The sequence below is a fragment of the Pseudomonas sp. 22082 genome, assembly GCF_052046055.1.
Lineage (GTDB): Bacteria > Pseudomonadota > Gammaproteobacteria > Pseudomonadales > Pseudomonadaceae > Aquipseudomonas > Aquipseudomonas pharyngis.
On the sequence record NZ_JBQEQB010000002.1, the window covers coordinates 108778 to 163064 of the forward strand.

Below are 54287 nucleotides of genomic sequence, written 5' to 3' on the forward strand. Positions count from 1 at the left end.
AGAAACCCTCGGTGTCGATCTGTTTGATCGCACCTCGCGCTCGGTCAAACCTACGGACGCCGGACAGGCCTATATCGAATGCGCGCGACGGGTGCTGGTGGAGCTGGAGGCGGGCAAGCGCGCGTTGCATGACGTGAAGGATCTGTCCCGAGGCTCGCTGCGGCTGGCCATGACGCCGACGTTCATGGCGTACCTGGTCGGGCCGTTGGTGCGCGATTACGTGGCGCGGTATCCGGGGATTCACCTGGAGATTTTCGAGTTGTCGATGGACGACATCGAGGCCGGGTTGGCGGATGACTCGCTGGATATTGCGATTGCCTTCACGCCAGTGCGCAATCCGGACATTGAGTGCATTCCGGCGTTTGTCGAGACGTTGGGGGTGATGGTCGGGCGTGAACATCCGTTGTATGACAGCTCTTCGGTGCTGACCCCGGATGACATTGCGCAGCTGGATTTCGCCTTGCTGGCGCCGGATTTTTTCACGCGCCTGTCGATCGATGAATACTTCCGCCAGAACGGCATCACCCCCAAGGTGCAGATAGAGGTGAATTCGGTGAGTACGTTGCTGGAAGTGATCCGGCATGCGCCGATTGCGACCATGCTGCCCGAGGCGATTGCGACCGAGGACCGGGCGTTGCGCAGGTTGCGGGTCGAGAGCGAAGCGCCGCAGCGGGGAGCGGCGTTGTTGCGGCGCAAGAACAACTATCACAGTGCGGCGGCTGAGGCGTTTATGAAGTTGGTGCTGGAAACTCGTTCATGAGCTTTTTTTGCGAGCAATAAAAAGAGCCTGCTTCGTTTTCGAAGCAGGCCCTTGTTTTATTGAAGTTTTAACTTAGCAGAACCGATCAATCACCCGAACTTCGTTCTTGTTCTGCATCGAGTCCCACGCCTGTTTCAGCGTTTGCAGAACATTCCCGATGAAGTCCTTGTCGGCCGCGGCTTTCTTGCCGACATAGCCGTGGCCACGGCGGTACATCTTCAGGCGGGCCAGCAGGTTCTGGTTGTTCCGATCGAACTCTTCTTCACCAGCATGGGGCGACAGGCAGTCGATATGGACCTGACCCGACTTGCTGATCCACAGAATATGGCTGTCGTGGCTGTCTTTTTGCGCAGCGAACATACGAGCCAGTTCTTCGATAGTAGGTTGATTGTTCAGATTCATCATATTGCCCCTTGACCAGTCTGGTGATCTTTCAAAGTTGATTCGCTAATACAGGTAGCCCATCGGTTAGTTGATCCCTGGCACCGAAACCAGGACGTCAGCGGTCGCCCGTGTGAAGTACGGGGTCATGCGTCTGTTGCATGTAGTCGTGTTGAATAACTGCTACGCAAAAGCGTCACAACGAGGAGAAGCAGCGAAAACCGGGAGGCTCCTTGACGACGTTTTCAGGGTCGACCACAAGCGTCTTGAGAATTTTCGCCAGCGCTTCTCGTCCTTGTACTGGACGTTCAGGCCAGGTCAGCTTCTTCAATCTGCCTTGTGGGCAGCGTGTATCCGGAAAAAACAGCTCGGCGGTCAGACGAGCTTGCTCAAGCGTGTTGCCAGTGCTCCCGATCGGGGAGACGTCTGCATCATGCAAAAGCAAAACGATGCCGTCAACGGTTTTGTAGTGATTATTTTTGGTCACTACATATTGTCGGACAAAGTCATTCTGGAATGAAAAAAGGCGGGCTTCAGGCCGTGGGAGAAAGGCTGCGCAGGCAGTAGAACGTGCAGGGATAGCCGTCCACGGTTTTGGTCTGGCGAGTAAAGTCGCCGCCGCTCAGCTCGGGGATGAACCGGGCCCAGAACCGCTGTGCAGGCAGGTTGGCGTCGACATGGAAAATCTGCCATCGACCGGGCAAGTGGCTCAAGAGGGCAGAGGCGACAAACTGCGCGACGCCTTGGCCACGCCAGCGCCGGCTGACGAAGAAATAGCCGATGTTGAAGTCGGCGCCTTCGATGAGGAGGTGGTCATCCACGGTCACGAACCCCGCGAGTTCGCCGTCGACGTGGATCAGGAATGGCCGGGTCGCTGGCTGGCGCCAGTAATCGTCTTTCAACTGGATCGGGAAGAAACCATGTCCTCCCAGCTTCAGCGGCAGCCACTCGCTGAAGTCATAGGTGTAGAACTGCATCAGGTTTTCGAGGGTGTCCAGTTCGTCGCGCCGGGCGACGCGCAGTTCGATGACAGACATGCCGCTGCCTCCTGACCATCACTGCAGAAACAGTAGCGTGCAGCGGGCTATTTGGCTGCCGGTTTTGCCGAGCGTTTGCCGGTTCCGGTGGTTTTGCGCCGAGTGGTCTTGCGTTTGTTCTTCCATGGCGCAGCGGCTTTGCCGGCAGGTGGCGGGCCGCTGATGGTCAGGTTCAGCCCGGCGCAACGGGTCACTTGCTTGCTCATCCATGCGGCCTGTTTGGTGACGAACTCCTCCAGACTCATCTCGCCGCTCTGCACCATGTCCAGCGCCTGTTCCCAGATCGCCGTGGTCCCGGGGTCGGCAATCGCCCGCGGCACGGCGTCGATCAGGCTGAAGGCGGCGGGCGTGGCGGACAGCGCCTTGCCGTTTTTCACCAGATAACCGCGATCCAGCAACCCTTGAATGATCGAGGCGCGGGTGGCCTCGGTGCCGATGCCGGTGGTGTCCTTGAGTTTCTGCTTGAGCAGCGGATCCTCCACCAGTTTGGCGACGTTCTTCATGGCCTTGATCAGGTCGCCTTCGGTGTAGGGCTTGGGCGGTTGCGTCCAAAGGTCCTTGAGCTTCACGTCCGCCACGGCGCACTCGGCGCCTTGGGTCAGTGTCGGTAGCGTCTGTGGCGCGGGGGCTTCACGCCCCCTGGCCGGGGCCAGCGCTTCGGGCAACGCGCGTTTCCAGCCCGGCTCGATGATCTGCTTGCCGACCGCGCGCAAGGCTTCCCCGGCGCAATCGAAATCGGCCTGGGTGCGGTCGTATTCGTGATTGGGCAGGAACTGAGCCAGATACCGTGCGCGAACCAGCGTGTAGACCGCGCGGTGCTTGCCGGTCAGACGCTCCAGGTTTTTCGCGGCAGCGGTCGGAATGATGCCGTGGTGGGCGCTGACCTTGGCGTCGTTCCAGGCGCGGGAGCGGCGCTGTGGCTCCAGATGCTCGCGCAGCGCTTCGAGGCTCGGATCGGCCTGACGCAACGCCGCAAGAATCCCTGGCGCCTCGCTGTGCTGGCTTAGGGGCAGATAGCCGCAATCGCTGCGCGGGTAGGTGATGACCTTGTAGGTTTCGTAAAGCGCCTGGGCGATGTCGAGGGTTTCCTGGGCACCGAGGCCGAGCTTCTTCGAGCAGACTTCCTGCAAGGTGCCGAGGTCGAAGGGCAGGGGCGCCACCTCGCGCATGCGCTCGGTGCGCAGTTTGACCACCCGGGCACTGGCAGCGCTGCCGATCGCGGCGGCCGCTTGCTGGGCGAGGGCCTGATTGAGGCAGCGATCCTGATCGTCACAGGCATCGCCCGGCGCCCGCCATTGCGCCGTGAACGGCGTGCCGTTGTGCAGCAGTTGCACGTCGATGGCCCAGTACGCGACCGGCACGAAATCGGCAATGCTGCGGTCGCGATCCACCACCAGTCGCAAGGTCGGCGTCTGTACCCGGCCCACCGGCAACACGCCTTGATAGCCCGATTGCCGGCCGAGCAGGGTGAACAGGCGACTCATGTTCATCCCGATCAGCCAGTCCGCCCGCGAGCGCCCGAGTGCCGAGTGATACAGGCTGAAGGTTTCAGCGCCCGGTTTGAGCGCTGCCAACGCCTTGCGGATCGAGGCTTCATCCAGCGCCGACAGCCACAAGCGGCGGATCGGCCCGCGATAGCGGCAATGCTCCACCAGCTCCCGGGCGATCATTTCGCCCTCGCGGTCGGCGTCGGTGGCGATGATCAGTTCGCTGGCCTCGCCGAGCAGGCGCTTGACCGCCTTGTACTGGCTGGCGGTACGCGGCTTTACGGTCATTTTCCATTTGTCCGGGATGATCGGCAGGTCGGCCAGCACCCAGCGCTTGTATTTGGCGTCGTAGGCGTCCGGCGGTGCGGTTTCCAGCAAGTGGCCGATGCACCAGGTCACCGTGACGTCCGTTCCCAGCCAGCAGCCGTCGCCCCGACGCTTTGCGCCGAGCACGGCCGCAATGTCCTTGGCCTGGGAAGGTTTTTCACAGAGGTACAGCCGCATAACCACCGTCGTCGATCATTGCCCGAAGAGGCGCACAGAATGGCCTGACTCGGGCGATGGGGCAACTTTTATCTGTATGGATATACAGATGAATAGTTTGCCGGTCATGACAGCCCCCGTCGGAGCAATCCGGGACGCTATCGAGAAATTGATTAGCGCCCGCGTTGGCGGCTGTGGCAGGTTCAATCTGCCTAACAGGGCGAGTGACAGGACGATCTCGCCAGAAGATCGCCGTTTTTCTGTCTGACACTGACTCTTCAGAAACAAGGACGTACACCATGTCTCAACCTTCCTCCCAGGCCAGCAGCGCCTTCACCGCCGTCGACACCTTCAGCCACCTGTACGATCGCGGCACCGGAACCGTCAACGGCAAACCATCGTTCACCGCCGACCAGGCCGCCGACGAAATCCTGCGCAAGGGCATGTCGTGGCAGGACAAGAATGCCGACGGCAAGATTGATCTGACCTACACGTTCCTGACCGACAAACCGTCGAACTACAACCCGAAACTCGGTAACTTCAGCGAGTTCAGCGCCCAGCAAAAGGCCCAGGCCGTGCTGGCGATGCAATCGTGGTCCGACGTGGCCAACGTGACTTTCACCGAAGGCAAGGGTGGCGACGGCCACATGACTTTCGGCAACTACGACGTCAGCACCGGCGGCGCGGCGTTCGCCTACCTGCCGCAGGGCAGCAGCTACGACGGTCAGTCGTGGTACCTGATCAACGATCAGTACCAGGTCAACAAGACCCCGGACACCAACAACTACGGGCGCCAGACACTGACCCACGAAATCGGCCACACCCTCGGCCTGTCGCACCCGGGCGCCTACAACGCCGGCAACGGCAACCCGACCTACGGCGACGCCAAATACGCCGAAGACACCCGTGGCTACAGCCTGATGAGCTACTGGAGCGAAGCCAACACCGACCAGAACTTCAGCAAGGACGGCAGCGGCGCCTACGCCTCGGCACCGTTGATGGACGACATCGTCGCGGTGCAGAAACTCTACGGCGCCAACTTCGAAACCCGTGCCGACAACACCGTGTACGGCTTCAACTCGAACGCCGATCGCGACTTCTACAGCGCCACCTCGAACACTTCCAAAGTGGTGTTCTCGGTGTGGGACGGCGGCGGCAATGACACGCTGGATTTCTCCGGCTTCAGCCAGAACCAGAAGATCAACCTCAACGAAGGGTCGTTCTCCGATGTCGGCGGTCTGGTGGGCAACGTGTCCATCGCTCACGGCGTGACCGTGGAAAACGCCATTGGCGGCTCGGGCAATGACCTGCTGATCGGCAACGCAGCGGCCAACGACCTGGTCGGCGGTGCCGGCAACGACATCATTTACGGCGGTGGCGGCGGTGATTCGCTGTGGGGTGGTGAGGGCGCAGACACCTTCGTGTTCGGCGCGGCCAGCGACTCGACCATGACCGCGCCGGACTGGATCATGGATTTCACCAGCGGCCTGGACAAGATCGACCTGTCAGGCATCGCCGGGTTCGCCACCGGCGCAGCCACACTGAACTTCGTCAGCGGCTTCACAGGGCATGCCGGGGACGCGATCCTCACTTACTTCGAACAGACCAACCAGACCAGCCTGATGATTGACCTCACAGGCCAGGGTTCGGTGGACTTCGCCGTGGGTGTGGTGGGGCAGGCGGTGGCGACCGATATCGTAGCCTGATCTGAAACCGGAAAATCTGAAACGAAAAAACCGCAGTCCTTCGCAGGCTGCGGTTTTTTTGTTTTTGGACATCGCTCTAAGACAGTGAAATCCGTTACTGCTCGGTCTCGAGGATCGACGTGGCGTGGGCATTACGTACTCGGGCAAACCACCCGAAAGCCGCCACGCCCAGCAGCGTCGCCAGCACGGCCAGAATCAGAATCACACGTTGCGTCCCCAATGGCGCAGCAAGCAGTGCGACCAGCAGACCGGCCAGCGGTTGCGACAAGTTGTTGAGCAGGGTGACCACGCCCACGGTCTTGCCGAAGTCCTGAGGTGGAATGACTCGCTGGCGAATGCTGCGCATGTAGACGTTGAACATTTTGTCGAAGCCGACGATCAGCAGGAAACCCAGCACATAACCCGCCAGGTTCGGGCTCAGGGCACTGATGAAGGCGCCGGCGGCGAGCATCGAACAGGCAACCCCACCCAGTACGCGCAACGGCAATACCACCCGGGCGAGGAAAAACAGAATCACGATGGTGGTCACCGCGCCAACCGCTTGCAGCATGGCGTAGTCGTCCTTGCCGGCGCTGTATTGACCCAGCACCATGGCCGCCGAAGTGGCCAGGGTGACCCCGACAATCAGGTTGACCCCCACTGCCAGTGTGATGATCTTTTTCAGCTCCGCCCGTTCGCGGATATGCCTGAAAGCGATGCGCAGAGGCTGCAGCCAGATGTCCTGATGCTGCTCGAACACCTCCAGGGTGATACGGCTGAAACGTTGCCACACCCGCATGCTCAGGTCGGCGAGCAGGAACAGCCCGGCCACCCACAGCACCACCCAGTACCAGGCCGAAACTTCCAGCAGCAATGCCGCCACCAAAGGCCCCAGAACCAGTCCGGTCTGGTCGGCTATCTGCGAGTAGGACAGGGTTTTGGTGTAGCTGTAGTGTTGGAAAATACGCGGCATCAGCACTTCGCGGGCCATGATGCCCTGAGTCGTCAGCACGCCGCATAGCGCCGACAGCACCACCAGCCACGCGATACCGCCGAAGACGGCATAAAGCCCTACTGCCAGCACGCAAAGCAGAGCACGGTAGACCTGACTGATGTGCAGGATCCTGATGGGCGAGAACTTGTCGCACAGGGCTCCGCATAGCGGAAACGCGAGAAAACGCGGCAGCGACTCGACGAAGAATGCAAGCCCCGCCCAGGACGCGCTGTTGGTAGTCTGGAACACCACAAGCGGCACGATGAACAACAGGATCTGATCCGCCAGCCGTGACAGGAACAGCGAGATGAAAAAAGCCAGGTAATCCTTGCGCATGATGACTCCTGTCGGTGGGCGTCTTGGTCGTTTTGCGCGTGATATGAAAACAGAAACCGCCGCCTTCGCAAGCGACGGTTGTTACTGATCGGAGAAAAAACCGTTCGGCTGCGGATCCGACGAGATTCCCCCACATGGGTTATACCTGAACCGGTGCCTTCGCCGCCGTCAGGAGAAACCGATGAAAAGTTCCGGTCCCAGTCCCGTCATCACCGTTGCCGAGCAGCCTGGCTGCCTGCTGGTAAAATTCCACGGCATACAGGTCGCCGCCTCGGCCCGAGCCCTGGTGCTGCTCGAAGCCAATTACCCGCCGGTCTACTACATCCCGCGTGAAGACATCGACGAAACATACTTCGCCCGCACCGACCACACCACCTACTGCCCGTACAAGGGCGATGCCAACTATTTCAGTCTGCAAGTGCCGGGGCACGAAGGGGCGAACGCGGTATGGACGTACGAAAATCCAAAGATTTCGGTCAGCCAGATCAAGGACTACGTGGCGTTTTATCCCGATCAGGTGAAGTTTGAGTTGTTGGAGGCGGAGGTTTGAAATTCCGCAGGGTGGCGAGGGCATTGCGCCCCCGCCACACGAATATCAATCAGTTCTTGTCCAGATCGATATTCTTCGTCTCACGCAGACAGATCATCCCCACCACCAGGCTCACCCCGGTAATCAGCACCGGGTACCACAACCCGTAGAAAATATCCCCGGTGTACACCACCAGCGCAAACGACACGGTCGGCAGGAAACCGCCGAACCAGCCGTTACCGATGTGGTACGGCAGGGACATCGAGGTGTAGCGGATGCGGGTCGGGAACAGTTCGACCATCAGCGCGGCGAGCGGGCCGTAGCACATGGCCGAGATGATGATCAGGCCGACGATCAGGGCCACGATCATCGGTTTGTTGATTTGCTGCATATCAGCCTGTTGCGGATAGCCGGCGAGGGTGATCGCGCCGCGCAGAGCCGCCTCGTCGAAGCCGTCGAGTTTCACATCGCCGACGCTCACTTGCACCGTGCTGCCCGCCGGCGCGGCGACGCTGGAGTAGGGCAGGCCTTGCTTGACCAGGAAGGTCTTGACCTTGTCGCACGGGCTGTCGAATTTGGCCTTGCCCACCGGATCGAACTGGAAGGTGCAGGTCGCCGGGTCGGCCACCACGGTGATCGGTGCCTGTCGGCTGGCGTGGTCGATGGCCGGGTTGGCGTAGTGGGCCAGGGATTTGAAGATCGGGAAGTACAGCGCGGTGGCCAGCAGCAAGCCAAGCATCAGCACCGGTTTGCGCCCGACCTTGTCCGACAGCCAGCCGAAAATGATGAAGAACGGCGCGCCGATCACCACGCTGATGATCAGCAGACTGTTGGCCACCGCCGGGTCCATTTTCAGGAACTGGGTGAGGAAGAACAGCACGTAAAACTGCGCCGCGTAGAAGGTCACCGCTTGCCCGGCGTTGATGCTGAACAGGGCGATCAGCACGACTTTGAGGTTTTCCCATTTGCCGAAGGACTCGCGGATCGGCGCCTTGCTGGCCTTGCCTTCTTCTTTCATTTTCAGATAGGCCGGCGATTCGTGCAGACTCAGGCGAATCCAGGTGGAAATACCCAGCAGCACGATCGACAACAGGAACGGAATACGCCAGCCCCAGACTTCGAATTGATCGCCGGTGAAGTAGCGGCAACCGAGCACCACCAGCAGCGACAGCAGCAGACCAAGGGTCGCGGTGGATTGAATCCAGCTGGTGTGGAACCCGCGCTTGCCGATTGGCGCGTGTTCGGCCACGTAAGTCGCGGCGCCGCCGTATTCGCCGCCGAGGGCCAGGCCCTGCAGCATGCGCAGTATCAGCAGAATGATCGGTGCGGCGATGCCGATGCTGGCGTAGGTCGGCAGCAGGCCCACGGCGAACGTCGCCACGCCCATCAGGATGATGGTTGCGAGGAAGGTGTATTTGCGCCCGATCATGTCCCCCAACCGACCAAACACCAGCGCCCCGAACGGCCGCACGATGAAGCCGGCGGCGAATGCCATCAGCGCAAAGATGAACGCCGTGGTGTCGTTGACCCCGGCGAAAAACTGCTTGCTGATGACCGCCGCCAGGGCGCCGTAGAGGAAGAAGTCATACCACTCGAACACCGTCCCCAGGGACGAGGCGAAGATGACCTTTCGGGTATCGGGGCTGGCGTCCGCGCTGCGCACGGCGTCCAGAGGCTGAACGTGTTCTGACATATCGGTATCCCTCACAGTGATTGTTTTTGTTGTTTCCACTGTCGGCGCCGACCTTGTGGGCGGGTGCCGCTGTTCCTTTGGTCAAGAGAGTGCGGTCAGTGCTTTTTCTTCGGCGGGAAAACTCCGGGCGGTTGGGTTGAGAATCAGCTGTGCCGCTTTTTCAGCAATCATCAGCGTAGGCGAACAGGTGTTGCCCGAGGTAATGCGCGGCATGATCGACGCATCGGCAATCCGCAGCCCCGGCACGCCATGCACGCGCAACTGCGCATCGACCACGGCGTCCGCGTCGTTGCCCATGCGGCAGGTGCCGACCGGATGGAAAATCGTCGTGCCGATCTTCGCCGCCGCTTCGTGCAGTTGTTCTTCGGTTTGCAGGCTGGCGCCTGGCAGATATTCCACCGGGTTGAAGGCTTGCAAGGCGGGAGCGCTGACGATGCGCCGGGTCAGGCGAATCGCGTCGGCGGCCACACGCAGGTCTTCGGGATGGCTGAGGTAATTGGGCTGGATCAGCGGCGCGGTTTGCGGATCGGCTGAGCGAATCTCGACCCGGCCCCGGCTCTGCGGCCGTAAATCACACACCGACGCGGTGAATGCGGGGAAGCTGTGCAGCGGCTCGCCAAAACGCTCCAGCGACAGCGGCTGCACGTGATATTCGAGGTTGGCCGAGGTCTGTTCCGGCCCCGAGCGGGCAAACGCACCCAGCTGACTCGGTGCCATCGACAACGGCCCGCTGCGGTCGTACAGGTAACGCAGGCCCATGCCCATCTTGCCCCACATGCTGCCGGCAATCTGGTTGAGGGTGCGGGCGTTTTCCAGTTGGTAGATAAGCCGCAGTTGCAGGTGGTCCTGCAGGTTGCCGCCGACGCCCGGCAATTCATGCACCACGCCGATCCCGAGCTTTTCCAGCAGCGGACGCGGGCCGATTCCGGAGCGTTGCAGAATGCTCGGCGAGCCCACGGAGCCGGCGCACAACACGATCTCCTTGCGCGCCTTGAAGTTCTTTTGTTGACCCTGCCAACGGGCGCTGACTTTCGAAGCGCGACCGTTTTCGAACAAAACGCGATCCACTTCGACTTCAGTCAGCACGGTGAGATTGGCCCGATCGCGAATCGGCTTCAGAAACGCCTTCGCCGCATTCCAGCGCACCCCGGCCTTCTGATTGACCTGAAAGTAGCCGCAACCCTCGTTGTCGCCCTGGTTGAAGTCGTCGATGCTGGCGATGCCGCTCTGTTCGGCAGCGCTGCGGAAGGCATCGAGAATCGGCCACGACAGGCGCTGGCGTTCGACTCGCCATTCACCCTTGTCGCCATGAAAGTCCGCCGCACCAGCAAAATGGTTTTCGCTCTGTTTGAACAGCGGTAGCACATCGTTCCAGGCCCAGCCCGGATTGCCTTCGGCGGCCCAGCCGTCATAGTCGTTGGCTTGGCCACGCATGTAGATCATGCCGTTGATCGACGAACAGCCGCCCAGCACTTTGCCGCGCGGATAACTCAGCGCGCGGCCATTGAGGCCCGGTTGTTCTTCGGTCTTGAAGCACCAGTCGGTGCGCGGGTTGCCGATGCAGAACAGGTAACCCACGGGAATGTGAATCCACGGGTAGTTGTCGCGCCCGCCAGCCTCCAGCAACAGCACGCGCTGCTGTGGATCGGCCGACAGCCGATTGGCCAGCAAACACCCGGCCGGCCCGGCGCCGACCACGATGTAGTCGAATTCATCAAGGGACGTCTGCATTCCCTGACCTCGCTTATTGTTTTTGTTGTCGGTCATCCTAGTTGTTAGCTTTCGTCAAAAGAATGTTAGTTTTTGCGCAGCCGCTGTGCGTTTTCAAACAGCGCTTTATGACGATAGCCGACAAGGACAAGCCATGTTCGACTGGAACGACCTGCGGTTCTTTCTCGAGTTGCAGCGCAGCGGCCGACTGCTCACCGCCGCCCGCCGCCTGAACACCACGCACGCCACCGTCGCCCGACATATCGAAGCCATCGAAAAAAGCCTTGGCACCGCGTTGTTCGTCCAGCATGCCCAAGGCTACGAAATGACCCCGGCGGGAGAGGCGCTACTCAAACATGCCGAAGCCATGGAGAACGTCGCGCTCCTGGCTCAGGAAGAAATCACCCAGTCCACGGCGCCGCTGGGCAAGATTCGCGTCGGAGTGACAGAAGGGCTGGGCATCATGTTTCTCGCCAGCCGCATGATCGGGTTGTTCGAACGCTATCCGGGGCTGGAAGTGGAACTGGTGGCGGTGCCGCGCTTCGTCAGCATCCTCAATCGCGAGGCGGAAATCAGCATTCACCTGGAGCGGCCGGCGGCGGACATGCTGGTCACCCGCAAACTCACCGATTACCGGCTCGCGCTCTATGCCAGCCGCGCCTATCTCGACAATGCGCCGCCGCTGCGCAGTCGCGAAGATCTCGGACGGCACGCGTGGATCGGCTACGTCGATGATCTGCTGTTCAGTCAGGAACTGATGTTTCTCAACAGCTTCTGTCGCAACCCACGGGTGGTGTTTCACAGCACCAGCGTGATCGCGCAGCAGCAGGCGGCGCGCTCAGGTCTCGGCATTGCCGTTCTTCCTTGTTACATGGCGGCTTCGGACCCGGATCTGGTGCCGCTGTTGCCCGATGAGAGCATCGAACGCAGCTACTGGATCAGCACGCGGCGCGAGTTGCACAAGTCGGTACGGTTGCGGGTGGTTTGGGATTATGTCGTGGGGTTGTGTGAGGCGGAGCAGGGGTTGTTGCTCAACCCCTGAGATCAAAAAAACGATGCGTCAGAACGTGCCAATGCTTTTCGGTGTAGGGCTCCACGCCGTCGTCACCTGGTTATTGGCGCCGGCTTGCCACTGTTTTACGTCGGATGGATTCGTCTCACTGCGGATGATGCATTTCCATTCCACGGAGGTCTTTTCAGTTAAAAGGGTGAACTTGGTCTGACCGGTCCATGTCGGGTAGGCAGAGGGGGTCAGTTTCACTGCCTTGGTCACATCCCAACTGCCGATTTCCGGGAGGTTGCCGACGACGTAGACGCTGTAGCCCGGCGTTGTCACACCGTTGTTGCACTCAAAGTCCACAGGTGGAAAATAGGTAAACGTGACGGCGCTTTGAGCATGGCTGATCAAGCTCAGCATCGCCAACAAGAGAACACCTTGTGGCACAAAATGACGAATCCGGAATATGTTGGACGCCTCGATTTACAGTCGTAGGCCAGCGTAAACCTGGCCAAACGGCAAGTAACCTGACAGAACTGACAGTTCTTTAGAGCACTTGGCGATAGTGTCGTCGGTTACTCGTCAATTCATCTGCAATGCGCTGCCTTTGGGGCAAGTTCGCCCCCCCTTCCATGCAACTAAAATCACCGCCAATGGGTCATTCGATTTGCGGAGGTTGAGTCATTTCGCAGAACCTCGACAACGAAGACGTTTCCCGTGGCCACTCACCTCGATCGCCGCAATAACCTGTCCCTCGACAGCCTGAATTTCTTCCTCGCCGACGTGCGTGACGGGCTCGGTCCTTATCTGGCGATTTACCTGCTGGCGGTTCACCACTGGGAGCCGGCGAGTATTGGTCTGGTCATGACCCTTGCCGGGATCGCCGCGCTCATCACGCAGACCCCGGCAGGTGCGCTGGTCGACAGCACGCGCTTCAAACGGTCGCTGATTGCGATTGCCGCGCTGGTGGTCACCGCAAGCTGTCTGCTGCTGCCGTTTGTGACGTCGTTCAGCCTGGTGGCGGTGACGCAAGCCATCAGTGCCGTCGCCGCTTCGATTTTCGCGCCGGCCATTTGCGCGATCACCCTCGGGATCACCGGGCCTCGCGCCTTCACGCGAAGGACCGGCCGCAACGAGACTTTCAACCACGCCGGCAACGCCTGCGCCGCGTTGTTGGCCGGTCTGTCGGCGTACCTGTTCGGTCCGGTTGCGGTGTTTTATTTGATGGCGGTCATGGCGCTGGCCAGTGTGGTTGCTGTCTCGTTCGTATCGGCCGACGCCATTGACCACGATCTCGCCCGAGGTCTTTCCCCCAGCGAAGCGGGGCAGGGCAAGCAGCCTTCGGGCTTTTCCGTGTTGCTCACCAACCGCCCGCTGCTGATGTTTGCGATTTGCTGCGCGCTGTTTCATCTGGCGAACGCGGCGATGTTGCCGCTGGTGAGTCAGAAGCTGGCGCAGGCCAATCTGCAGATGGCCACGCCGCTCACGTCTGCCTGCATCGTCGCGGCGCAACTGGTGATGGTGCCGGTCGCGCTGCTGGTGGGGGCGAAGGCCGATCTTTGGGGACGCAAGCCGTTGCTGCTGGCGGGGTTTCTAATTTTGCCGTTGCGCGGTGTGCTGTATGTGCTGTCGAACGATCCGTGGTGGCTGGTTTCGGTGCAGTTGCTCGATGGCATCGGCGCGGGGATTTTCGGCGCGCTGTTTCCGGTGGTGGTGAAAGATCTGACGTTGGGCACCGGGCATTTCAATGTCAGCCTCGGGGCGATTTCAACGGTGTTCGGTCTGGGTGCTGCATTGAGCAACAGTCTGGCGGGCATCGTGGTACAAGAGGCCGGTTACAGCGCCGGGTTTTTGACCTTGGCGGCCGTGGCGCTGGTAGCGCTGGTGCTGCTTTGGGTGGCGGTGCCCGAGACAGTGTCGGGTTCCAATGCCGACTCAATGGCACTGCAAAGCAAGGCGCCGCCGATGGTTACGCCTTGACTCAACGGTCCCAAGACCTGTTCAACCGGCGGGAATCGACAGCGTCGCCCGCAGGCCTCCCTCGACCCGGTTTTGCAGTGTGATCCGCCCACCCAGACGGGTGGCGATGGTATTGACGATGGTCAGCCCCAGGCCCGCGCCCTCGGGGTTGCCCCGGCTGTAGAACCGCTCGAACAATCGCGCCCGGTCCGTTTCATCGATACCGGGGCCCTGATCTTCAACGTCCAAATGGTAAAAACCGTCGACGCGGGTCAATTGCACGCTGATCACGCCTTGCTCCGGGGAGAAGTTGGCGGCGTTGGTGATGAGGTTGTTCAAGGCAATGTCGATGGTGGCAGCATCGGCGAACGCTGGAAAAGGTTGGTCGCTGACGTCAAAGGCCAGTTCCAGATGTTTGCTCAGCAACCATGGCGTGAGTTGCACCAGACTGTTGCGCACGGTGTCGCCAAGGTCGATGCGTTGGTTGGCAGGCGCACTGGCCTTGGGTTCGAGGCGGGCCATGGTCAGTAGCTGATTGACCAGTCGGCTGGTTCGATCCACCCCGGCGATCAGAAATTCGAGTGACTCGCGACGTTCCTGCTCGGTGCCAGCCTCCAGCAGGTTTTGCGCATGTACCCGCAGTACCGCCAGCGGCGTGCGCATTTCGTGGGCGGCGTCGGCGATGAACCGGCGTTCCCGACCGAGCACTTCCTGGATCTGCGCAAGCATGCGGTTGAGTGCGGCTTGCATCGGTTCCAGTTCGCTGGGCAGCGGCGTCAGTTGCAGCGGTTCGAGAGCGCCACTGTGGCGGGCGCGCAGGGTCCCCGCCATATTGGCCAGCGGCTTGAGCCCCCAGCCGATGGCCAGCCAGATCATCGCCGCCAGGATCAGACTGCCGATTACGTTCGGCCACAGGGTATGGCGGACGATCCGGTCAACCAGATCCGCTCGCACGTCGCCACGTTCACCCACCCAGATGCGCAAACCGTTCTGTTTGTCTTCCAGGACAAACGCCCGCCAGTGGCGCTTGTTCAGATCCTCCACGTCGCTGAAGCCTGGCTGGATCGGCGGCGTGCTGAAGGAGGGTGCACTGGCGGTGTGTACCAACACCTCGCCTTGGGGATTCCACACCTGAAAGGCGAGTTTTCGTTCGTAGGGGTGGCCATCGCCCCGAGGCACGGCTTCAGCCAGTGCCGAGTTGAAGGCCTGATACAGGTTCGTGTGTTCCGGCGCTGACAACGGCATGCGCATCACGCCTTGCAGCAGACGCGCGTTCTGCGCCAGTTGCGCGTCGTAGACCTCGGCGATTTCGTGGTTGCTGTCGTGCAGGTTGAACAGGCTGAGCATAGTCAGACCAGCGAGCATCAGGCCGATGATCAGGGTCAGGGTGCGGCGCCGGATCGAGGTCATCGGCGCTCCTCCACCAGATAACCCACGCCGCGAATGGTGCGGATCAGGTCGGTGGAGAATTTCTTGCGCAGGTGATGAATGTGCACTTCCAGGGTGTTGCTTTCGGCTTCTTCGTTCCAGCCGTAAAGCAGTTGTGTGAGGTGGTCGCGGGTCATGACCCGACCCGGCGGCGAGAGCAGTTCGTGCAGCAACTGATATTCCTTGGGCGTGAGCACCACCGGCTGCCCCAGATAGCTGACTTGCTGGGTGCCGGGGTTGAGACTGATGCCGGCGTGCTCGATCAGCATCTGCGCGCGTCCGGCACTGCGTCGCAGCAGGGCGCGCAGGCGGGCCTTGAGCTCGGCCAGGTCAAAGGGCTTGATCAGGTAATCGTCGGCGCCGGCGTCCAGCCCCGCAATGCGGTCTTCGGTGGCATCGCGGGCGGTGAGGATCAGCACCGGCAGGTTAGAACCAGTGCTACGCAGACGGCGTAGTACTTCCAGGCCGTCCATGCGTGGCAGGCCGAGATCGAGCACCGCCAGATCAAAGGTTTCGCTGAGCAGGGCGTGCAGGGCGCTGCTGCCGTCCTTGAGCCAGTCGACGGTGTAGCCCTCGCGCCCCAGCGCCTGATGAATGCCCTCGCCGAGGGCCACGTCATCCTCGATCAGTAGTAAACGCACACGGACTCCTGTCAGTCGAGTTTCTTGTTTACGTCCACCAGTAACGCGGCGATTTCTTTGCGGCGCCCGGCATCGGCACTTTCCCGGCCCGGGCGCGGAGCGGCTTGCAGGGCTTTTTGCAGCGCTGCCCTGGCTTCAGCGTAGCGTTTTTGACGGTAAAGATGATCGCCCCAGAAGTACAGACTGTCGATGCCGTCGGGGTTGAGTTGCAGGGCTTGTTTGAGCAGTTGTTCAGCCTTGTCGCTGTCACCAAAACCGATCGGCCAGCCCGGTACCCGGTCGTACAGCGCGGCGAGGCTAGTGTAGGCCGAACCTTGCAATGCCTTCGGATCGAGAGTCAGTGATTTTTCCAGATCGGCTTTGGCGTCCTTGGCTTTGCCCAGCGCCCCGAGCCCGCCCTCGGCACCGGCCCAACTGCTGGTGACGATGCCTTTCCAGATCCAGGCCTCGGCGACGGCCGGCCGTTCGGTGGCGAAGTGCGTTGCCTGGACGGCCAACTGTTCAAATGCAGCGGCCCGCTGTTTTTCCGGTGTTTCGTACTGGATGTGTGCCCAGCTCTGCTGGATGCTGTTGAGGCGTTGTTGATCGGCAGCGTCCAGCGCCCAGACACTTTGACTGAGGGCGCCCAGCAGCACACAGGCGAGAAGTTTTTTCATGGTTTCGGCGTCTCGTTCTCGGGTTTTTCACTCAGGCGGCGGATCAATGGCAATTGCTTGCGCAGACCGCGATCCACCAGATTGGGCAGCAGGCTGTTGAGGCGTACGAAGAAGCGCTCCGGCCAGCCCAGATAGAGGTCGCGGCGATCACCGGCAATCGCATGGATCACGGCGGCAGCGACGGCTTGCGGATCGTCGACGCTGGCTCTGAGTGCGTCGTTCAATGCCTGGGCGGCGGGGCTGTTCATGGCGGTGCGTGTGGCGCGGGGCGCCACGTACAACACACCGACCCGGGTATCCGCCAACTCTCGGCGCAAGGCCTCGGAAAATCCGCGCAAGGCAAACTTGGTTGCGCAATAACTGGCATAACCGGGATAGCCGATCGACCCGTAGGTCGAGCCAACGTTGACCACCATGGCACTGTCGGCCTGCTTGAGCAGCGGCAGCAACAGTTTGGTCAGGCAGATCGGCGCACCGATGTTCACCGCCAGCATGGCGTTGATGTCGCTGTCGTCGAGCTGTTCCAGCATTGCGAAATGATTGACCCCGGCGGCGTTGATCAGCAGGTTGATGCCGCCGATCGCCTCGGCGGCGGCCAGCACCTTGCGCCGGTCGCTGAGGAATGTCAGGTCGGCAGCGACCCAGCACAGGTTCTGTGGGTAAAGATCGAGCAACGGGCGCAGCGATTCCTGATGCCGCGCGACTGCCAGGACCTGCGCACCGGCAGCGCACAGGGCACGCGTGATCGCTATCCCGATGCCGCCGCTGGCACCGGTCAGCACCACACGGGCTTCATGCAGCTGCATGTTGAGCCTCCGTGTCACGGGGCAGGACGCGGAACATGTCGGTGTAGAGCCGATAGACGACTTTCGAGGCATGGATCACCGCCGCCTGGTCGGCCGGATCTTCCAGCTGATTCATCAGCCGGTGATAGGTTTGCATGTGCTCGATGTCCAGCGAACCATGGGAACTGAGGTAGCTGAACGCCGTTTCCGGCAGGGCCAGACGTTCGCGGATGCTGCCCGCCGCATGGGTGGCCAGGGCGATGCTGGTGCCCTCCAGCACGTTGACCATGCCAAACAGACCCACCGGATTGCCTCGGGCGATCAGATCGTAAAGAAAGCTGACCATCAGCTCGATCGGCAGCGACGGCTGGCCATCACGCACAGCGTTACGGTCACCGCCACAGGCCTCGATGTCGTTGAGCACCCATTGCTCGTGGCCGTATTCGTCCTCGATGTATTCGCACACAGCTTTGCGCAGCCATTCCAGATGCGTCGGCAGGCGCGCACCACAAGCCATCATCAGCGGTACGGTGTGGCGCACGTGGTAGTAGGCCTGGGCGAGAAACGCGCGATAGCTTTCAAGGCTGACCTTGCCTTGCAACGCATCGAGGATGATCGGCAAATTGAACAGCTCGTGGCGTTCCTGGTGCGTGGCTTCTTGCAAGGTGTCAAAAAAGCTCATGGTGCGGATTCCTCGGAAAAGGCGGATTCGGTAAGCACGGCGCGGTACTGCGCGACGATTGCCTCGCGGCGGGGGCGACCGTTGGCGGTGAGCAGGCCGTTGGTGGCCGTGAAAGGTTGTTCGAGGCGTGTCCAGTGATGCACCTGGGCGTAATCGGGCAAGGCCTCGTTGGCAGCGGCGACGGCGGCTTCCAGTTGTGCATCGGTGCAATCAGGGCGATGTGGCCAGAGCAGGGCGTGGTTGTGCGGCAAGGCCTCGCCATACACAAAGGCCTGGGCGATGTGCTGGCGCTGAGTCAGTTCGGACTCGACCCATTCCGGGTTGACGTTGCGTCCGAAACTGGTAACGAACTGATGCTTCTTGCGGCCCTTGAGGTAGAGAAAACCTTCCGGGTCGAACTCGCCCAGATCGCCGCTGGGCCACCATTCATCGCTGTACGTCGGCTCGCCAAGGTAACCGAGCAAGGTCGAGCCTTTGATCAACACCTCTCCGTCTTCGGCAAGGCGCACGTCGACATGGGGCAGGGGCCGCCCGACACTGCCCGGACGACGTGCGCCGGGTCGGTTGAGGCAGACCACCGAGGCGCACTCTGACAGGCCGTAACCTTCGTAGACCGGCAGGCCGATTCGTTGCGCGCGGTGCAGCAGATCCTCGGAAACCCGTGCGCCACCAACGGCGGCAAAACGCAGCGATTGCGGATCGAAGGCTTTCTGTTCGGCAGCGCTGACCAACAGCAAAAGCAATTGCGGCACCAGGATCAGACTCTCGGGCGCCCGGTGGGCCAGGCAGCCCAGCAAGCGCGGCAGGTCGACGCCGCTGGCGCCCTGGATGCCCAGGGTTTTCTGGCTCGGCACGCTCAGCGTTGCGCCGGCGTACAGGGCCGCGTAACAGCCAAGGTTTTCCAGCAGGATTGCCAGCGGCAGCAACGCCACGTGATGTTGAGGGGCTGTGGGTTTGCTGGCCTCTTCCAGCTCCCGAGCGACCCGCAGCAGACTGTAGGCGCTCAGGCACACGCCTTTCGGTGTGCCGGTTGTGCCGGAGGTAAACGTCAGTTTGGCGGTACCGGCGGGCAGGCGGTTCGGGCCTTCAAAGGCGCGGCACCAGAATTCACCGCGTTGTTCATAACCGGCAGCGAGCAATTCTGGCTCCAGCTCCGGTTCGGCGATCACTCGTTCGGCCTGGCTTTGTTCCAGACAATGGGCACGTTGTGCCGGACTGAAGAACGGCGGCAGGGTCACGCACGTCAAGCCTTCAAACAACGCCGCCAGATCCCAGAGTATGGCTTCGACGCCGTTGTCCAGCGCCAGGGCGATGACTGTCACCTGCTCATCGCGCAGGCGCTGCTGGCGGTACATCACCTCGGCGTACAGCGTCGTGTAACTGATTTTCAGCGTGTCGCCCCACAATGCCAAAGCGTTGTCATTGCGCCCTGCATGGCTGCGCAGGGTTTCCTGGAATCGTTGACGTTCAAGCGACATGGCAGGCTCCTTCGATAGACGTCGGCAATCCCAGCCGGCTGAACAGACCGATGTTGCGCAGATGGATGAAACCGGCGCGGATGTTGCCGACATGCACCCAGGGTTTGCTTTCGTAGTAACTGCCCCAGTGGTGACGGTCATCGCCCAGGCGTTCCGGGTCGGCGGCGCACAGCGTCACGGGTTTCAGACCCAGGCGATGGAAGCTGTTGACCAGCCCGATATTGCCGGTAAACGTCACCCACTCCAGACCGCCCATGGCCAGCAGGTAAGTGATGGCAATGATGCTCAGGCGCGCGCTGCCGGTGTCGTTGGCGGCAAGGTTGCCGACTTCGACAATCGCGCTGCGCTCCACCGGATGGTCTGCCGCCGCGCTGATCAACGGCTCGATCGGTTCATCCAGGTAACGTTCGAGAAAAAGTGGTTCAAGGTGCGCACGACGTACTCCGGCAACCGCGCAAAGGTCGCCGGAGTCGTTGTGCACACCAAACAGTTCGGGCATGAAATGGCGGATATCGGCGCCGTGGGCCTTGCGAAAACGTTGTTGAATAAACGCTTCGAACGCCGCTCGTTGAGCGTCGCCGGGTGGGGCGCTCGACAGTTGCATCTGCGGTGTTTCGCCTTGGCCGAAACGCAGGGGCAGGGGGATGTTCCAGTCAGAATCGGGCATGGGCTGAACGCCTCCCTCGATAGTTTGAGTGGAGTATCCGGACCATTTCTTAACGAAGTCTGAAGGTGAAAAAAGGTTAACGAACGACGGATCTTCAGATTGTCTTAAGACTGTCACGGCAGTGTGACGCCGTCGGGTCGCCCGGCAACCGGATCGAGACAGCCGAACGAATCGGCCTTCGCTTACAACAATCACGAGGCAACTATGACCCGCGACCTGGCCGCACCCCGTTATGGAAAACTGTCGATCACCTTGCACTGGCTGATGCTGGCGCTGTTCGTGGGCGTGTATGCCTGCGTTGAAATAAAAGGCTTCATGCCCCGAGGCAGCGAAGCGCGAGGCCTGTTAATGGGCCTGCACGGAATGTTCGGCGCGAGCATTTTTGTTCTGGTATGGGTGCGCCTGTTTGGCCGCCTGACGCCACGTCCGCCGATTATCCCCAAACCGCCTGCCTGGCAGACGGCAATCGCGCACCTGATGCACCTGGCCCTGTATGGGCTGATGATTGTCACGCCAGTGCTGGCCTGGCTGATGCTCGCGGCCGGCGACAAACCTTTTCCGTATTTCGGCTTTCCTGTGCCGGCGCCGGTGGCGGTCGATCCGGACCTGGCCAAGCAGATCAAGTACTGGCATGAACTGCTGGGCAGTACGGGCTATTGGCTGATCGGCCTGCACGCGGCGGCGGGACTGTTTCATCACTATTGGGTGCGGGACAACACGCTGCTGCGCATGCTGCCGTTGCGTCAGCGTTGAGTTCGTTATCAAAAAGCCAAAGGCAGTCTGCCGGGCAGGTTGCCGAACGCACGATCAGCGTCCAGTCTGTTGCCTGACAACAGGAAGTGAGGACATCTTCACGATGATCCGGCCAGCGGTTCGTTTTCCGCTGGTCAAACAGCGTATTGACATATCGAATAATCTCGATATTCTCGCGGCATGGACCTGATCGAAGTATTCAAAGCACTCTCAAACCCGGTACGGCTTGAAATCCTGAAAGGCTTGAAAGACCCCGTAAAGAACTTCCCCCCGCAGGATGAGGGCGACGTTCACACGGTGGGCGTGTGTGTGAGCAGTATTCAAGAGGGCATCGGACTCTCCCAGTCAACGGTGTCCGGTTATCTTGCAACGCTGCAGCGCGTGGGCCTGGTTGAAGTCAGGCGCATCGGTCAGTGGACCTACTACAAGCGCAATGAAGCCAATATCAGCGCTTTGGCCGAGGTCATAGGGAAAGAGCTGTAAAAAAATTTACTGCATGATATCGAGATATCTCGATATCCCTTATTGTCGATGCGAGGAATCACCATGAAAGCGATGCTGCTTGAATCATTTGGCAACCCGGAATCGTTCACACTCTGCGACTTACCCAAACCCGTGCCGGAGGCGGGGCAAGTGCTCGTTCGGGTACACGCCACCTCGATCAATCCACTGGATTACCAGGTCCGACGCGGCGACTATCAGGATCTGGTGCAACTGCCGGCCATCACCGGACATGACGTCTCCGGCGTAGTCGAAGCGGTTGGCCCCGGCGTGACGGCTTTCGCGCCCGGCGATGAAGTCTGGTACACGCCGCAAATCTTCGACGGCCCCGGCAGTTATGCCGAGTACCACGTGGCGTCCGCCAGCATCATCGGCAAAAAGCCGCGCTCGCTGAGCCATCTCGAAGCGGCCAGCCTGAGCCTGGTCGGCGGGACGGCGTGGGAAGCGCTGATCGTGCGGGCGGCGCTCAGAGTGGGGGAGAGCATTCTGATCCACGGCGGCGCGGGAGGCGTCGGACACGTCGCCATCCAGCTCGCCAAAGCGATGGGCGCCAAAGTGTTCACCACCGCGCGCGAAGCAAACGCCGAGTTCGTCCGTCGCATGGGCGCCGATGTGATCATCGACTACGAAAAGGACGACTACGTCGACGCCATCCTGCGAGAAACCAATGGCCTGGGAGTGGACGTGGTATTCGACACCATTGGCGGCGACACCCTCTCGCGCAGCCCCGACGTCCTCGCACAACTTGGCCGCGTGGTCTCGATCGTCGACATCGCCAAACCACAAAACCTCGTCCAGGCGTGGGGCAAGAACGCGAGCTATCACTTCGTTTTCACTCGCCAGAACCGCGGCAAGCTCGATGAATTGAGTGCCCTGGTGGAGCGCGGTCAACTGCGGCCACATGTTGGCGCGGTGTATTCGCTTGCGGAGATTCCGCTGGCGCATGCGCGGCTGGAAAGTCCTAACAATGGTCTTCAAGGGAAGATTGCGATTGCGGTCGTGCCGTCGCTTCGGGCGGGTTCCGTGGGGGATGCGTCATGATTTATGAGATCGCTTTGCTGCCTGTTCACGCAGAACGTGTTGATGAGTTCCGGCGTGCATTTGCCGAGGTTGCGCCTTTGCTCCGCCGCGCGAATGGGTATGGCGGGCACATGCTTGCGCAGGGGATTGAAACGCCGGAGCGGCTCAATTTGATCGTGCGGTGGGAGTCGCTTGAGGCTCACACGCAGTTTGAAGCAGGGGAAGACCACAGGGTCTTTATGCTGGGATTGGAGGGGTATTTTTCGGAGGAGCCGCAGGTTTATCACATTGAGGGGGCGGCTTTTACTGCTGGCGAAGGTGATGGGGCTCTTTGGTCCGGAAACTGAAACAGGAGCCCTTCAGAAAAAGGGAGCAGATTCACTACCTGAATCTGCTCCCTTTTTTGTTCGTTAAGCTCAACCGTTGGCGTTTGCTCTCTTTTCCGCCGTCACGATGCAAGCCTTGTAGAAATTGGAATGGAAATCGCTGATCGCTTTCTGTTGCAAACTCTCGCTTGAGTATTGAGGAATCTCGTACGCCTCGCGGATCAACGTCTTGAACAACTCACCCACATACTCGCTCTGCTTGCCTGCCGCTTCGGCCAGTTCCGACAGCGAAGCCATGGGCACGCCTTGCTGCCTGCTCTTCATGACCTGTTTGGCTGAATTTTCTATTCGTTGGCACTCTTCGAGCTCTTCCTGTGGCACAGGGGAGGCAAGAGCGGAAAGGCTGATGGTGAAGGTTATCGCTGCTGCAAGACATTGTTTGTGCACGAGGTGTCGTCCCTGGTTTTGAGGCTGAACCTTATCATTCGTGGCTCGGCGCCACCATTGCAGGCAGGGAGAAAGAGCGCCAGGTGCTGGCACGCGGCCACGCCTTGCGCCCCCCGGTTTCGGCTGTCACCCTTCGGCCCGTTCTTCAAGGATCAGAAGAAGGAATCAAGGATTGAGTGGCTACATTCCCAACCCGCCTAAAAACTATCGCAACAAAGGAACCGACCCCGTCGACATTCATGCCCAGCGTTGGGCTGAATATGAGCAACACGGGAAGGAACCGGCATCGGCACGTGAAAAAATTGGCATAGCCCTGCGGATCGGAGTGTTCTTCGATGGGACGGGGAATAATGCCAATAATGCTGCGGCCGGGCTTCTGTGTGGTGCTCATCATCCGATTGCGGCTAAAGATATCGATGCGAGTTGCAAGCCGTATATGAGTGATCCGGACAGTAGTTATGGCAACGATGTCAGCAATATCAAAAAGCTGAGTGAGCTGTATGACACGCCTGAGGCAGCCGAAGGTGAGGGCACGCGAAAACGTGCTTTTCGCATGGTGTATGTCGAAGGGATCGGCACCCGTTCAGGTGAAAAAGACAGCACCTTGGGGGCCGGTACTGGGCGCGGCGAAACCGGGGTTGCCGGTCGTGTTCAATCTTCGTTCGTATTGATCAAGCAGCGGATCAAGGAGGCGCTGGACGAAAATCCGGGCTGTGAAATTGTCTCCCTGACATTCGACACCTTCGGCTTCAGCCGTGGTGCGGCAGCCGCTCGGCATTTTGCAAATGAAGTCGTGCGCGGCAAACAGGGTCCTCTAGGAGAAATCCTTCGAAGTAACGCAGCTTCCTTGAGTTCTACTTTCAGCGATCAATATAAAAGCGATATCAATATGGGCTTTATAGGCCTGTTTGATACCGTTCCTTCCATTGCTGGCTGGTCCAATCTGGGCAACATCAAAAGCCCCGTTGCAACAGGCATCAAGCTTTATCTGGATCCACGCTATTTCATGGATGTCCTCCAATTGGTCGCGCGTGATGAGTGCAGGGGAAATTTCGCGCTCAGCTGTGTAACGCCAGATCACCAGGAGATTATTTTGCCCGGTGTTCATTCCGATATTGGTGGGGGTTACCTCGAGGAAGCGGATGAGTGCGTACTCGTCAGCCCGATGCAAACACTTGAGGTGTCGCTTGGCACCGATGTCGTGACCACCTCGATTTATCAAGACGCTTTAACCGTGAAAAGTCAGTGGCTCGCCAATGGCTGGCCTTCTGAGATGCTGGAAATCGTCACGCCACCGCCACTCCTTATGCCAAATAATCCGCAGGATCGGCCTAGTCCACAAATCAAGCGCGTCTATGCCGCCGTGCAGCTCAAACGTCCAGTGAGCGGGATGCTTTCCAGAGTGTGTTTACGCGTGATGCATCAACAGGCCAAAGCCAAGGGAGTTCGCTTCAACGATATTCCTGAGACTCCCGAGTTTTCCATTCCTACAGAGCTTCAAGCTTTATGTGATCGTTTTGTCTCTGGCGACTACAGCACCACCCCACAAGAAGAGCAAATCCTCAAACTCAAGTACATTCATACATCAGCCAACTGGAACCACCCACTCGGCCGAAGGGATGGAAGTGGCGTGAAAGCGGTTTACATCAACGCTCCCACGTCAGATGCAATTCGAGTAAAACACCCGCACGTACCTGACTGGACGCTTTGGTAATGAAGCTACTTGTAACCCTGCTCTGTGCACTGCTCACGACCGGTTGTTCCGCAGACCCGCTTTCAGCGAAAAACGACCCAAAATCCCCATGGTGGGAGCTGGGGTTCACAGAGCCTCACTACATGAAGGTATGGGTGGAAGATACTTCGGTGGAAGACATCAAAGGAAGAACGTTCCTGCACACCGGCGGAGGATCCGCCTCGGGCGGGCAACCAGAGGATGGAACAGAGTCAGCCCGAGGTTGGCATGGCGTAGGCGGCTCTGCAAAAGCAGTGGTAGGTGCGGATCTTCCCAAACGAATCTTCGTTCGTTGGCAATCTATTGTGGAGCCTCAGACCTATCGTGCTTGGGTGGATATACCGGAAGAAGCCAGGCAGCTAATGCTGACGTCGGTCAACCAGCGATGTGCGAAAACTCCGGAGGAAACGGCCACCTATATTTCTTCCGTTTATTTAGGGTTGGCGCCGGGCGGAGTTGTGCAAGTGTGGGTTAGGGACTCTTGTCATCACCCGGTCAAAGTGGCTAGGGCGCAAGCTGAGATTGAACCGCTGGGTCCAAGCCAAGGCAAAAACCAGGGGCGTTACGCATATCCGGTCAGTGAAAAATCCAAGCGTTATATCGACCAATTCGGCATTCCATATGGCAGTTGGTAATTCTTGGAAAACGGGAGCGAGTCGGAAAAAATAGGGCGGCTCTTTTGATAGCTAGATGCGTCCCATTTTTTACATTTCTTTGAAACGATCCTTCTATGGTGATCGAATACTGGATGCCACTTTGAAGATAATAAAAACTACTCGCTTTGATGACGTCGACCACGACCTCGGGTATGAGTATCGTGGTTATAACTACGAAATACAGAGCGAAGAGGATACGTTTCTGATCAGAATTTACGATGACGAACCCGGAGAGGCAACGGTGGTACGTCCGGCTTCGATGTCTAAAAACAAGAACCTCAGAAAGCTTGTCGAACTCTTACAGTCCGAGCTGGGAGTGTCCAGGGTCTCGCTTTACAAGGGGGATATGGGGTGTGACGCCGAGATCAATCTTGATAGTTTGACATTCCTTCCAGCCTGAAGCCTGCCGCGAGAAAGTGCCACGCGTGCTTACAGGATCTAGGCCAAAAGCAGTCCGAAAGTAAATCTATCCGCATTCCTCCCTGACTTATTGAACAAGCTGCCGGATCCCCAGAGACAAAATCAAACCACCGCATAATTGATCAATAGCTTTTTTCCTCCTTCGATACGCTGACGCGATGTCAGGTTGCGAAAGAGCGATTGCGACCATTCCATACCAAGTCATTGAAACCACCACTACGACTGCCAGCATTGACAAAAACGTGCTTGTTGACACGTGGGCGGGGGCTGCCGCTGAGAAAATAGCGGCGTAGAAGGCCATGGATTTAGGGTTGCCGATGTTCGTGATGACTCCTTGAATGAATGACTGCCGAAAGTTTCCGACGGCAGCCTCATTACTGTGGAAATGCGTCTTCCCGGCATTTAGCAGCAGGCGCAGTCCAAACCACATCAGATAGGCTGCCCCCAGAACTTTTACGAATAGCGCCGCCCAAGGGAACGTAGCAAATACAACGCCGATACCCGCGATTGCACAGGTGGCCCAGAGTAAGTTGACCAATACAATGCCTGCCACCAAGGCCAAAGCTTCTGACCGCGACGCAGCGACCGCTTTGTGGACTACCGCAACGAAATTGGGTCCTGGAATAACGACACCGGCCAGGTAAACCAAAAAGACTGTCAAAACAGCGGGGCCATCGATCATGTGCATTCCTTTGCGAGCTCAGTGGTTGGAGAGGTCATCATTCGGTTCAAGATCCAACGTACCTGCTACTTTCGGTTGTCATCCGATGAGCAGACCATTTTTGACGCTTATTAAGTGATGATGTCAACGGCAGTACTCCCCAACCGCTCCCCATTAACCACCACATGTACCGCATGCACCCCCGCATAGTGCTTGCGCGTAGTGAAATCCTTGATCACCTGCCGCCGCACCACAACCTCACGCTCAAACCCCGCCAACTCCAACGTCTTCAACTTGAAAACCTTGGCCGAAGTCCCGCCATTCGCCTTCACATAGTCAATCGCATAATCAATCACCAACCGCTGTTCAACTGGTACCAACGACTTCACCGTAAACGACAAGGTGATCGTCTCCCCAAGCCGCACCACCGCCGGTTCCACCTTCACATCCAGCAATTCAACCTCAGCCTTCGCCCCAGCGCCTATAACCGTGAGCGCCCGAGAATTCCCCTGTTTGATCAAACTCCGTAGCGCATGTTTGGCAATCCACGCGGTGTGTTTGTTCTCCAGCGACCACCCCTCAACCGTATCCAGCACCCACTCCGGATGCTCTTTGGTCACGTCATTCAAATGATTCGCCACGGACTTGCGCACGTACAAACTTTCATCGGCCTTCAACCGATCAATAATCCCGGCAGCCAACAGCGGATCCGCCTGCACCGTTTCCAGCCGAAACGACCACGGCAGGCGAGGGCGGCTGCCTTCGCTGGCGAGTCTTCGGACGTGGTGGTTTTCGTCTCGGGTCCAGTCGTGCATCAGTTCCAGCGAGCGTTCCAGGTCGCTGCGCAGGAAGTGGCGGATGGCGAATTCGGAGGAGCCGAAGGTGGTGAAGTATTTCAGGGCTTCCATCGAAGTGTCGAACGCGTGCGCGCCGTAGCACGCGACGTAGTGCGGCAGGCACATGCTGACGAAGCCGCTGTTCAGTCGCGGGGCAAGTTCGCGCAGCACAGCGAGGGAATCTGCGTAATCCAGCGGCAGCACCGCGTGCAGGCTTTCGCTGACGCGGGCCATGCGTTGCATGACGGAGAGGTCGGCGAGGCCGTCGTTGGCATGCTTGAGAAATGCCTTGGCCTTGAATGCCGGGTACACGGCGCTCATTTCTGTGGCGATGTGTTGCAGGCGTTCGGCGTTGAAGATTTCTTTGAGGGCCGGAGCGGCGGTTTCGGTGGTGCTCATGGTCAGGTCATCGGGGTGTTGATGAACGCCTGGGTGCTTTCGGCGTACGCGGTGTATTGGGCTATGCGCGGGAAACGTTGAGCGTCGATCTGGTCGGGGACGACGAGGCCGGTGAAGCTCCAAGCGACGGCGAGAGTGATGCCGTCCTGCTGGAGAGGGCCGTCGGTGGGCAATGGGTGATTTTCGAGTTCATGTTCAAGGGCGGTGAAGGCGGCGGCGAGTTGACCTTCGACGCGTTCGACCCACGGCTGGTATTGAATGTCGGCCGGGCGCAGGTTGCGTTCGTAGTAGAGCTGCACGGCTTTTTCGCAGGCGGCAAGACCGAGGCCGATCAGGCGCAGGGCTTTGGCGCGTTGCGGCAGGTCGGCGGGCAGCAGGGTTTTCCCGGACAGGGCTTCGAGGTAGTCGAGGATCAGGGTCGAGTCGATCAGCACTTCGCCGTCATCAAGCACCAGGGTCGGCGCCTTGACCACGGGGTTGATCTGCTGGAAACGTTCGAAGTGGCGGAACACCGAGACCGGGTCGTGTTCCAGTTCGACCCCCAGGCATTTGGCAGAGATCGCCACGCGGCGCACGTAAGGGGAGTCCAACATGCCGATCAGTTTCATGACGCGTTCCTTCTAGTCGAACCGGGGAGGGCATAACGTAGCCGAGATTGGGGGGATTTGTCAGTCTTTGGGAAGGGCTGGTGTCGCGGTTAACGACTGTAACGAATTGCGACAAAGCGCCGCTCGTCTGACGTTTGTCTTCTATATACAGCCGCTCGACTGAATTTCTTGCTATAAACGCACTCCGATGAGCGCTGTGAAGCCTGTGTCAGAGCAGTTTCCGGGCCTTGTCGGACAAATTCCCGGTATTTACAGTTGCTGAGGCCTCAAACGGGCCTTAGACTGCCGCCCCTTCGTAAATTGAGTGCCGGGTGGCGTTTGCAATAAACGATGCCTTTCCGATGACCGCAGGCGGTTCGCCGGAACGCTCCCTAATTCGCCTTAATGCACGTTTTTTATAGAGATATCAATGACAAAGGACAAGTTGCTGGCCATGCCGGCAGATGACTACATGAATGCCGAGCAACATGCTTTCTTTCGAGAGCTGTTGCAGAACATGAAAGTCGAAACCCATGAGCGCATTGAGCAGAACCGTATTGCCATCGAGAGCCTGGACACCCCGGCTGACCCGGCGGACGCCGCATCGGTGGAAGAAGAGCGCACCTGGCTGGTAAACGCGATCGATCGCGACCAGCGCATGCTGCCGCAACTCGAGCAGGCCCTTGAGCGTATCAAGGAAGACAGCTTTGGCTGGTGCGACGACAGCGGCGAGCCGATCGGGCTGAAACGCCTGCTGATCAGCCCGACCACCAAGTACTGCATCGAAGCTCAAGAGCGTCACGAGCAGATCGACAAGCACCAGCGTCAGGCCTGATTCCTGAGGCGACCCCTTCAATGCGGGTCGTCGCGAAAAGATCGCAGCCTTTTGCAGTTTCTCCGGGAACTGCAAAAGGCTGCGATCTTTGCTTTTTCTCGTCTGCCGGAAAGTCTCCCCGCTATTCCATTGACCTGCCACAGACCCACGACTAACGGACCATGGATAATGGCGTTGTAGTGGCGTTTAATGCAGTCACAACAATGAGAACAAGCGTGGGGTAACAAAATGACGAGAGATGGATCTCTGGTTGCGGCTCTGCCTGCACCAGTTGTTTTGCCGAAGAATCGCTGGCTGACGCCGACCCTGCAAAGCATCGCCCTGATGCTGTTGCTGGCCGGGATGAGCCTGGGCGAATGGCCCTTGTACATCGGCATGCCGCTGGCGGTGCTGATCGTCTGGCTGCCGCGCCTGCGTTCCCGGGCGGCTCCCGACGCGCAACCGGTCGACAGCAGCAACGCGATGTCCGAGCTGACTCGCGACCTTTCCTACACCACCAGTCATAACGCGCTATCAGCTGCTGGCATGGCGTTTTCCGTCAAGGAGCTGGCCGGCAAGCTTCAATCGCAACTCGACGCCGCCGCGCAGATCGTCAACAACGCTGAAGTGATGATCGCCACTGAGCAAGCCACTTCGCAGCTCAGCCGTGAAGCCTTGGGCGCTGCCAGCGAAGCCCATCACTGCAGCGCGGCGGGGCGCACCGAACTGGTGGATTCGATCTCGCGCATGCATCAGCTCAGCCAGCGCGCCAATGCCAGCCGCGAACTGATCGAAGCCTTGAGCCAGCGCAGCGATGACATTCAGCGCGTGACGCTGGTGATTCAATCCATCGCCAGCCAGACCAACCTCCTGGCATTGAACGCCGCCATCGAAGCGGCCCGGGCCGGCGAGCACGGTCGTGGATTTGCAGTGGTTGCGGACGAGGTACGCGGCTTGGCAGCGCGTACCGCGACGGCCACTGGCGAAGTGGGCGAGATGGTCGCCGACATCCAGCAACGCACGGCGCAGGTGGTGGAACAGATTCGGCAGCTCTCCGACGATTTGCACACGGGTGTCGAGCAGGTCGAACACACCGGTCAGCACCTGGAAAACATCGCGCGACTGGCAGCCGGGGTGGAAACCCAGGTTGGCGAAATCGCCCGAGGCGCGGAAACCAATCGTGAGCAGCTCGACAGTCTGTTCACCGCCATCGAACAGATGCGCAGCGATCTGGCGATCAGCGACCAACAGACCCGGCGTCTGGCCGAGGCCGCCGTGCAGATGGAAGGGCAGGCGGAAACCATCAGCGAACGTCTGGCCGAAGTCGGGCTGGATGACTATCACCAACGCATCTACGACCTCGCCCGCGAAGGGGCCAGCCAGATTGCCGCGCGGTTCGAGGCCGATGTCGAGCAGGGACGCATCAGTCTTGAAGACCTGTTCGACCGCCAGTATCAACCGATTCCCGACACCCAGCCGGCCAAGTTCCAGACTCGTTTTGATCGCTACACCGATCAGGTGCTGCCGGCCATTCAGGAGCCGTTGCTGCCGCGCCACGAAGGTCTGGTGTTTGCCATCGCCTGCACGCAGCAGGGTTATGTTCCGACCCACAATCAGGCGTTCAGCCAGCCACTGACCGGGGATGTGCAGGTCGATACCGTCAATAATCGCACCAAACGCAAATTCGCCGACCGCACCGGCATCCGCTGCGGCAGCCATCAGCAACCCGTACTGTTGCAGACCTACACCCGCGATACCGGCGAGCTGATGCATGACCTGTCGGTGCCGATCATGGTCAAGGGCCGGCATTGGGGCGGGTTGCGTCTGGGCTATAAACCGGAGAAGCCGCGCTGAGCCATTATTGCCGGAACTGCAATTAAGCTGTGCAGCGGCGTTGCTGTTTCCTCTTGTTCCAAATCATTAACATGCCCACATAGTTAGGTTGCTAATGAAGTTGGGAGGTCAACATGCAATGCAGAGTCGATGTCGCGGTGATGATCGGCAGCGGTGTACCCGCCGGTCTGCGCGCGATGGGGCAAAGTGTCTGCTGGGTGGTGCTGCTCAATGGCGAGCAGCGCGGCACCGCTTTTGCCAGTCGCGACGAAGCCGAGGAGTGCAGGGCGGCGTGGCTCGCGCAATTGAGCGCCAGTGCCGGAGGCAGCCTGCACTGATTGAGATCATTTGCCCCGGTGCAGGCGCACGTTCAGTTCATCGACCATCACCGCTTCTTCGCCATCGGCACGCAGCCATTCCTTGAGCAATTGCGCCTGCTGCGGGCTCCAGAATTTGGCGTCGATCAGCTTGGTATCGGCATCCAGCGGATGGGCTTCGATGAAGTCGTCGATCGCCGTTTCCTCCGAAGGCAGTCCTAATTGGTCGAACAGGGTTGTCAGATTGTACGCAGGCAGTTCCATGGTTTACTCCTTGAAGGATGGTGGGGGCGATCGCTCTCTTTATCTGAGGTGCTCGCTGGCCAGGAGTTCGATCCGTGATTCCAGTGAACGGGCGAGGGCGCAAGCGGCGTTGTGATTCTCACGGAAACCTCTGACAAGCCCTGTCGACTTTTCCCTGATATGGAAAAAGCCGTTGCCCGCCGGGATTACCTGAAACAACGGTGCCTGACCGCAAGACTCGATTGCAGGAACAGTCTCGAAGGCTGGAGTGTTCAAGGCAAAGGCGGGTTCGTGAGTCCCGGCAAAATGCGTCATAGTGCACATATGAAGTCCTTTTCATGGATTGACCCGCATTTACAGGGTGTTGCGGGTAGTCGCGAACAGCATCGCTGCTCTAGAATCGCCAACACCTGTTGACGGCATGGCGCTATCTAAAGCAATTTTTTGCGTGCGATATGTCGGAAAAGTGCTTTTGTTGGTGAGTTTTTTCCCTAAAGTTCGTAGTCAGTTTTCCTGGCCGGCCGTGATGCGTTTTCCGTCAACATTTGGAGAACGTCTTTGCAGGTTTCGCGAGTGGCATTCCAGTAGTCTTGTGCAACTCGCGTTGAATGAGCACTTCGCTCGCTCAGGCGTATATTCGAGTCATCGCGCAACACCTTCGGCCCGGCCGACTTTTTCTGCTGTGCGCGCTTTCGCGTATGGCACTCTTTTCAAGTGTGGGGATGTTTCTTTGGCAGTCAGTAACCTCGATATGCATGCTTTGTTCGTGCTGGGTGATTTGCGGGCAAAGCTGGTCAAGCAGTTTCAATCACGTTTTGTTTACATCACCGAGCAAAACGCCGAAGGCATTTACGTTGCCGAGATCGACACCGAAAGCGCATTGGTGGTCGATGACAAACCTGGCCTCAAGCTCAAGGTCGGCGATCATTTCAGCGCGTCGGTACTGCCCAGCCGTGAAGGCGGCAAGATGGACATCCGCTTTCGCGAAATCAAAATGACCGTGTACGGTCTGGGCGACTACGCGTTCGTCACCACGGCCGATGGCCACGCCATCGTGTTCAAGGAAGGCCACAGCGCGGTTACCGTGTTTGCCGCCAATGAACAACTGCAGGAAGGCCTGACCAAAACCCTGAAAGCCGTCACCGCCAAAGCCGCCAAGTGGCGCAAGGGCGAACTGGTGACGTTCAAGGCAAGCGAGTGAGCCGCGCCGATTTCCATTTGCAGAACCTCGACAGCGCCCGTGAAGAAGCACGTCGACTGTTCACTGCGAAGGCCGAGTTGAAGGGCGCCTGGCTGGGTTGGGTCGCCTCGCAAATCTACGCCTTGCAGCCTTCGGAATACGCCAGCATGGTCAGACGCGAGCTGAAGAGCCTGCAGGAAATGTCTGAAAAGTAGCCTCGTGCGTGTCATGCCCCTGAAAAAGCAGGAACCTCGTCTACAGTCAGTTGACTGAGTATTCAGAGGCTTGCGGTCTTCTGTCAGGCCATCCTGCTATTGCTGTGAACGGCACGAGGTGCAAAAGCATGAACGGATTTCGACGGTTGCTGGCTGCTGGGTTGACCACATTCGGCCTGATGACGGTGGTGCCTTCGGTGGGCGCGGCACAGGCGCCGATTCACTTTGCCGATCTGAACTGGGAAAGCGGCAGCCTGATCACCGACGTCCTGCGGATCATTGTCGAGAAGGGCTATGGCCTGCCGACCGACACCTTGCCGGGCACCACCATCACCCTTGAGACTGCGCTGGCCAACAATGACATTCAGGTCATCGGCGAAGAGTGGGCCGGGCGCAGTCCGGTATGGGTCAAGGCGGAGGCCGAGGGCAAGGTCGTCAGCCTGGGCGACACGGTCAAAGGCGCTACCGAAGGCTGGTGGGTGCCGGAATACGTGATCAAAGGCGATCCGGCCAAGGGCATCAAGCCACTGGCGCCGGACCTGCGAAGCGTCAGCGATCTGAAGAAGTACAAGGACGTGTTCAAGGATCCGGAAACCCCGAGCAAGGGCCGATTCCTCAACAGCCCGATCGGCTGGACATCGGAGGTAGTGAACAAGCAGAAGCTCACGGCGTATGGCTTGCAGAATGACTTCACCAATTTCCGCAGTGGTTCCGGTGCTGCGCTGGATGCCGAGATCAGTTCATCGATCCGCCGGGGCAAGCCGGTGCTGTTCTATTACTGGTCGCCGACGCCGTTGCTCGGCAAGTTCAAGCTGATCCAACTCGAAGAGCCGCCGTTCGATGCCGAGGCCTGGAAGACCCTGACCGACGCCGACAACCCCAATCCGAAACCGACCCGGTCACTGGCCTCGAAGCTGTCGATCGGGGTGTCTACGCCGTTCCAGAAGCAGTATCCGCAGATCGCCGAGTTCTTCAGCAAGGTCGACTTTCCGATTGATGATCTGAACAAGGCGCTGGCCGAGATGAGTGAAAAACACACACCACCTCGGGATGCGGCGACAGCGTTCATGAAGGCGCATCCGGATGTGTGGCAGGCGTGGCTGCCGAAGGATGTGGCAGATAAGGTTTCAGCTGATTTGAAATAGAGGTTGAATCAACGGACCTCATCGCGGGCAAGCCCGCTCCCACAGGTTTTTCGGTGTGCTCTGAGCTTTGAAAACACATCGATTCCTGTGGGAACGGGCTTGCCCGCGAAGCTTTTAGAAGCGGGTTTGCACAGCCAGCTCAAAGGTGCGCGGTGTGCCGAGGTAATACGCCGGCGATACATGGGCGAACTCGGCATACACCTCATTCGTCAGGTTGCGCACCCGCCCGGTCACGGTGGTGTGCGAGTCCACCTTGTAGCTGAGAAAGCTGCCAAACAACGTGTACGACGGCACGGTCATGGTGTTGGCCGTGTCGGCGAACACCGACGCCACGTACCGCGCATCGACCCCGCCTTGCCACTGCGGCGAGAAATCATAGGTCAGCCACAGATTGCCCACCCGGTCCGGCACGTTGGTCGGTGTATTGCCCTTGCGCGAGACCACTACGCCGGCGGCGTTCTTCTCGTTGAACTCATCGTATTGCGCATCGACCCAGGCGAAGTTGCCTTCGGCCAGCAGCTTGTCGGTGATCCGCAGCGAACTGGCAATCTCGATGCCCTTCGAAGTCTGCTGGCCGACCGGAATGCTGCTGGTCGGGTCCAGTGGATCCGTCACTGCGAAGTCCTTGCGCTCGATGGTGTAGGCGGCCACCGTCGCCGAGCCGCGTCCGTTCAGGTAGTCGAACTTGCTGCCGATTTCCCATTGTTTGCCGGTCGAGACATCGAAGTCCTGCGTGCCATTGGGTTGCTCGGCGGCGGTGCTGTATTGCACGTACACATTGGCTGACGATATGAACTGGTATGTCATGCCGACACGCCCTGTGACCGGTTCCCACCTGCGCTTCAAATGACGCGGGTTGCTCGCGGTCACAGTGCGATGGTTGGTCACGTCGAGGTCGATGTCGTCATAGCGCAGACCGGTTAACAGCGAGAGCTTGTCGGTCAGTGCCAGGCGGTTTTCGGCAAACAGCGCTTTGGTCGTGACTTCGTTGGTCTTGTCGCTGACGAAACCCGGCATCGTTCCGGGGATGTCATAGAAATGCCCCGGTCGGTAGTTGTTCGGGTCCACCGCGCTGGCGCCTTTGACGTTCAGCGGCGAGTTGGTGGTCTGGTTGACCTTGTACTCGAATCCGCCGGACCAGGTGGTGTCGAGGCCGAACAGGGTGTTGTCGTGGCGCAGTTCGAACTGGTTGCCGTTCTGCTCGCCCTGATGTCGCACCTGATACGCAGTGGAGCGGTTCACCGCGCTGTTGTCGGCGTTGTATTGATAGGTTTCCAGGTTGCGGTAATCACGCTGACTGTCGAGGTGATAGAGGGTATTGCGCAGGGTGGTGCTGTCGTTGATCCGGTAATCGATGATCGAGCGCACCCAGATCGTCCGCTGCTCGTAGCGGCCGTCCTCGACGTTGTAGTTGTTGAAGCGGTTGTGCTTGTCGATCTTCAACTCGCCGGCCTTGGGGTTGAGCACCGGCGTGCCCCAGTACGGGCTGTCCTCGTGTTCGTCCTGATATTCCAGGGCCAGGGTGTGCGAAAGGTTTGGCGTCAGGTCGCTGAGCAACGAGAACGCCACGCTCCAGGCATCGCGTTCCTGGCGGTCAATGTAGCCGTTGCTGGTGTTGTGGCTGACGTCGAGTCGCGCGTAATGCTGAACGTCGGCACCGGGTTCGGTCAGCGCGTGATTGAGGCCGAACGCGGTTTCGGTGGTGTCGTAGGTGCCATAGCTGACCCGGCCTTCAATGGCTTGCTCGTCGCGGGTGGCCAGTTTGGTCACGTAGTTCAGCGAACCACCGACCGAGCCGGCGCCGTTGATCAACGATGACGGGCCGCCGACCAGTTCCACCCGGTCATAGATCCACGAATCCACGGGCCGTGCCAGTCCGCCGGAAACGTTGACCCCGTTGAACATCTGGGTGATCTGGCTGCTGGTGAAACCGCGATAGGAGACGAACCCGCCAAAGCCCGGCGGCGCACTGGCGTTCACCCCCGGCAAGGTGTTGGCCGCGTCCTGAAAGTTTTGCGAACCGCGACGTTCGATGTCACTGCGGTTGGCAATGGCCACCGAGGCCGGGGTGTCGCGCACGCTGAGGCCGAGGCGCGAGGCCATGCCGCTGGACTGGTCGAGGCTCAGGCCGGGTTCGGCGCCGGACTCGCCGTCAATAGTGATCGGCGCCAGATCCACGGTGGATTGCGCCCAGACGTTGACGGACAGGCAGCCGCACAGGCTCGCCAGCAAGGTAAGTTGTTTCATTGATTGAATCCTGAATGCTTGTTCTCGGAGTCAGCGCACAGGCGAACGCCGCGCGTTGGCGCAGTGGGCTGACAGATCAAAAAGGCAAGGGCACTCAGGCGAGCGGCGGGGCGCGGGGATTGGCCGAAGGCCAGATGAAGCGGGCAGGAAGGTCGGCGCTGACGATGGCCGGCAGCGGCGGGCTGTGTTGTTCCGGCAGGATCGCCAGGGTCAGGCTGGAGTTGAACGCCGGGCCCATGCCGCCGGTGGAGCACAGTGGACAGCCGAACGCCTTGGCCAGGGTCGGCAGTTTTTCTTCGGTGGGACTCGAGGCGAGCGGCGCCTGGGTGCTCGGGTCGACGGCACAGAACTGGCCGCCGATACCGTTGAGCTGCATGCCGACCATTTGTCCGTGACCGATGCTGCAGGCGAACACGTTGAACAGGACGCAGCAATAGAGCATCCAGGCCAGCAGCGAGCGATCGGTACGGGTGAATTTCATGGGGCGGCACTTTACCGCACCGCCGATCGGTCGTGCACATGGAAAAATGCCGACTAGGATGTTTTGTTCAAATCCCTTTCAAGGATTCTCGACCATGACCTTTGTGTTGGCTCAATGGCTGGTGACGATATTCGCGGTGATCAGCCTGATGCATGTGTATTGGGCGATGGGTGGGCAGTGGGCGGCCGTGGCGGTGGTGCCGCAGGTTCCGGTGGATAACGGCGGGCTGACCCTCAGGCCTGCGTTCAAGCCGTCAGGCTGGATCACGCTGGTGGTGGCGGCAGCTCTGCTACTGATTGCCGCACTGGTGTGCATGCGAGTGGGGTGGTGCCTGCCCGCCGTGCATCACTGGGCACTGCAGTGGGTGATCAGCGCGATTGCGCTGCTGATGTTTGCGCGGGCGATCGGCGATTCGGAGCTGGTGGGTTTTTTCAAGGAAGTGAAGGGATCGCGGTTCGCCCGGCTCGACACTTGGGTTTACTCGCCGCTGTGTCTGATTTTGGGAGCCGGGCTGTTGGCTGTTGCCTGGATCTAGCTGCCGGTTTCAGTACGCCGGCTGCTGACCTCGGCCGGCACGTCATCCCCGGCCATGCGCTTGCGGAACAATGCCGCCCGCGCCAGCAGCAGGGTGGTCACCGGCACGGTGATCGACAGCAGAATCGGGATCAGCCATGCGTGCAGCACCGGCCCGGACTTGAGTGCGGAAAAACAGATGATCGAGGCCAGCGCCACGCACCACGCGCCCAGCGTCGAGGCCAGCGCCGGGGGGTGCATGCGCTGGAAGTAATCCTTCATCCGCAGCAGGCCGGTCGCACCGATCAGGGCGAAAATACCGCTGAGCACCAGCAGAATCGCCACCGGGATTTCCACCCACAAAGACAGTTCAGCGTTCATTCGATCACCTCGCCACGCAGGAGGAATTTCGCCAGGGCAAACGAGCCGACGAAGCCGAACAGCGCGATCAGCAGCGCCGCTTCGAAGTAGGTGTCACTGGCATAACGAATCCCCAAGGTCAGCATCATCAGCATGGCGACGATGTACAGGTAATCCAGCGCCAGTACCCGGTCCTGCGCCGACGGGCCTTTGAACAGGCGCACCAGTGTGAGGACCATGGCCAGGGAAAACAGGAACAGCGTCAGCAGAATCGCGTTCGACAGCAGCGGGCTCATTCGAAAATCTCCATCAACGGTCGCTCGTAAGTGACCTTGAAGTGCTGGATGAACTGCGCCTCGTCATCCAGATCCCAGACGTGCAGCAACAGAATGCTGCGATCCAGCGCCAGTTCTGACCAGACTGTGCCGGGAATCACCGTGGTGATCATCGACAATGCTGCCAGGCCGTTGGCGTCGCGCAGATCCAGCGGCACCTTGATGAAGCGCGAGCGAGGCGGGCGGCGACCGGCGTTGAGCACGCCCCAGGCCACCTGCAGGTTCGAGACGATCACGTCACGCCCGACCAGCAGAAACAATCGCAGGATCGTGCCCGGGCGGCGGATGTGAATCCGCTGCGGGCGCAATTTGCGCATCATCAGCGGGGCGCAGAAACCGAGTACGGCACCCAGCAGCAGGTTGCCCGGGCTGACCGACAGGTTCAGTACCAGCCACAGCAACCACAGCGCAAGCGACAACCACGGAGCCGGAAACAGACGTTTCATGGTTGCACCTCCAGCAGCGTAGCCTTGGCTTCCGGGCTCGGCACGGCGCGAGTGCCAAGCACCGCCATCACGTATTGCTGCGGATTGTTCAGGGCATCGGCCGCTGCCTGGGTGTAACGCAGCAGCGGTTCAGCCTTGAAGGTCAGCGCGATGCTCAGGCCGAGCAGCAGGAAAATCGGCGTGCATTCCAGTTTGCGCAGCAGCGGCGACGGTCGCTCTTCAGGCGACCAGAAGCGCTGGATCCCCAGGCGCGAGAACGCCATCAGCGAGCCGAGTCCGGTAAGAATCAGCAAGGCCAGCAACGCCCAGGCAGCATTCGAGATCGGCTCGCCGGCGCCGAGGCCAAGCGGATTGAGCAGGGCACCGATCAGGCTGAGCTTGCCGATGAAGCCGGACAGCGGCGGCATGCCGATAATCAACAGCGCGCAGGCAATGAAGCTCAGACCGAGGAAGGCCATGGTCCACGGGATCACCTGACCGACCACGGCTTTCTGATCGTCGTCGAGGTTGATGCCCTTGATCGGACGCTGCCATTCCTGCGGACGCGGCAGCAGTTCGTTCTCGTCTTCCAGCGGCACTTCGATGGCGGTGCGCGAACGTTCGATCAATTCGGCCAGCAGGAACAGCGCACTCAGCGCCAGGGTCGAGCTGACCAGATAGAACAGCGCGGCGCCGATCAGGTTTGGCTGGGCGAAGCCCACGGCCGATAGCAGGATTCCCGCGGATACCAGAATGCTCAGGCTGGCCATGCGTTCCAGGCGTTGCGCGGCGATGATCGCCACACCCGCGCCGGCCATGGTGGCCATGCCTCCGTAGATCAGCCAGTCGCCGCCAAAGTACGCCGAAGCGCCGGCCTGGCCCGAGAACAGCAGCGTCCACAGACGCAGCAGGGTGTAGACACCGACCTTGGTCATGATCGCGAACATCGCCGCCACCGGTGCGCTGGCCGACGAGTAGGCCGGCACCAGCCAGAAGTTCAGCGGCCACATGCCGGCCTTGGCCAGGAACGCCACGGCCAGAATTCCCGCGCCGGCGTGCAGCAGGCCACGGTCGGCTTCCGGCACCAGCGGGATCTTCAGGGCCAGATCCGCCATGTTCAGCGTGCCGGTCACACCGTAGATCAGCGCCGCGCCGATCAGGAACAGCGACGACGCCAGCAGGTTGATCGAGATGTAATGCAGCCCCGACGACACCCGCGCCCGGCCCGAGCCGTGTAGCAGCAGGCCGTAAGATGCGGCGAGCAGCACCTCGAAGAATACGAACAGGTTGAACAGGTCCGCCGTCAGGAATGCGCCGTAAAGGCCCATCAACTGAATCTGGAACAAGGCGTGGAAGCTCGACCCGGCGCCGTCCCAGCGGGCCATGGCAAACAGCAGGGCGCTGACGCCAATGATTCCGGTCAGCACCAGCATCAATGCCGACAGACGATCGACCACCAGCACGATGCCGAACGGCACCTGCCAGTTGCCCGGCAGATAAACCCCAATCGAACCGGGCACGCCGGTGGTCTGGGTCCATTGCAGCAGCATCACCGAGATGCCGAGGCCGAGGAGGCTGGAGAACAGGTTGATTTTCGCCTTCAGCGGACGGTGCTTCTCGCCGAGCATTAGCATGATGGCGGCGGTCAGCAGCGGCAGCAGGATCGGTGCGGCGATCAGGTGAGTCATCGCCGTCATTCCTTGGGCTCCCTTCCGTCAACGTGGTCGGTGCCGGTCAGGCCTCGTGAGGCCAGCAGTACCACCAGAAACAACGCGGTCATGGCGAAGCTGATGACGATGGCCGTCAGCACCAGCGCCTGGGGCAACGGGTCGGTGTAATTGAGCAGATCCTGTGGCACGCCGTCCTTGATGATCGGCTCCTTGCCGATGAACAGGCTGCCCATGCTGAAGATGAACAGGTTGACGCCGTAGGACAGCAGGCACAGGCCCATCACCACCTGGAATGTCCGTGGCCGCAGGATCAGCCAGACCCCGGACGCGGCGAGTACGCCGATGGCGATTGCGATGACTTCTTCCATCAGGCGGCTCCTTTGGCGGCAGCGGTTTTATGGCCCCGGACCGATTGGTGGGCGAGGGCGGTGAGGATCAGCAAGGTCGAGCCGACCACCACGGCGTAGACGCCGATATCGAAGAACAGCGCGCTGGCGATATGGATATCACCCAGCAGCGGCAGGCTGAAGTGCCAGGTGTGGGTGGTCAGGAACGGATAACCGACCGCCATCGCCCCGAGGCCGGTGACGGTGGCGAACAGCAGGCCGGTGCCCATCCAGCGCAGTGGGCGCAGGCTCATTTGCGCCTCGACCCACTGAGTGCCGGCGACCATGTATTGCAGGATGAACGCCACCGACATCACCAGACCGGCGACGAAGCCGCCACCCGGCTGGTTGTGCCCGCGCATGAACAGGTAGAACGACACCACCAGCGCAATCGGCAGCAGCAGGCGCACCAGTACCGCCGGCACCATCATGAAACCGAGCGCGGTGTCGCTGGCCGAGCGCGGGTTGACCAGATCGGTCACCACGTCGGGGGCGAGCAGGCGCTGCTGGGCCGGCAGTTGCAGGCTTTCTTTCGGCGGGCGGAAGCGACGCAGCAGGGCAAATACGGTCAGTGCCACGGCGGCGAGCACTGTGATCTCACCAAGGGTGTCGAAACCACGGAAATCCACCAGCATCACGTTGACCACGTTGCTGCCGCCGCCTTCGGGCAGGGCGCGACTCAGATAGAACGAGGAAATGTCGTTCGGCGTCTGCCGGGTCAGCATCGCGTAGGACAGCAGCGCCATGCCGCCACCGACGGCAATCGACAGCAGCAAGTCGCGCAGACGCCGTACCCGCGCCTTGCGCAGGCTGCTTGGCAGCGGCGAAACCTCTTCGATTCGCCGTGGCAGCCAGCGCAGGCCGAGCAGGATCAGCACAGTGGTCACCACTTCAACCACCAGTTGCGTCAGGGCCAGATCCGGCGCCGAGAACCAGACGAAGGTCACGCAGGTCATCAGGCCGCAGACACTGACCATGGTCAGGGCGGCGAGACGGTGATACTTGGCTTGCCACGCGGCGCCGAGGGCGCAGGCGATTGCCAGCAGCCACAGGGTCACGAACACGATCGAGCCTGGGATCTTCGGCCGGTCACCCCAGCTCAGGCTGCTGTGCAGCATCGGGATCAGCCCGGCCAGCACCGCCGCCGATACCATCAAGAACAGCTGGGTTTGCAGACGCTTGGTGCCGATCCGCCGCTCCAGCCGTCGGGCCAGACGCATCATCGCCACCAGACTGCGCTCGAACATTCGCTTGCCGTTGAGGCGGCCCGCCAGCGGCGGATACTTGAAGCGGCCGCGCTTGAGCTGGTTGCGCAGCAGCAGATACAGCACGATGCCGCCGGACATGGCGATCAGGCTCATGATCATCGGTGCATTGAGGCCGTGCCAGATCGCCAGGCTGTATTCCGGCAGCACGCCGCCCACCACCGGCAACGCGGCAGCGGCCAGCAACGGGCCGACCACTTGGGCCGGGAAAATCCCCACCAGCAGGCAGGTGAACACCAGCAGTTCCACCGGCGCACGCATCCAGCGCGGTGGTTCATGCGGGGTGTGCGGCAGGTCGGTGGCGGTCGGGCCGAAGAACACATCAACGGTGAATCTCAGCGAGTAGGCAACGCTGAACATACCGGCAATGGTCGCGACGATCGGCAGGCTGGTTTCAACCCACGCGGTGGCGTTGATGAACACGGTTTCGGCAAAGAACATTTCTTTCGACAGGAAACCGTTGAGCAGCGGCACACCGGCCATGGACGCACTGGCGACCATCGCCAGGGTGGCGGTGAACGGAATCAGTTTGAACAGGCCGTTGAGCTTGCGGATGTCGCGGGTGCCACTTTCGTGGTCGATGATCCCGGCGGCCATGAACAGCGAGGCCTTGAAGGTCGCATGGTTGAGGATGTGGAACACGGCTGCCACAGCGGCCAGCGGACTGTTCAAACCCAGCAGCAGGGTGATCAGGCCGAGGTGGCTGATGGTCGAATAGGCCAGCAGCCCTTTGAGATCGTTCTGAAACATCGCGCAGTACGCGCCGAGCAACAGCGTGGCGGCACCGGCGCCGCTGACGATGTAGAACCATTCTTCGCTGCCGGACAGCGACGGCCACAGGCGGGCCAGCAGGAAAACCCCGGCCTTGACCATGGTTGCCGAGTGCAGGTACGCCGAAACCGGTGTGGGTGCCGCCATCGCGTGGGGCAGCCAGAAGTGGAAGGGGAACTGGGCGCTTTTGCTGAGGGCGCCGATAAGAATGAGGGGAAGCAGGATGGGGTAGAGGGCATGTGCGCGAATCAGATCGCCGGCGGCCAGGACCTTGTCCAGGTCATAGCTGCCGACCACATGGCCGAGGATCATGACCCCCGCCAGCAGGCATAATCCTCCCGCACCGGTGACCATCAACGCCATGTACGCACCACGGCGCGCGTCGTGGCGGTGGTGCCAATAGCCGATCAACAGGAACGAGAAAAGGCTGGTCAGCTCCCAGAAGAACACGATCTGTATCAGGTTGCCGGAGATCACCAGCCCGAGCATGGCGCCCATGAACGCCAGAAAGAACGCGAAGAAACGCGGCACCGGATCGTCCGGCGACATGTAATAGCGGGCATATAAGGAAACGAGGGTGCCGATGCCCAGCACCAGCATCGAGAACAGCCAGGCGAAGCCGTCCATGCGCAGGACGAAGTTCAGGCCCAGGCTGGGCAGCCAGGTGAATTCTTCGCGGATCACGCCGCCGTGGGCGATCTGCGGATACAGCATCGCGACCGAGACAGTGCCGATCAGTGCGACCAGACCTGCCAGCAGGGATTCGGCGTTACGTGCGTTGTGCGGCAGCACGGCTGCCAGACAGCTGCCCAGAAAAGGCAGAAGCAGTAGAACTATCAGGGACATAGGCTTCTAATCTGCGGAAGTTTGTGAAGCATCATACGTGCCAGCTCCCGGATCGCCAAACGCGAGGATGTCTCTGAATCCTACAAAGTAGCCGTAAAACCCCCGTTTAGCCTTCGGTCTCGTGTTCCAATTCTTCCGTGACTGTTTGTGTCTCTTTGCCTTTGGTCTTCAATTCACTGACGATCACCGCCGCCACGATCAAGCCTGCACCCACCAATGCAATCGCTGGCAGACGCTCTCCCGCGATGCGCCCGACGATTCCGGCCCACACCGGCTCACCGGCGTAAATCAAGGTCGCACGGGTCGGCGAAACACTTTTCTGCGCCCAGTTCATCGCCACCTGAATCGCCGCACTCATCGCGCCCAGGCCCAAAGCGGTGCTCAGCAACAGCCACGAGAAATCCGGAATCGCCTCGCCGGTCGGCACCACCATCAAGAACGACAGCACTGAGGTCGTTGCCAACTGCACAACGGTTACCCGGCGCACATCGACCTGGCCGGCATAGTTACTGATCAGGATGATTTCGGCCGCTATCGCAATGGCGCTGATCAGCGTGGCGATTTCACCGGGGCTGAAATTCAGCGAAGCCCCGGATGGCCCGGAAAGCAGCATCAGCCCGGTAAACGCCAGCATGATGCCGATGCTCGGCATCAAACCCGGGCGCCGGCCCAGCACCAGCCATTGCAACAGCGGCACGAACGGCACGTACAGCGCGGTGATGAACGCCGACTGACTGCTTGGGATACTCTGCAACCCAACGGTCTGCAAGCCATAACCGAGCAGGATCGCCACGCCGATAAAGGCGCCAGCCTTGAATTCGAACAGGGTCAGTTCCCGCAGGTGTTTCCAGGAGAACAGCGCAACAATGCCAGCTGCGGCGGCAAAGCGCAGGCCGACGAAAAACATCGGGCCGCTGACGGTCATCGCGTGCTGCACCAGCAGAAAGGTGCCGCCCCAAAGCATGGTGATCAACACCAGCACGCACTCGGCTTTGCTGAACCGGGAAAACCGCAGGGGAGTTTGAGGGGAGTTGGCTGACGTCATGACCTTGCGCACTTTTAAGGAGGAGACGCACAATGCGCCAAATGTTGCGCAGTATACTGCCCAGCCCCAGCCAGTGAGCAATATAGTGCACAGAGATTCCGTTCAGCGGGCTTCGGTCCTGCAACACGTCAGCCAGAACGTCCGGCGCCTGCGCCACGCCGCCGACATGAGCCAGACGGCCCTCGCGGAAAAGTCCGGGGTCAGCCGGCGAATGCTGGTGGCCATCGAGGCGGGCGAGAAGAATGTCAGCCTGACCACCCTCGACCGCGTCGCCGAAGCCCTCGAAGTGGCCTTCAGCGATCTTATCCAGGCCCCGGACAATCGCGATCCGGGCCGCATCAACGAACTCGCCTGGGCCGGCAGCATCCCCGGCAGCAAAGCCGTTCTACTGTCCAAGGCCAACGCCACCCGCGCGGTGGAACAGTGGGAATGGTGCCTGCAACCGGGCGAGGTCTATCCCTCGCAACCGGACGCTGACGGCTGGAGCGAACAGATCTTTGTGTTCGAAGGCTGCCTGACGCTGATGCTCGACGATCAACCCCAGCAAATCGCGGCCGGCGAGTTTTTCATGTTCGCCAGCAATCAGCCGCACACCTACCGCAATGACGGGGAAGTGGCCGCGCGCTTCGTGCGCAATGTGGTGATCTGACTGTTGCTGCGCCGACAGCCAATAAACAGTTTGCTCCCTACCGTTTGCAGACTACTTTAGGTTGTTATCCCAATGCATTGATAAATATAGAAAATATATTCAGGCATGACTCCTGCTAAGGGTTGTGGATCCTCATCCGGAAACCACGGAGTCGCCTTGCATGACCGCTTCAAACCAAATCGTTAAACGCCTCCTGAACATCGGGAGTGCCATCTGATGCCCCGCGAAATCCGCCTCAACGCCTTCGACATGAACTGCGTCGGCCATCAGTCGCCGGGCCTATGGGCTCACCCTCGGGATCGCTCCTGGCAGTACAAGGATCTGGAGTACTGGACCGATCTGGCGAAAATCCTCGAGCGCGGCAAGTTCGATGGTTTGTTCATCGCCGACGTGCTGGGCATCTACGACGTCTACAACGGCAATGGCGAAGCGGCGATCCGGCAGGCGGCGCAGGTGCCGGTCAACGATCCGTTGCAACTGATCCCGCCAATGGCCCTGGTCACCGAGCACCTGGGGTTTGGCCTGACCGCCTCGTTATCCTTCGAACATCCATATCCATTCGCTCGACGCCTGTCGACCCTCGATCACCTGACCAAGGGCCGTGCCGGCTGGAACATCGTCACCTCTTATCTGGAGAGCGGCGCGAAGAACATCGGCCAGCAAGCCCAGACCGAACACGACGCGCGCTACGACTTCGCCGAGGAATACCTGGAGGTCTGCTACAAACTGTGGGAAGGCAGTTGGGAAGAGGGCGCTATCCTGCGGGATCGCGAGCGGCGGATTTTCAGTGACCCGAGCAAGATCCACGAGATCCGCCACCACGGGAAACACTTCCAGGTGCCGGGCATTCACCTCTGCGAACCGTCGCCGCAACGCACGCCAGTTCTCTATCAGGCCGGCGCTTCCAGCCGGGGCAAGCAGTTTGCCGCCGAGCATGCCGAATGCGTTTTTGTCGCGGCACCGTCGAAAGTGCTGCTGAAGAAAACGGTGGCCGACATCCGCCGCCGCGCCGCCGAGGCCGGGCGCGATCCGTCGAAGATCCTGATCTTCAACCTGCAAACCGTGATCCTCGGCGAGACCGACGCCAAGGCCAAAGCCAAGTTCGAAGAATACAAATCCTGGGTCAGCTACGAGGGCGCGATGGCGCTGATTTCCGGCTGGACCGGCATCGACTTCAGCCGCTTCAAACCGGACGAACCGCTCAAACACGTGCACACCAACGCGATTCAATCGGCGGTCGAAGCGTTTTCCACGGCGGATCCGAACAAGGTCTGGACGCCCAGCGAACTGGCCGATTGGGTCGGCATCGGCGGCTTCGGTCCGCTGTTTGTCGGCAGCCCGGAAACGGTGGCGGACCTGTTGCAGGAATGGGTCGATGAAACCGACGTCGACGGCTTCAACCTGGCCTACGCGCTGACCCACGAAACGTTCATCGACGCCGTGGAATTGCTGGTGCCGGAGTTGCAGAAGCGCGGTGTCTACAAGACCGAGTACGCGCCGGGGACCTTGCGCGAGAAGCTGTTTGGCGAAGGGCCGAGACTGCCGGAGATCCATCCGGGCAGCGGCTATCGAAACCTCGGCGAGCTGCATCGGCAGGAGAAAAAGGTCGCGTCTGTCTAGACGTCTTCGCGGCGTCTGAATGACACTGGCCCGAGCATATCCTCAGCTGCGAGAACGGCATGACTCAAATCGATACAACCGCCACCCGTCACGCCGACATCCTGATTGTCGGCGGCGGCCTCAGCGGTACGATGCTGGCTGTGCAATTGCTGCGTTTGCCGGGGTGCAGAACGATTCTGGTGATCGAGCCCCGGGCCGAACTGGGCCGGGGCGAAGCGTACAGCGCGGTGGAACTGGGCCACACGCTCAACGGCAATGCGGCGCGGATGAGCGTCGATCCGGACAATGCCGATGACCTGACTCAATGGCTGACCGATCACATCGCTGGCGGTGGCTGGCCGGAGTCGGATCAGCAACATGTACCGGTCAGCGAACTGTTTCCACCTCGGGGTTTGTTCGGCGTGTATGTGCAGCAGCGTCTGGCCGAAGCGCAGCAGGTGGGCGCACAACACGGGTCGACGGTCGAGCATGTACGGGCCGAAGTGGTCGATGTGCAGGCTTCCAACGATTCCGTACAGCTCACTTTGAGTGACGGCCAGCAACTGCGGGGCGCTTATGCGGTGCTGGCGACCGGCATGTTCCCGGCTGCCCGCACACCGCAAAAAGACTCCAGCGGCCTCAACGCGGCGGCGCTCGATCCGTGGGATGTCGCGGCCATGCGCCAGCTCGATCCACAATCCACGGTGCTGATCATCGGCTCCGGCCTGACCATGGTCGATGCCGTGGTGTCGCTGGAGCAGGCCGGGCATCGCGGGCCGATCGAGGTGTTTTCCCGGCACGGGCTGTTGCCCCATGTGCGTCGGCAGCCGCCTGCGTGGGTGGACTTCCTCGCCGAAGATCACAGCATCCGCACGCCGCGCCAGTTACTGCGCGGATTGCGCCGGCATTGCCGCGACGCCATCGCCCAAGGCATCGACTGGCAGGCGCCGCTCGACACCGTGCGGGCGCACATCGGTCATTTGTGGAGCCAGGCCAGCGATGCGCAGCGCCGGCAGTTCGTGCGCCATGTGCGACCGTGGTGGGAAAGTCATCACCATCGTTCACCGCCGCTGAGCGCGGAACTGGTCGAGCGACTGCATCGGGAAGGGCGATTGCGCATTCATGCGGCGTCTTACAAGGGGCTTGAGCCGGTATCGGGCGACGGCGTGGGTATCCGCATTCGCCCTCGCGGTGAGGCTGAAACCCGCGTGGTGCAGGGCGCGGCGTTGATCAACTCAAGCGGCATCGAATACGACTGGCGCCGGGTCGCGCGACCTTTGCCACAGCAATTGCTGGCGCGCGGTCTGGTTCGCCCGGGGCCGTTGGCGCTGGGCATCGCGGCGGCGGTGGACGGTGCGGTGATGGATGAAGAGGGTCGGGTCTCGAACCGCCTGTTCGCCATGGGCCCGCCGCTGCGTGGCATGTGGTGGGAAAGCACCGCTGTCACCGACGTGGCGTTGCAGGCCAAGGCGCTGGCCGCGCGACTGGTGCGCTGACGCCCGAATGCAAGAAACCCCGCTTCGGCGGGGTTTCCTGTTTCTGGCAGCTCAAACCGATCACTCAGTAGCGCTGATATTTGGAACCGAATTCCGGGCGGTTTTCCGCGACGTACAGTTTGGTCTGTTCGGCGTTCTGTTGGAGTTTGAGGCCTTGGTGTTCGACGTCGTTGCTGACGGTGTCGACGTTCAGGGTGCCGGACTGGCCAACGGTCGCAGCCGCGACAACTGGAGTGCTGGCGTGTGGGGCAGCGATGGCGGAAGTGGCGCCGATCAGGGAAACAATGAAGCCGAGTGCGATGATGTCTTTCATGATGTTGCTCCAGAGAGTGGGGAGAAGATGGGGCCCACTGTAGTGCTGGAGGGTTTTGATGTGAAAACACCCTTGCGCATAGTTGTTATCGAAGGTGTTGATGCGCGATCAGCGCGGTAGGGTATTGCTCAGCCAGCGCTGGCGCAGCTGCTCCAGACGGCCATCGGCCCGCAATGTATCCAGCGCCTGCTGCCAGCGTGCGACCTGTTTCGGATCGGTTTGCGGCGAAAAGGCAATGTAGGTGTTCTGTTTCATCAACGGGATCTGGTACTGCAAGCGTCCCGGCTCCATGCCTTGTTCGCGGGCGAGGGCGGCTTTGGACCAGGTATCGGAGACCACGAAATCGGTACGCCCCAGGCTGAACAGCCGCATCATCTGCTCCGGGGTTTCCACGCCGTAGAGGTTGTTCAGGTCTTGCCCTTGCAGGTAGCTGTAGACCAGCCATTTGCGCGGCACGGTGATCCGGCCCAGGTGATCGGCTTCACGCAGGCTGTGCACGGGAGGCTGGAGATTGTCGCGGGCGTACAGCGCGGTTTCGACTTCGATCAGCGGCCCGACCCATTGATAGCGATCGTCGCGTTCGTCGGTACGCAGCACGGTGAATACGCCGGTGTCGGGGGTATCGCTGGCCATGCGCAGGGCGCGCAGCAGCGGGACTTGTTGCAGATGGATACGATCGCCGGTCTGGGTCGCCAGGGCCTGCACCACGTCCACACCGAATCCTGCGAGCTGATTGCCTTGCATGAAATGCAGGGGCGGGTGGTTGTCGGTGAGCAGTTGCAGGTCCGCCGCAGTGGCCGTCAGGGCCAGCATTGACAGCAGACAGGCGGCAAATCGTTTCATGGATCGTCCCTGAACAAAACAATCGCGCAGCTTAGTACGAGCCATGACGGCTGTCGTGGGGAAACAGCGGGGCTTTTGTGTCAGAGAACAAGGCTTATCGGTAGTAGCGAGGGGCCCAGGCTACCTGATTAATGACTGATAGTAGTTATCCTGTGGTTCTTGCTCAAAGTGCACGTTCCGCAGGAACGTGTGTAGAGAACCGAAGTTTCGTTCCCCAGCTAGGCACCGGGCTTGCTCAAAATGAAGCTCAATGGTCTTGAAACTGTCTTCCATGATGTTCATCGCTCGGGTGAAAACTCCGGCATCACCCCAGTCAGAAATGATTCTGCGCTTCTGCAAGTCCGTTCTTTTACTTTTGATTAATGGACTGTTGGCCAGGATCATGAGAAACGTTTTCGGACCTCCTTCCAAATCAGGGGCAAAGCCTTTTTTCTTGAAGTGGGGCGTGTGATTTATATCGCAGTAGTCATTGATGTAGCGGTAATAGACGGCAAGTTCCAGCATCAAGTCCTGCAATGCCAAATAAACTGCTACCGGCATCGGATTGAGGCTTTGGCATGAGTCCAGGATAAACATGAAAAAGCATCCGGTATTGGCTTGTGCAATAAAACGATATTGATCCAGCGTCGGCAGGCTGTCGCCTGCACTCAACTGCGTGTCGAGGTGCTGACCGATGTGCAACGCCTCGAGACTTCCCAGGGCTGCGTGAATAAGATTCGGATCCCCCAAAGCGTTCAACTTTTGCAGGCCTTCAATGTAGCCATGCATACCGGATACCAGTGCGCTGGCGATACCGAATTTCACCCAGACGGACGGGGCACCACGACGTGTAGGGTCTTCGTCAATGATGTCATCGTGTACCAGAGACGCCGTGTTGAAGAGCTCGACAATCTGGCAAAGCGTTTGCGCATGCATCGGCGCTAATTGGTAAATGTCCGCAAGCGCGAGCGTCAGTGCTGTCCTGACTTTCATGCCGGCGTGCTGTTCTTGATAGTTAAAGGCCAACGTCCAGAGTTCTCTGGCTTGCGCGTAGGTTGAGCTGGTTGATTGCAACATTGCAGAAGACTCTTTGGGCGGGTTGCCAACAGCGTACTTCTGGCAAGGGCGGGTTATACGGGAGTGACAGTTGAAACGTAGCGTATTTTTTGTGGCGATTCATGCTCAAGTAAAAACCGATTGGTTATCGACTGTAGAATTTTCAGATATATCCAGATGTTGTCTAAAGAGAGGTTGAGTGCCGAACTTGTCACTTGCTCAAATTTGTCTAGTTTTAGAATGAAGTTTTAACCCCACATGCAAAGTGAAGCCTGGTCCGACGTATCGTCCAGTCTTGAAGGGCGACGGTGACGAGAATGGAAGAGCTGATTCTTGTAGATGAATACGATCGGGAAACCGGAACTGCCGAAAAAATGCAGGTTCACCGCGACGGACTTTTGCATCGCGCCTTCTCCATCTTCATTTTCGATTTGAAAGGCCGACTGCTCCTGCAAAAACGGGCGCTGGGCAAATATCACTCTCAAGGATTATGGACTAATACGTGTTGTGGTCATCCTCGAGCCGGCGAACCGATCCTTGCGGCAGCCAGACGACGATTGTTCGAAGAAATGGGACTGGACTGCCCAGCGCTGATCGAGGTCGAGGCCTTCGTTTATCGGACACCGGTTTCGAATGGTTTGATCGAGAACGAGTATGACCACGTCTTTGTCGGGCTCAGTCGAGTGGATCCCAAGGTGAATTCCGATGAAGCGATGGATTGGAGATGGTCAAGTCTGCATGCGGTTTTTGGCGAAATCAGGCGAGATGCGGCACAGTTCACCGTCTGGCTGCAGTTAATTTTCAGGCAGCACGACATCTCGACCGTACGCGGGTGGCACAAGCAGCTTCGTGACCGTGACGCGTTAATCAAACAGCATCGAAAAGACTTCGCTCTTCCACCTCGGCTGCAACGGCTTTCATTTGCGCTAAGCCCCCATGCTCAGGCAGCGGAACTGCATACTCGCCAATGGCTGATTCGACTGGGGCTGGAGGATGGGCCGCATGCGCGTCATCAACTTGATATATACCAGCCAGGGCTCTACGCCGGTTATATGTGGCCCGATGCAGGCTGTGAGGACCTTCTGTTGTTTGCTCACCTCACCGGGTGGTTCAGTTGTCAAGACGATCTGGCCGATGAGGATTTGAGTCAGGCACCTGAGTTACTGGAGCAGAGCATCCGTGACGTGCATGAGATGGCAAGCCGCGATGGACAACCGTTTTGCACCGGTCTGGCGGGCGGTCTGGCGGACATCATTCAGCAGGCGGGGGCGCAGATGCCCGCGCAGTGGCGACAACGAACGCTTGAGCAATATGAAAGTTATCTCTATCCCTGTTTGCGCGCAGCGATGCATCGGCTTGAAGGTTCGCAGCCGGCCGAACAGGATTTTGAAAGTGTCTGGCGCAATGCCGGCGGGTTTCAGGTGTGTGTGGAATTCAATTACTTCGCCGATCGTGTACACCTGCCATCTCGTGTTTATTACAGCGACATCTGGCAGGCGCTACGCAGGCTGAGCTTGAACCTGCTGAAGGCTGTTAATGACTTGTTGTCTTTCTCCATCATGAAAAACCCCATGGAGGACGTGTACAACCTGCTGACTCATCTCATTCATCATCGACAATGTTCCCCGCGTGAAGCTGCCAGCGAGGTTCGCCGTCGAATCGATGTGTGGGCCGGTGAGTTTTTCAAGCTGCAACGGCGCTTGCCGCGCGAGCTGGATCGACTTGAGTGCGACGATGTTTTACGCGAACAAGTCTTGCGCAGTGCCCGGACGCTCGAGGTGCAATGGCACGGCAATATTGCATGGCATCTGACAGTGCCTCGTTACCGGGAAGTCGTGATCGCTGCGGGGGTGTGACACCCCCGGCAGGAATCGAGTACGACGGGTACAGCCGATCAGTAGCGCTGATACTTGGAACCGAACTCGGGACGGTTCTCGGCGACCAGTACGCTGCGGGCCGAGCGCTCGCGCAGTTCCTGCAAGCGGTCGGCGCCACCTTCAGCGACGCGTTCGCGCAAATCTTGCAAACGGTCAGCACCGCCTTCAGCCACGCGTTCACGCAGTTCCTGCAAGCGATCCGCGCCACCTTCGGCAACGCGATCCTTCTGCAGGTTTTCCGAACCGTATTCGGCAACCAGTGGTTGGGAGCTGGCGGACGCCAGGTCGGCCATGGCCAGGCCGCCGAGCAGGCTGAGTGCGAGTACCAGGGATTTCGAGGACTTGAACATGGTGCTTCTCCTTGCGTTTGATGATGAGTGAACCAGTGCTTTCTGGTGGGTTCATTCAAACGCGAGGGTGTATCGCTGATATGTGGTGTTACGGCCCAAAAACACCGGTTACGTATCTGCGCGGCGAATTTATACAGAGCGATACAAATCCGTCAGGATTCGGCGAGCATCTCCACGGCGAAGGAGAACACATAACCCTCGTTGCGCACGGTCTTGATGTAGGTCGGCTCGCGGGAGTCGTCCAGCAGCCGCTGACGCAGGCGGCTGACCAGCAAATCGATGGAGCGGTCGAACAGGTCGGCGTCACGGCCCTGAGTCAGATTGAGCAACTGGTCGCGGCTGAGCACCCGTTGCGGATGATCGAGAAACACCCGCAGCAAACGATACTCGGCGCCGCTGAGGGCGACCATGGTGTCGTCTTCATCGAGCAGGTGGCGGGCGGTGGTGTCCAGGCGCCAGCGGCCGAACGCGAGCAGCCGCCCGGTTTCGGTGATCAGCAGATTGGGCGGCAGCATTCGCGTGCGGCGCAGCACGGCGTTGATCCGCGCCAGCAGCTCGCGGGCGGCGAAGGGTTTGGTCAGGTAATCGTCGGCGCCCATTTCCAGGCCGAGGATGCGGTCTGTCTGGTCGTCGCGGGCGGTGAGCATCAGGATCGGGATCGCCTTGTGCTTGCCGGCGCGCAACTCGCGGCACAGCACCAGCCCGTCATCGCCGGGGAGCATGATGTCGAGCACGATCAGGTCGACCGTGTTGGCTTCCAGAAAGCTGCGCATCTGCCGGCCATCGGCGACCACGGTGCTGCGCAGGCCGTTTTTTGTCAGGTAATTGCCGACCAGTTCGCGGATCTCGCGGTCATCGTCGACGATCAGGATGTGGTTGATGTGATCCATGGTTCACACTCTTTTTGTGGGAGCGAGCTTGCTCGCGAAGGCGGTCCGTCAGTCAACAAAGATGCTGAATTCGATGGCCCCTTCGCGGGCAAGCCGGCTCCCACAGTGTTATGGGATGCCCTGAAGAATGGGTCTTCAGGCTTATTCATAGGCGGTGTCAGGACACCACGCGATAGCACGGCACATACGCCGCGCCACCCGGCAGTTTCATCCGGTGCTGGGCGACGAAGGCTTTGAGCAGCAGATCGAGCGGCTGCATGATCGCGGCGTCGCCACGGATCTGATACGGCCCGTGTTCCTCGATCAGACGAATGCCCTTGTCCTTGACGTTGCCGGCGACAATCCCGGAGAACGCGCGGCGCAGGTTGGCCGCCAGTTCATGAGGCGGCTGATCGCGGTGCAGCTTGAGGTTGGCCAT

At 59.9% G+C, this 54287-nt stretch carries 58 protein-coding genes (2 of these 58 only partly in view); 23 read left to right on the top strand and 35 right to left on the bottom strand.

Annotated features, from left to right (window positions below; translation table 11 throughout):
• Positions 1-760 carry the 3' portion of a transcriptional regulator CynR gene (gene cynR / locus ACTJK9_RS03010; protein WP_440812013.1) on the top strand. 119 nt of this gene lie to the left of the window's left edge, so 760 of the gene's 879 nt are visible here — the last part of the coding sequence; its start codon lies beyond the left edge, outside the window; it ends in the stop codon at positions 758-760.
• Between the two features lie 72 nt (positions 761-832).
• On the opposite strand, the gene ACTJK9_RS03015 is transcribed toward cynR, so the two are convergent.
• Complete coding sequence (locus tag ACTJK9_RS03015; RefSeq protein WP_047293552.1) at positions 833-1162, bottom strand: hypothetical protein; 330 nt, start codon at positions 1160-1162, stop codon at positions 833-835.
• Between the two features lie 127 nt (positions 1163-1289).
• Between ACTJK9_RS03015 and ACTJK9_RS03020 the strand changes: the two genes are divergently transcribed.
• Positions 1290-1661, top strand: a complete 372-nt coding sequence (locus ACTJK9_RS03020) for a hypothetical protein (protein ID WP_064597467.1) — start codon at positions 1290-1292, stop codon at positions 1659-1661.
• Positions 1662-1674: 13 nt separating this feature from the next.
• Here the strand turns inward: ACTJK9_RS03020 and ACTJK9_RS03025 are convergent, their stop codons facing one another.
• On the bottom strand, positions 1675-2178 hold the full coding sequence (locus ACTJK9_RS03025) for a GNAT family N-acetyltransferase (protein WP_440812017.1): 504 nt from the start codon (positions 2176-2178) through the stop codon (positions 1675-1677).
• A gap of 47 nt (positions 2179-2225) precedes the next feature.
• Positions 2226-4169 (bottom strand): DNA topoisomerase III, encoded by a 1944-nt coding sequence (locus ACTJK9_RS03030; RefSeq protein WP_440812019.1) that lies wholly within the window; start codon positions 4167-4169, stop codon positions 2226-2228.
• A gap of 278 nt (positions 4170-4447) precedes the next feature.
• Here ACTJK9_RS03030 and ACTJK9_RS03035 point away from each other — a divergent pair, with 278 nt between their 5' ends.
• Positions 4448-5854, top strand: a complete 1407-nt coding sequence (locus ACTJK9_RS03035) for a serralysin family metalloprotease (protein ID WP_221397591.1) — start codon at positions 4448-4450, stop codon at positions 5852-5854.
• Between the two features lie 94 nt (positions 5855-5948).
• On the opposite strand, the gene ACTJK9_RS03040 is transcribed toward ACTJK9_RS03035, so the two are convergent.
• Positions 5949-7163: an MFS transporter gene (locus ACTJK9_RS03040; protein ID WP_221397590.1), complete on the bottom strand. Its 1215-nt coding sequence runs from the start codon at positions 7161-7163 to the stop codon at positions 5949-5951.
• Between the two features lie 181 nt (positions 7164-7344).
• Between ACTJK9_RS03040 and ACTJK9_RS03045 the strand changes: the two genes are divergently transcribed.
• Entirely contained in the window at positions 7345-7713 is a 369-nt protein-coding gene (locus tag ACTJK9_RS03045) for a DUF427 domain-containing protein (RefSeq protein ID WP_085610637.1), read from the top strand.
• 49 nt (positions 7714-7762) lie between these two features.
• On the opposite strand, the gene ACTJK9_RS03050 is transcribed toward ACTJK9_RS03045, so the two are convergent.
• Both ACTJK9_RS03050 and ACTJK9_RS03055 read right to left on the bottom strand, forming a co-directional pair.
• Complete coding sequence (locus ACTJK9_RS03050) at positions 7763-9385, bottom strand: MFS transporter (protein ID WP_440812024.1); 1623 nt, start codon at positions 9383-9385, stop codon at positions 7763-7765.
• A gap of 81 nt (positions 9386-9466) precedes the next feature.
• Positions 9467-11116: a GMC family oxidoreductase gene (locus tag ACTJK9_RS03055; protein WP_440812027.1), complete on the bottom strand. Its 1650-nt coding sequence runs from the start codon at positions 11114-11116 to the stop codon at positions 9467-9469.
• Positions 11117-11249: 133 nt separating this feature from the next.
• Between ACTJK9_RS03055 and ACTJK9_RS03060 the strand changes: the two genes are divergently transcribed.
• Positions 11250-12137: a LysR family transcriptional regulator gene (locus tag ACTJK9_RS03060; protein ID WP_085610634.1), complete on the top strand. Its 888-nt coding sequence runs from the start codon at positions 11250-11252 to the stop codon at positions 12135-12137.
• 18 nt (positions 12138-12155) lie between these two features.
• On the opposite strand, the gene ACTJK9_RS03065 is transcribed toward ACTJK9_RS03060, so the two are convergent.
• Complete coding sequence (locus ACTJK9_RS03065) at positions 12156-12512, bottom strand: carbohydrate-binding module family 20 domain-containing protein (protein ID WP_440812404.1); 357 nt, start codon at positions 12510-12512, stop codon at positions 12156-12158.
• Between the two features lie 297 nt (positions 12513-12809).
• Between ACTJK9_RS03065 and ACTJK9_RS03070 the strand changes: the two genes are divergently transcribed.
• The gene (locus ACTJK9_RS03070; protein ID WP_440812030.1) at positions 12810-14072 is read left to right on the top strand and encodes an MFS transporter; all 1263 of its coding nucleotides are present in this window, start codon (positions 12810-12812) and stop codon (positions 14070-14072) included.
• A gap of 21 nt (positions 14073-14093) precedes the next feature.
• Here ACTJK9_RS03070 and ACTJK9_RS03075 read toward each other — a convergent pair whose 3' ends face one another.
• The 7 genes from ACTJK9_RS03075 to ACTJK9_RS03105 are packed head-to-tail and all read right to left on the bottom strand — an operon-like array spanning position 14094 to position 20388.
• The gene (locus ACTJK9_RS03075; protein ID WP_440812032.1) at positions 14094-15461 is read right to left on the bottom strand and encodes an ATP-binding protein; all 1368 of its coding nucleotides are present in this window, start codon (positions 15459-15461) and stop codon (positions 14094-14096) included.
• Positions 15458-16120, bottom strand: a complete 663-nt coding sequence (locus ACTJK9_RS03080; RefSeq protein ID WP_064597443.1) for a response regulator — start codon at positions 16118-16120, stop codon at positions 15458-15460. The genes ACTJK9_RS03075 and ACTJK9_RS03080 overlap by 4 nt, the downstream gene beginning before the upstream one ends.
• Positions 16121-16131: 11 nt before the next feature.
• The gene (locus ACTJK9_RS03085; RefSeq protein WP_440812035.1) at positions 16132-16776 is read right to left on the bottom strand and encodes a tetratricopeptide repeat protein; all 645 of its coding nucleotides are present in this window, start codon (positions 16774-16776) and stop codon (positions 16132-16134) included.
• Entirely contained in the window at positions 16773-17582 is an 810-nt protein-coding gene (locus tag ACTJK9_RS03090; RefSeq protein ID WP_440812037.1) for an SDR family oxidoreductase, read from the bottom strand. Before ACTJK9_RS03090 ends, ACTJK9_RS03085 begins: the two co-directional genes overlap by 4 nt.
• Positions 17569-18243, bottom strand: a complete 675-nt coding sequence (locus ACTJK9_RS03095) for a TenA family transcriptional regulator (protein ID WP_440812039.1) — start codon at positions 18241-18243, stop codon at positions 17569-17571. Before ACTJK9_RS03095 ends, ACTJK9_RS03090 begins: the two co-directional genes overlap by 14 nt.
• Positions 18240-19721, bottom strand: a complete 1482-nt coding sequence (locus ACTJK9_RS03100) for an AMP-binding protein (protein ID WP_221397583.1) — start codon at positions 19719-19721, stop codon at positions 18240-18242. Before ACTJK9_RS03100 ends, ACTJK9_RS03095 begins: the two co-directional genes overlap by 4 nt.
• Positions 19711-20388 carry a thermostable hemolysin gene (locus ACTJK9_RS03105; protein WP_440812041.1) on the bottom strand — a complete coding sequence of 226 codons (678 nt, stop codon included), beginning with the start codon at positions 20386-20388 and terminating at the stop codon, positions 19711-19713. The genes ACTJK9_RS03100 and ACTJK9_RS03105 overlap by 11 nt, the downstream gene beginning before the upstream one ends.
• A 204-nt stretch (positions 20389-20592) precedes the next feature.
• Here ACTJK9_RS03105 and ACTJK9_RS03110 point away from each other — a divergent pair, with 204 nt between their 5' ends.
• The 4 genes from ACTJK9_RS03110 (at position 20593) to ACTJK9_RS03125 (ending at position 23009) form a co-directional block, all read left to right on the top strand.
• Positions 20593-21141, top strand: a complete 549-nt coding sequence (locus ACTJK9_RS03110; RefSeq protein WP_085610626.1) for a cytochrome b — start codon at positions 20593-20595, stop codon at positions 21139-21141.
• 180 nt (positions 21142-21321) lie between these two features.
• A complete protein-coding gene (locus tag ACTJK9_RS03115) occupies positions 21322-21624 on the top strand; it encodes an ArsR/SmtB family transcription factor (RefSeq protein ID WP_007950555.1) in 303 nt (100 codons plus the stop codon).
• A gap of 63 nt (positions 21625-21687) precedes the next feature.
• Complete coding sequence (locus ACTJK9_RS03120; protein WP_085610625.1) at positions 21688-22683, top strand: zinc-dependent alcohol dehydrogenase family protein; 996 nt, start codon at positions 21688-21690, stop codon at positions 22681-22683.
• Positions 22680-23009, top strand: coding sequence for an antibiotic biosynthesis monooxygenase family protein (locus ACTJK9_RS03125; RefSeq protein WP_440812044.1), 330 nt, complete (start codon positions 22680-22682; stop codon positions 23007-23009). The genes ACTJK9_RS03120 and ACTJK9_RS03125 overlap by 4 nt, the downstream gene beginning before the upstream one ends.
• A gap of 69 nt (positions 23010-23078) precedes the next feature.
• Here ACTJK9_RS03125 and ACTJK9_RS03130 read toward each other — a convergent pair whose 3' ends face one another.
• Positions 23079-23435, bottom strand: a complete 357-nt coding sequence (locus ACTJK9_RS03130; protein WP_440812046.1) for a hypothetical protein — start codon at positions 23433-23435, stop codon at positions 23079-23081.
• A gap of 172 nt (positions 23436-23607) precedes the next feature.
• Between ACTJK9_RS03130 and ACTJK9_RS03135 the strand changes: the two genes are divergently transcribed.
• Together ACTJK9_RS03135 and ACTJK9_RS03140 are read left to right on the top strand one after the other, a co-directional pair.
• The gene (locus ACTJK9_RS03135) at positions 23608-25149 is read left to right on the top strand and encodes a phospholipase effector Tle1 domain-containing protein (protein ID WP_440812049.1); all 1542 of its coding nucleotides are present in this window, start codon (positions 23608-23610) and stop codon (positions 25147-25149) included.
• Positions 25149-25802, top strand: coding sequence for a DUF2931 family protein (locus tag ACTJK9_RS03140; protein WP_440812051.1), 654 nt, complete (start codon positions 25149-25151; stop codon positions 25800-25802). The genes ACTJK9_RS03135 and ACTJK9_RS03140 overlap by 1 nt, the downstream gene beginning before the upstream one ends.
• A gap of 508 nt (positions 25803-26310) precedes the next feature.
• On the opposite strand, the gene ACTJK9_RS03145 is transcribed toward ACTJK9_RS03140, so the two are convergent.
• The 3 genes from ACTJK9_RS03145 to ACTJK9_RS03155 all read right to left on the bottom strand — a co-directional run bounded on the left by ACTJK9_RS03145 (position 26311) and on the right by ACTJK9_RS03155 (position 28747).
• Positions 26311-26925: a LysE family translocator gene (locus tag ACTJK9_RS03145; RefSeq protein ID WP_440812054.1), complete on the bottom strand. Its 615-nt coding sequence runs from the start codon at positions 26923-26925 to the stop codon at positions 26311-26313.
• 110 nt (positions 26926-27035) lie between these two features.
• Positions 27036-28139, bottom strand: a complete 1104-nt coding sequence (locus tag ACTJK9_RS03150) for a DNA alkylation repair protein (protein ID WP_440812057.1) — start codon at positions 28137-28139, stop codon at positions 27036-27038.
• Between the two features lie 2 nt (positions 28140-28141).
• The gene (locus ACTJK9_RS03155) at positions 28142-28747 is read right to left on the bottom strand and encodes a glutathione S-transferase (RefSeq protein WP_440812060.1); all 606 of its coding nucleotides are present in this window, start codon (positions 28745-28747) and stop codon (positions 28142-28144) included.
• A 409-nt stretch (positions 28748-29156) separates the two neighbouring features.
• Between ACTJK9_RS03155 and ACTJK9_RS03160 the strand changes: the two genes are divergently transcribed.
• The 3 genes from ACTJK9_RS03160 to ACTJK9_RS03170 all read left to right on the top strand — a co-directional run bounded on the left by ACTJK9_RS03160 (position 29157) and on the right by ACTJK9_RS03170 (position 31711).
• Positions 29157-29561 (top strand): TraR/DksA family transcriptional regulator, encoded by a 405-nt coding sequence (locus tag ACTJK9_RS03160; RefSeq protein WP_085610614.1) that lies wholly within the window; start codon positions 29157-29159, stop codon positions 29559-29561.
• Between the two features lie 609 nt (positions 29562-30170).
• Positions 30171-31394, top strand: coding sequence for a methyl-accepting chemotaxis protein (locus tag ACTJK9_RS03165; protein ID WP_440812407.1), 1224 nt, complete (start codon positions 30171-30173; stop codon positions 31392-31394).
• 113 nt (positions 31395-31507) lie between these two features.
• Positions 31508-31711, top strand: a complete 204-nt coding sequence (locus ACTJK9_RS03170) for a hypothetical protein (protein ID WP_221397568.1) — start codon at positions 31508-31510, stop codon at positions 31709-31711.
• A 6-nt stretch (positions 31712-31717) separates the two neighbouring features.
• On the opposite strand, the gene ACTJK9_RS03175 is transcribed toward ACTJK9_RS03170, so the two are convergent.
• Positions 31718-31954 carry a DUF2789 family protein gene (locus ACTJK9_RS03175; protein ID WP_221397567.1) on the bottom strand — a complete coding sequence of 79 codons (237 nt, stop codon included), beginning with the start codon at positions 31952-31954 and terminating at the stop codon, positions 31718-31720.
• 39 nt (positions 31955-31993) lie between these two features.
• Positions 31994-32257, bottom strand: coding sequence for a hypothetical protein (locus tag ACTJK9_RS03180; RefSeq protein ID WP_440812063.1), 264 nt, complete (start codon positions 32255-32257; stop codon positions 31994-31996).
• A 406-nt stretch (positions 32258-32663) separates the two neighbouring features.
• On the opposite strand from ACTJK9_RS03180, the gene ACTJK9_RS03185 reads away from it, so the two are divergent.
• From ACTJK9_RS03185 to ACTJK9_RS03195, 3 genes are all read left to right on the top strand, one after another.
• On the top strand, positions 32664-33134 hold the full coding sequence (locus ACTJK9_RS03185; RefSeq protein ID WP_007950541.1) for a hypothetical protein: 471 nt from the start codon (positions 32664-32666) through the stop codon (positions 33132-33134).
• On the top strand, positions 33131-33328 hold the full coding sequence (locus ACTJK9_RS03190; RefSeq protein WP_440812066.1) for a hypothetical protein: 198 nt from the start codon (positions 33131-33133) through the stop codon (positions 33326-33328). The genes ACTJK9_RS03185 and ACTJK9_RS03190 overlap by 4 nt, the downstream gene beginning before the upstream one ends.
• A gap of 128 nt (positions 33329-33456) precedes the next feature.
• Positions 33457-34473 carry an ABC transporter substrate-binding protein gene (locus tag ACTJK9_RS03195; RefSeq protein WP_440812069.1) on the top strand — a complete coding sequence of 339 codons (1017 nt, stop codon included), beginning with the start codon at positions 33457-33459 and terminating at the stop codon, positions 34471-34473.
• Positions 34474-34587: 114 nt separating this feature from the next.
• On the opposite strand, the gene ACTJK9_RS03200 is transcribed toward ACTJK9_RS03195, so the two are convergent.
• Both ACTJK9_RS03200 and ACTJK9_RS03205 read right to left on the bottom strand, forming a co-directional pair.
• A complete protein-coding gene (locus tag ACTJK9_RS03200; RefSeq protein ID WP_440812072.1) occupies positions 34588-36720 on the bottom strand; it encodes a TonB-dependent receptor in 2133 nt (710 codons plus the stop codon).
• 94 nt (positions 36721-36814) lie between these two features.
• Complete coding sequence (locus ACTJK9_RS03205; RefSeq protein WP_064597404.1) at positions 36815-37201, bottom strand: DUF2946 domain-containing protein; 387 nt, start codon at positions 37199-37201, stop codon at positions 36815-36817.
• A 94-nt stretch (positions 37202-37295) separates the two neighbouring features.
• Between ACTJK9_RS03205 and ACTJK9_RS03210 the strand changes: the two genes are divergently transcribed.
• Complete coding sequence (locus ACTJK9_RS03210) at positions 37296-37736, top strand: DUF3995 domain-containing protein (protein WP_440812075.1); 441 nt, start codon at positions 37296-37298, stop codon at positions 37734-37736.
• Here the strand turns inward: ACTJK9_RS03210 and ACTJK9_RS03215 are convergent.
• The 7 genes from ACTJK9_RS03215 to ACTJK9_RS03245 all read right to left on the bottom strand — a co-directional run bounded on the left by ACTJK9_RS03215 (position 37733) and on the right by ACTJK9_RS03245 (position 44817).
• Complete coding sequence (locus ACTJK9_RS03215) at positions 37733-38095, bottom strand: Na+/H+ antiporter subunit G (protein WP_064379433.1); 363 nt, start codon at positions 38093-38095, stop codon at positions 37733-37735. The two genes, ACTJK9_RS03210 and ACTJK9_RS03215, sit on opposite strands and share 4 nt — an antisense overlap.
• Positions 38092-38370, bottom strand: coding sequence for a K+/H+ antiporter subunit F (locus ACTJK9_RS03220; RefSeq protein WP_011334688.1), 279 nt, complete (start codon positions 38368-38370; stop codon positions 38092-38094). Before ACTJK9_RS03220 ends, ACTJK9_RS03215 begins: the two co-directional genes overlap by 4 nt.
• Positions 38367-38855 (bottom strand): Na+/H+ antiporter subunit E, encoded by a 489-nt coding sequence (locus ACTJK9_RS03225; protein ID WP_039767025.1) that lies wholly within the window; start codon positions 38853-38855, stop codon positions 38367-38369. The genes ACTJK9_RS03220 and ACTJK9_RS03225 overlap by 4 nt, the downstream gene beginning before the upstream one ends.
• Entirely contained in the window at positions 38852-40531 is a 1680-nt protein-coding gene (locus ACTJK9_RS03230; protein WP_440812078.1) for a monovalent cation/H+ antiporter subunit D, read from the bottom strand. Before ACTJK9_RS03230 ends, ACTJK9_RS03225 begins: the two co-directional genes overlap by 4 nt.
• On the bottom strand, positions 40528-40872 hold the full coding sequence (locus ACTJK9_RS03235) for a Na+/H+ antiporter subunit C (RefSeq protein ID WP_003192163.1): 345 nt from the start codon (positions 40870-40872) through the stop codon (positions 40528-40530). Before ACTJK9_RS03235 ends, ACTJK9_RS03230 begins: the two co-directional genes overlap by 4 nt.
• Positions 40872-43772, bottom strand: coding sequence for a monovalent cation/H+ antiporter subunit A (locus tag ACTJK9_RS03240; protein ID WP_440812081.1), 2901 nt, complete (start codon positions 43770-43772; stop codon positions 40872-40874). Before ACTJK9_RS03240 ends, ACTJK9_RS03235 begins: the two co-directional genes overlap by 1 nt.
• Positions 43773-43878: 106 nt before the next feature.
• Positions 43879-44817 (bottom strand): DMT family transporter, encoded by a 939-nt coding sequence (locus ACTJK9_RS03245; protein ID WP_440812084.1) that lies wholly within the window; start codon positions 44815-44817, stop codon positions 43879-43881.
• An 85-nt stretch (positions 44818-44902) separates the two neighbouring features.
• Here ACTJK9_RS03245 and ACTJK9_RS03250 point away from each other — a divergent pair, with 85 nt between their 5' ends.
• From ACTJK9_RS03250 to ACTJK9_RS03260, 3 genes are all read left to right on the top strand, one after another.
• Entirely contained in the window at positions 44903-45466 is a 564-nt protein-coding gene (locus tag ACTJK9_RS03250) for a helix-turn-helix domain-containing protein (protein WP_440812087.1), read from the top strand.
• Between the two features lie 216 nt (positions 45467-45682).
• Entirely contained in the window at positions 45683-47086 is a 1404-nt protein-coding gene (locus ACTJK9_RS03255) for an LLM class flavin-dependent oxidoreductase (protein ID WP_440812090.1), read from the top strand.
• 59 nt (positions 47087-47145) lie between these two features.
• The gene (locus ACTJK9_RS03260) at positions 47146-48561 is read left to right on the top strand and encodes an FAD/NAD(P)-binding protein (RefSeq protein WP_440812093.1); all 1416 of its coding nucleotides are present in this window, start codon (positions 47146-47148) and stop codon (positions 48559-48561) included.
• A 64-nt stretch (positions 48562-48625) separates the two neighbouring features.
• Here ACTJK9_RS03260 and ACTJK9_RS03265 read toward each other — a convergent pair whose 3' ends face one another.
• The 3 genes from ACTJK9_RS03265 to ACTJK9_RS03275 all read right to left on the bottom strand — a co-directional run bounded on the left by ACTJK9_RS03265 (position 48626) and on the right by ACTJK9_RS03275 (position 50773).
• Positions 48626-48874 (bottom strand): hypothetical protein, encoded by a 249-nt coding sequence (locus tag ACTJK9_RS03265; protein ID WP_440812096.1) that lies wholly within the window; start codon positions 48872-48874, stop codon positions 48626-48628.
• A 108-nt stretch (positions 48875-48982) separates the two neighbouring features.
• On the bottom strand, positions 48983-49717 hold the full coding sequence (locus ACTJK9_RS03270) for a substrate-binding periplasmic protein (RefSeq protein WP_179694590.1): 735 nt from the start codon (positions 49715-49717) through the stop codon (positions 48983-48985).
• 120 nt (positions 49718-49837) lie between these two features.
• Positions 49838-50773 (bottom strand): polyprenyl synthetase family protein, encoded by a 936-nt coding sequence (locus ACTJK9_RS03275; RefSeq protein WP_085610600.1) that lies wholly within the window; start codon positions 50771-50773, stop codon positions 49838-49840.
• Between the two features lie 296 nt (positions 50774-51069).
• Here ACTJK9_RS03275 and idi point away from each other — a divergent pair, with 296 nt between their 5' ends.
• Complete coding sequence (gene idi / locus ACTJK9_RS03280; RefSeq protein WP_237233727.1) at positions 51070-52608, top strand: isopentenyl-diphosphate Delta-isomerase; 1539 nt, start codon at positions 51070-51072, stop codon at positions 52606-52608.
• 38 nt (positions 52609-52646) lie between these two features.
• On the opposite strand, the gene ACTJK9_RS03285 is transcribed toward idi, so the two are convergent.
• The 3 genes from ACTJK9_RS03285 to ppnN all read right to left on the bottom strand — a co-directional run.
• The gene (locus ACTJK9_RS03285) at positions 52647-52979 is read right to left on the bottom strand and encodes a hypothetical protein (RefSeq protein WP_085610599.1); all 333 of its coding nucleotides are present in this window, start codon (positions 52977-52979) and stop codon (positions 52647-52649) included.
• A gap of 152 nt (positions 52980-53131) precedes the next feature.
• Positions 53132-53869, bottom strand: a complete 738-nt coding sequence (locus ACTJK9_RS03290) for a response regulator (protein WP_039766999.1) — start codon at positions 53867-53869, stop codon at positions 53132-53134.
• 157 nt (positions 53870-54026) lie between these two features.
• Positions 54027-54287, bottom strand: partial view of a nucleotide 5'-monophosphate nucleosidase PpnN gene (gene ppnN, locus ACTJK9_RS03295; RefSeq protein WP_085610598.1) — the 3' portion only. The gene runs 1113 nt beyond the window's last position; the window shows 261 of its 1374 coding nt (coding positions 1114-1374); the start codon falls outside the window, past its right edge — the gene reads right to left on this strand; the stop codon is at positions 54027-54029.

Excerpts from the sequence above, each read along its gene's own strand:
- ACTJK9_RS03015 (WP_047293552.1), bottom strand. The coding sequence starts at position 1,162 with ATGAATCTGAACAATCAACCTACTATCGAAGAACTGGCTCGTATGTTC.
- ACTJK9_RS03020 (WP_064597467.1), top strand. The coding sequence starts at position 1,290 with ATGCGTCTGTTGCATGTAGTCGTGTTGAATAACTGCTACGCAAAAGCG.
- ACTJK9_RS03025 (WP_440812017.1), bottom strand. The coding sequence starts at position 2,178 with ATGTCTGTCATCGAACTGCGCGTCGCCCGGCGCGACGAACTGGACACC.
- ACTJK9_RS03030 (WP_440812019.1), bottom strand. The coding sequence starts at position 4,169 with ATGCGGCTGTACCTCTGTGAAAAACCTTCCCAGGCCAAGGACATTGCG.
- ACTJK9_RS03035 (WP_221397591.1), top strand. The coding sequence starts at position 4,448 with ATGTCTCAACCTTCCTCCCAGGCCAGCAGCGCCTTCACCGCCGTCGAC.
- ACTJK9_RS03040 (WP_221397590.1), bottom strand. The coding sequence starts at position 7,163 with ATGCGCAAGGATTACCTGGCTTTTTTCATCTCGCTGTTCCTGTCACGG.
- ACTJK9_RS03045 (WP_085610637.1), top strand. The coding sequence starts at position 7,345 with ATGAAAAGTTCCGGTCCCAGTCCCGTCATCACCGTTGCCGAGCAGCCT.
- ACTJK9_RS03050 (WP_440812024.1), bottom strand. The coding sequence starts at position 9,385 with ATGTCAGAACACGTTCAGCCTCTGGACGCCGTGCGCAGCGCGGACGCC.
- ACTJK9_RS03055 (WP_440812027.1), bottom strand. The coding sequence starts at position 11,116 with ATGCAGACGTCCCTTGATGAATTCGACTACATCGTGGTCGGCGCCGGG.
- ACTJK9_RS03060 (WP_085610634.1), top strand. The coding sequence starts at position 11,250 with ATGTTCGACTGGAACGACCTGCGGTTCTTTCTCGAGTTGCAGCGCAGC.
- ACTJK9_RS03065 (WP_440812404.1), bottom strand. The coding sequence starts at position 12,512 with ATGCTGAGCTTGATCAGCCATGCTCAAAGCGCCGTCACGTTTACCTAT.
- ACTJK9_RS03075 (WP_440812032.1), bottom strand. The coding sequence starts at position 15,461 with ATGACCTCGATCCGGCGCCGCACCCTGACCCTGATCATCGGCCTGATG.
- ACTJK9_RS03085 (WP_440812035.1), bottom strand. The coding sequence starts at position 16,776 with ATGAAAAAACTTCTCGCCTGTGTGCTGCTGGGCGCCCTCAGTCAAAGT.
- ACTJK9_RS03090 (WP_440812037.1), bottom strand. The coding sequence starts at position 17,582 with ATGCAGCTGCATGAAGCCCGTGTGGTGCTGACCGGTGCCAGCGGCGGC.
- ACTJK9_RS03095 (WP_440812039.1), bottom strand. The coding sequence starts at position 18,243 with ATGAGCTTTTTTGACACCTTGCAAGAAGCCACGCACCAGGAACGCCAC.
- ACTJK9_RS03100 (WP_221397583.1), bottom strand. The coding sequence starts at position 19,721 with ATGTCGCTTGAACGTCAACGATTCCAGGAAACCCTGCGCAGCCATGCA.
- ACTJK9_RS03105 (WP_440812041.1), bottom strand. The coding sequence starts at position 20,388 with ATGCCCGATTCTGACTGGAACATCCCCCTGCCCCTGCGTTTCGGCCAA.
- ACTJK9_RS03110 (WP_085610626.1), top strand. The coding sequence starts at position 20,593 with ATGACCCGCGACCTGGCCGCACCCCGTTATGGAAAACTGTCGATCACC.
- ACTJK9_RS03115 (WP_007950555.1), top strand. The coding sequence starts at position 21,322 with ATGGACCTGATCGAAGTATTCAAAGCACTCTCAAACCCGGTACGGCTT.
- ACTJK9_RS03120 (WP_085610625.1), top strand. The coding sequence starts at position 21,688 with ATGAAAGCGATGCTGCTTGAATCATTTGGCAACCCGGAATCGTTCACA.
- ACTJK9_RS03125 (WP_440812044.1), top strand. The coding sequence starts at position 22,680 with ATGATTTATGAGATCGCTTTGCTGCCTGTTCACGCAGAACGTGTTGAT.
- ACTJK9_RS03140 (WP_440812051.1), top strand. The coding sequence starts at position 25,149 with ATGAAGCTACTTGTAACCCTGCTCTGTGCACTGCTCACGACCGGTTGT.
- ACTJK9_RS03145 (WP_440812054.1), bottom strand. The coding sequence starts at position 26,925 with ATGATCGATGGCCCCGCTGTTTTGACAGTCTTTTTGGTTTACCTGGCC.
- ACTJK9_RS03150 (WP_440812057.1), bottom strand. The coding sequence starts at position 28,139 with ATGAGCACCACCGAAACCGCCGCTCCGGCCCTCAAAGAAATCTTCAAC.
- ACTJK9_RS03155 (WP_440812060.1), bottom strand. The coding sequence starts at position 28,747 with ATGAAACTGATCGGCATGTTGGACTCCCCTTACGTGCGCCGCGTGGCG.
- ACTJK9_RS03160 (WP_085610614.1), top strand. The coding sequence starts at position 29,157 with ATGACAAAGGACAAGTTGCTGGCCATGCCGGCAGATGACTACATGAAT.
- ACTJK9_RS03165 (WP_440812407.1), top strand. The coding sequence starts at position 30,171 with ATGATCGCCACTGAGCAAGCCACTTCGCAGCTCAGCCGTGAAGCCTTG.
- ACTJK9_RS03170 (WP_221397568.1), top strand. The coding sequence starts at position 31,508 with ATGCAATGCAGAGTCGATGTCGCGGTGATGATCGGCAGCGGTGTACCC.
- ACTJK9_RS03175 (WP_221397567.1), bottom strand. The coding sequence starts at position 31,954 with ATGGAACTGCCTGCGTACAATCTGACAACCCTGTTCGACCAATTAGGA.
- ACTJK9_RS03180 (WP_440812063.1), bottom strand. The coding sequence starts at position 32,257 with ATGTGCACTATGACGCATTTTGCCGGGACTCACGAACCCGCCTTTGCC.
- ACTJK9_RS03195 (WP_440812069.1), top strand. The coding sequence starts at position 33,457 with ATGAACGGATTTCGACGGTTGCTGGCTGCTGGGTTGACCACATTCGGC.
- ACTJK9_RS03200 (WP_440812072.1), bottom strand. The coding sequence starts at position 36,720 with ATGAAACAACTTACCTTGCTGGCGAGCCTGTGCGGCTGCCTGTCCGTC.
- ACTJK9_RS03205 (WP_064597404.1), bottom strand. The coding sequence starts at position 37,201 with ATGAAATTCACCCGTACCGATCGCTCGCTGCTGGCCTGGATGCTCTAT.
- ACTJK9_RS03210 (WP_440812075.1), top strand. The coding sequence starts at position 37,296 with ATGACCTTTGTGTTGGCTCAATGGCTGGTGACGATATTCGCGGTGATC.
- ACTJK9_RS03215 (WP_064379433.1), bottom strand. The coding sequence starts at position 38,095 with ATGAACGCTGAACTGTCTTTGTGGGTGGAAATCCCGGTGGCGATTCTG.
- ACTJK9_RS03220 (WP_011334688.1), bottom strand. The coding sequence starts at position 38,370 with ATGAGCCCGCTGCTGTCGAACGCGATTCTGCTGACGCTGTTCCTGTTT.
- ACTJK9_RS03225 (WP_039767025.1), bottom strand. The coding sequence starts at position 38,855 with ATGAAACGTCTGTTTCCGGCTCCGTGGTTGTCGCTTGCGCTGTGGTTG.
- ACTJK9_RS03230 (WP_440812078.1), bottom strand. The coding sequence starts at position 40,531 with ATGACGGCGATGACTCACCTGATCGCCGCACCGATCCTGCTGCCGCTG.
- ACTJK9_RS03235 (WP_003192163.1), bottom strand. The coding sequence starts at position 40,872 with ATGGAAGAAGTCATCGCAATCGCCATCGGCGTACTCGCCGCGTCCGGG.
- ACTJK9_RS03240 (WP_440812081.1), bottom strand. The coding sequence starts at position 43,772 with ATGTCCCTGATAGTTCTACTGCTTCTGCCTTTTCTGGGCAGCTGTCTG.
- ACTJK9_RS03245 (WP_440812084.1), bottom strand. The coding sequence starts at position 44,817 with ATGACGTCAGCCAACTCCCCTCAAACTCCCCTGCGGTTTTCCCGGTTC.
- ACTJK9_RS03255 (WP_440812090.1), top strand. The coding sequence starts at position 45,683 with ATGCCCCGCGAAATCCGCCTCAACGCCTTCGACATGAACTGCGTCGGC.
- ACTJK9_RS03260 (WP_440812093.1), top strand. The coding sequence starts at position 47,146 with ATGACTCAAATCGATACAACCGCCACCCGTCACGCCGACATCCTGATT.
- ACTJK9_RS03265 (WP_440812096.1), bottom strand. The coding sequence starts at position 48,874 with ATGAAAGACATCATCGCACTCGGCTTCATTGTTTCCCTGATCGGCGCC.
- ACTJK9_RS03270 (WP_179694590.1), bottom strand. The coding sequence starts at position 49,717 with ATGAAACGATTTGCCGCCTGTCTGCTGTCAATGCTGGCCCTGACGGCC.
- ACTJK9_RS03275 (WP_085610600.1), bottom strand. The coding sequence starts at position 50,773 with ATGTTGCAATCAACCAGCTCAACCTACGCGCAAGCCAGAGAACTCTGG.
- idi (WP_237233727.1), top strand. The coding sequence starts at position 51,070 with ATGGAAGAGCTGATTCTTGTAGATGAATACGATCGGGAAACCGGAACT.
- ACTJK9_RS03285 (WP_085610599.1), bottom strand. The coding sequence starts at position 52,979 with ATGTTCAAGTCCTCGAAATCCCTGGTACTCGCACTCAGCCTGCTCGGC.
- ACTJK9_RS03290 (WP_039766999.1), bottom strand. The coding sequence starts at position 53,869 with ATGGATCACATCAACCACATCCTGATCGTCGACGATGACCGCGAGATC.